A 57,671-nucleotide genomic window follows, 5' to 3' on the forward strand; every position below is an offset into this window, starting at 1 on the left:
CGCAAACCCTGAACCGATGATTATTTGCGATGAAGACCAGGACCTAGTCTCTACGGTCAATCTAGAAAGTGTTCTTGCCGATCTGACAGACAATGTAGATGACGTGAGCTTTACTTTCTATACATCATTTGATGATGCCATAAATCAATTTCATGACTTTTTTTCCATATCCAATCCAAGTAATTATGTCACTGGAAGCAGAGAGATATTCATCAGAGCGGAGCTTGAGTCCGAGAACTGCTTTACCATATTCAGTTTCGACATCGAAATCTATGCAGACCCACAGCTCGGCAACATACCGGACCTTATCAACTGCCAGGCAGATGACGGCCAGCCCTCCGATTTCTTCCTAGGGGAAAGGGACGCCCAGATCATCGGAATCCAACAGGGCATGCAGGTCCTCTATTTTGAGTCCGAGAACGATGCCATGGACAGGAACGGCCCGATAGACGCCACTATAGCGTACCAGAACACATCCAACCCCCAGACCATATACGTGCGCCTGGAAAACCAGTCCCACAACGGGTGCTTCAAGGTGGCCCCGATGCAGATCGAGGTCAGGCAGTCACCGGACTACAACATCCCCACCGATGTCTTCGAATGCGACGTAAACCTCAACGGATTGGCAACGACAGACCTCAACGACAAGGTTGCGGAAATCCAGCTCGGCAGCACTACGGACCTCAATATCAGCTTCCACCTCTCACCACTGAACGCAGAGATAGGCGCCAACCCAATTCCGATGGACTACACGGCAACGGGCAACCCACAGCTCATATACGCCAGGATAGAGAATGCCAATTCGGGGTGCTTCAACGTGGAAACCTTCAACATCAATACCTTCTCCCTCCCCGAGATCAACCTCGGACAGTCCCTGGTCGCATGTGGGAACAATTTCCAGACCACACTGCAATGGGACCTTACCGAAGTGGAACTGGAGGTACTCGACGGTAGGCAGTACAACATAGACTTTACCTATTTCACCTCACAGGCCGGGGCCGAGGCCGATATCGACCCGATCACCGACCCTGGGACATATATAAATACAGAGGGCCAAGAGACCGTGTTCGTAAGGGTCACGAACCTAACAACGGGGTGCTTTTCCATAGCCCCCTTCGAGCTGGTCATCAACCCGGCACCACCGATCAACGAGTTCGAGGTCTATCGCGCCTGCCATAACGAGGACGGCACCGTCGACCTGTCGGACATCAACAGCGTACTGCTCGAAAACACCTTTAACGTACTGGTGAGCTACCACAACAGCATTGCCGATGCGGAGGCCAACAACAGCCCCTTGGACACAGACCACACCTATACGGGCGACACGGAAGACCTGGTCGCAAGGGTGGAGTTCAGCACTACCGGCTGCTATGCCGTGTACCCCTTCCGGTTGCAGATCGACCCCCTGCCCATCGCGCACCAGCCCGATGACCTAGTCGCCTGCGATGACGACCTTGACGGGCTCCTCGAGCTTGACCTCTCCGTACAGGATACCGCAGTGCTCAACGGCCAGGAACCAGGGGAGCATACCATCGGTTATTTCAGTTCACAGGACGATGCACGGGAAAACACCAATGCCCTCGGCCCCGACCATGTTGCCGCAAACAACGAGACCATCTTCGTGAGACTGGAGAACAACGAGACCGGGTGCTTCGATATTGCCCAGTTCTCCGTAACGATCAATCCACTGCCGGTCGTCGACATCGGAGACCAGGTCATATGCCTGGACGACCTCCCACTGACCGTATCGGCCCAAACGGGGGATGCACTCGACACCTACCTATGGTCCACAGGGGAAACGGCCGCCGAGATCGAGATCACGGAAACCGGAAGCTATAGCGTGACCGTGACCAGTACATTTGGATGCCAGGCCACGGGCACCTTCAACGTCGCAGAGTCCGAGGCGGCGACCATAGACGTGGTCGAGACCGTAGACTTCTCAGACCCCAACAACATCACCATCACCATTAGCGGCATCGGGGACTACCTCTACCAGCTCAACGACCTGCCGCCGCAGACCTCGAACGTCTTCAACGACGTGCCCATAGGGTACAATACCGTGACCGTCATAGACCTCAACGGGTGTGCTCGGATCACTAGGGAGGTACTTGTTGTAGACATACCAAAGCACATGACACCGAACGGTGACGGCGACTTCGACACATGGCACATCGTCGGCGTGGAGACGCTTCCGGGGACCGTTGTCCATATCTTTGACCGCTACGGAAAACTGCTCAAGGAGCTGAGGCACGATTCCCTCGGATGGGACGGCACCTTCAACGGAAACAAAATGCCAACGGGTGACTACTGGTACGTCGCTGACGTAGTGCACAACGGTGAACGATTCCAAATAAAAGGGCATTTTGCATTGAGGCGATAATTGATTTCAATTTTTCTTTATTGTAACTTTGCAAGATGCGATTTAATATAGAATCAGAATTTCAACCTACTGGTGATCAACCAGAAGCTATACAGCAACTAGCTAATGGTATTACACAAGGCGAACGCTACCAAACCTTACTTGGAGTTACAGGTTCTGGTAAAACGTTTACGGTAGCGAATGTTATACAAGAGGTGCAACGACCAACCTTAGTTTTAGCACATAATAAAACATTGGCTGCACAGTTGTACTCAGAATTTAAGCAGTTTTTTCCTAATAATGCTGTTGAGTATTTTGTATCCTATTACGATTATTATCAACCAGAAGCCTACATTCCTGTATCGGGTGTTTATATAGAAAAGGATTTATCGATTAATGAAGAAATAGAGAAGATGCGATTGAGCACTACTTCTTCTCTACTCTCTGGTCGTCGTGATGTTTTGGTTGTCGCTTCAGTATCTTGTTTATATGGGATTGGGAATCCTGTTGAGTTTCAAAAAAACGTGATTACCATTGAACGTGATCAGGTTATTTCTAGAACAAAGCTACTACATCAATTAGTACAAGGCTTATATTCCAGAACGGAAGCTGATTTTAAAAACGGGAATTTTAGGATAAAAGGTGATACGGTCGATATCTTTCCTGGCTACGCCAACAATGCTTTTAGAATTCATTTCTTTGGTGATGAAATTGAAGAAATTGAAGCTTTTGATGCCTATACTAATGAAATATTAGAACGCTACGATCGCTTGAATATCTACCCTGCCAATATGTTTGTGACCTCTCCAGATGTGCTTCAAAATGCAATAAGGGATATACAGGATGATTTGGTAAAACAGCACGAATACTTTAAAGATATAGGTAAGCATCTTGAAGCTAAACGCCTTAAGGAACGTACCGAATTCGACCTTGAAATGATTCGCGAATTGGGTTACTGCTCTGGGATAGAAAACTATTCAAGATATTTAGACGGTAGAGCACCAGGTACTAGGCCATTCTGTTTATTAGATTATTTCCCAGATGATTATCTCATGGTTGTAGATGAAAGCCATGTAACCATTTCACAGGTTCATGCGATGTATGGAGGTGATAGGAGTCGAAAAGAAAACTTGGTTGAATATGGATTTAGGCTTCCTGCTGCTATGGATAATAGACCTTTGAAATTTGAAGAGTTTGAAGCGCTTCAAAATCAGGTGATTTATGTTTCTGCAACTCCAGCTGACTACGAAATGCAGAAAACTGGTGGTGTTTATGTAGAGCAAGTCATTCGTCCTACAGGTTTATTGGATCCAGATATTGAAGTCCGTCCAAGTTTGAATCAAATAGATGACTTGATCGAAGAAATACAAGAACGTGTAGAAAAAGACGAACGCACATTGGTGACTACACTTACCAAACGTATGGCTGAAGAGTTAGTAAAATATTTGACTAGAATTTCTATTCGTTGCCGTTACATTCACAGTGATGTCGATACGCTAGAACGCGTAGAAATTATGCAAGATTTGCGCAAAGGGATTTTTGATGTTTTGGTTGGTGTCAACTTACTTCGCGAGGGTTTAGATCTACCTGAAGTATCCTTAGTAGCCATTTTGGATGCAGATAAAGAAGGTTTCTTGCGTTCTAACCGCTCACTAACCCAAACAGTTGGTAGAGCTGCTCGTAACCTTAACGGCAAAGCCATTATGTATGCAGATACCATTACACAGAGCATGCAGAAAACCATAGATGAAACCAATTATCGTCGTGAAAAACAGATTGCCTATAACACTGCTAATAATATTACACCAAAAGCTATAAATAAGAGTTTAGACAGTGCTTTGGCTAAAAATTCAGTAAGCACTTACCGTACAGAACTAGAAACCAAATTAGCTGCCGAACCAGAAAGCGAGTATCTCACTAAAAGTCAGCTTGAAAAAAAGATACGCGAAAAACGAAAGCAAATGGAGCAAGCTGCTAAGGCTCTAGACTTTATGGAAGCAGCACGTTTTAGGGATGAGATATCGGCCTACCAGGAAAAATTAGAGAAGCTAAAGGTCAAGTAATTAGTAGTTAGTAAATAGTGGCGAGCAATTAACAACTAATGGTTGTTGCATATACTGATCTACACTAGCACATAAATCTATAGGCGTTTTTGACAGACACAGTAATAACTTCCAGCTTCTAACTCCTAACAAAACTAGTTATACTGTACCTTAAAGATATCAATCAAAAAATCTGGTGGTACAATTTTATCTGGAAAACTATCCATTAAATCCAACACACGATTTATGGACTCATGACTTAATCCCATTCGCAATCCAAAATTATGGATTTTCACCAATTGTTTTGGCGACACTTTATGATCCAAGTTCATTAAAAGCACTAACCTATGAAATTGAACGATACGCTCGCTGTGGGATTTTAGATGAACATACGTTACAGGATGGTCAAAAAGATATTCGAAATCTTCCTTAGAAATATCCAATTGTTTGGCAATACTAAGCAAGAAATTATACTCAATAGATTTTATATTTTCATCTGTTTGAGCAAATGCGATCATTTCAGAAAGCAAACTCAATTTTTCAGCACGATTGATCATAGATAGAGGGATATTAATTAACAAGGTAAAGTTAAATAGGTACATTATTTTATTGTCGTTGATATAATGTATCTTGTCGAAAAATTGAACGTATTTAGTCGGGGTTTTTAAACGTTTATCAACTGAAAAAGCCAATAATAGCATGAGATTGACACCTATTTGTTTATTATTTTTTGTATTCGGACTTAGCTCAGTATATGCGCAAAGCACTGCTTCTGAACAGGTTACAAAATTCACAATAGCTGCACCTCAGTTAGATACTCTTAAACAAATTTGGGTGTATCTCCCTAAAGATTATCAAAATTCTAAAAAACACTATCCCGTAGTATATATGCACGATGCCCAAAACCTATTCGACAATGAAACTTCTTATGTTGGCGAATGGAAAGTTGACGAATTTTTAGATAGTCTAGACGGCAAAGAAAGTATTGTTATTGGCATTGAGCATGGCAATGAAAAACGCATAGATGAATTAACACCTTACAAGCATGAAGAATACGGAGGTGGAAAGGGTGATGCTTACATAGCATTTATAAAGGACACTTTAAAACCTTACGTGGACATTTCCTACCGCACTAAACCCGAGGCATCAAATACAACTATATTTGGCGCTTCTCTAGGTGGTCTAATTTCTTTTTATGCGACGATAAAATATTCAAACGTATTTGGGAAAGCGGGTGTGTTTTCAGCTTCATTTTGGTTTAGCGAAAAGATTTATGATTTAGTTGAATCTAGCATGATCCCAAAATCCTCAAAATTTTTCTTTTTAATTGGTGATAAAGAAGGAGGTACTATGGTTACTGATCAAGAACGTATGGTTGAATTATTAAAATCTAAAGGTGTAAAAGCAAAACAAATGGAGAGTTATATCATAAAAGATGGTGAGCATAATGAAAAGCTTTGGTCTACCTATTTTGGAAAAGCGTACCGGTGGTTACATGATTAAAATATAATAATAATGACTAATAACGATATATTTAAGAAACTTAGGGTTGCCCACAAGTTGAGGGATGAAGACATAGTAAAAATATTAGCACTCGTAGATTTTAGAATTTCAAAAAGTGAGCTTAATGCATTTTTTAGAAGAGAAGACCATCCAAACTATAGGGAGTGTGGTGACCAAATTCTCAGAAATTTCCTTAATGGATTAATCATTCATTTAAGGGGTCCAATGCCAAAAAAGCAAAAAAAGCCCTCATAAAATGTCAACTTCGCAAAAATGAATCAATTGTTTCTTCGTTAAACAATTAGCTAATACCTTGCACTATCTAAATGGATTAATAGATGTTTGAAACCTCTAATAATGTTCATCAGGTTCATAATTTTACTGTTGAACAAATTGATGCCTTAAATAAAAAATATAGGGCTTTATCAGTCACAGAACGTATCAAAGAAGTTTATAATGATTTTGATATTGCTGATATAATGCTGACTAGTTCTTTTGCAGCGACTTCAGCATTTTTGCTAAAATTAGTCTCGGATGCTAATGCTAAGCAAGAAGTGTTTTTTATAGATACTGGTTATCATTTTGAGGATACCATTGCTTATAAATCCTTACTAGAGAAAAAGTATAAGCTCAATGTCACTTCCATTTCCGCCATTAAAGAGGAACACGAGTTTACAACAAAGGACGAAACCTGGAAAAAAAACCCGGACTTTTGCTGTTCTATAAATAAAGTACAGCCTTTAGAAACCATCAAAAAAAATTATAAGGTATGGATGTCTGGACTAATGAAATGGCAATCTGACCACAGAGCAACTTTAGATATTTTTGAAGATCGTGGTACTATCCTAAAGTTTTATCCGCTTGTGGATGTTTCAAAGGAAGAGAGGGATGCCTTTATTGAAGAACATCAACTGCCTTTTCATCCTTTGGTAGCTAAAGGGTATCATTCTATTGGTTGCAAGCATTGTACAGTCCCTGGTGAGGATCGAAGTGGCCGTTGGAATAATAATCCTAAAACTGAATGCGGGTTGCACCTATAAAAAAAGGGCAACATTTAATAATGTTACCCTTCTCTATATAATCAAAAATCAATTCATTTTGATTTTAACATCTTCACTGGTATCTTAAAGGATTTATTGAAACCTACAGCATCTTCGGACACTTTCTTGTAGTTCAATCTACTTTTAATATAGCTTTCTACAGCTTTATTCTCGGTATCTACTGATAAAACAACCATTTCATTATCTTGATTAATGGCTATTTGCACTAAAGCATCAGTGTCTTTTTTTAACTGAAATTCTGGATTCTTTAATAGTTTACCCACAGTTTCAGTAATAGAATTTGGTTCTGCTTCTTTAATCGGATTTGTGTTTGCCGAAATAGCACCAGTGAACATAATTGCTGCGACTAGCACTAACATTTTTAGTTTTTTCATGATTTTTTCGTTTTAAAGATTGATACCATATAGACGACAAACCATTATCGGAGTTACACGCTTTAACAGTGTTTAACGACGATTTGCAGAATATTAACATAACGATCAATAAAAATGCGCCTCTAAAGGCGCATTTACAAGAATTGTATATTTCTAATTTACTAAGAAAGTACTTCTTGAACTTTATCTGCTGCTTCTTGGAATTCCGTTGCACTTAACACATCCAAGCCAGAGTTATCAATAAGTTCTTTGGCAATATCTGCATTAGTACCTTGTAAACGAACTATAATCGGTACACTAATATTACCAATATTTTTATAGGCATCAATGACACCTTGCGCTACACGATCGCAGCGTACAATACCACCGAAAATATTTATCAAAATGGCTTTAACATTGGGGTCTTTCAAAATAATATTGAAAGCCGCTTCTACTCTAGCTGCATCTGCAGTACCGCCAACATCCAAAAAGTTTGCTGGATCACCGCCTGCTTGTTTAATCAAATCCATTGTTGCCATGGCCAATCCTGCACCATTAACCATACAACCTACGTTGCCATCTAAGTCTACATAATTTAAGCCTAATTCACCTGCCTCAACTTCGATAGGGTTTTCTTCACGCGTATCTCTAAGTTCTGCCAAGTCCTTATGTCTAAATAATGCATTGCCGTCTAAGGTTACTTTAGAATCCACGGCCATGATCTTGTCATCACTGGTCTTCAAAACTGGATTAATTTCAAATAAGGATGCATCAGACTTAACATAAGCCGTGTATAATGCTGTTACAAATTTCGTCATTTCCTTAAAAGCAGTGCCAGATAAACCTAAATTAAAGGCTACACGACGTGCCTGAAAAGGTAAAAGTCCTAAAGCTGGATCAATCTCTTCAGTAAAAATTAAATGTGGTGTTTCCTCTGCAACCTGCTCAATATCCATTCCACCTTCTGTAGAATACATAATCATGTTCTTACCAGCACCTCTGTTTAAAAGTACGGACATGTAATACTCCTCTGGTTCGTTGTCGCCTGGATAATAAACATCTTCTGCAACTAAAACTTGATGTACTTTTTTCCCCTCGGCTGAAGTCTGTGGAGTAATAAGGTTCATACCTATGATCTGGCCAGCCAATTCCTTAACTTCATCTAAATTTTTAGCTAGCTTAACTCCTCCGCCTTTTCCACGTCCACCAGCATGAACTTGAGCCTTAATGACGTGCCAACCTGTACCTGTTTCTTCAGTTAATTTCTTAGCTGCTTCAACAGCCTCATCAGCACTTTGAGCCACAATTCCACGTTGAATGCGTACTCCAAAGCTGCTTAGTAATTCTTTTCCTTGATATTCGTGTAGATTCATTTATAAACAGAGATTTATTTCGTTGTGCAAAAATACATATCCGCAAAGTTTAAACCAATATTTTTTAAACTGTTTTTTCTGCCAAAGAATCAGAAACCAGTTCTCAATTCTTATTCAGATTTTTAATGATAGAGAAGGCACTATCAACAAAGGCATCTTCAACTACAATGGTAAACTCATTGGTTGTAGAAATGACCTCGTAGAGTGATACATTTTGCCATGCCAAACGTTTCAGTATTTGATAGTACAGGCCTGCAACTTTAGTGTTGTTTTTGGGTAAGACAAGGCTAATAGCCGATAAATTTTCTTTTATTGCTATACAGTCTTCATTTTTGAAACTTTCAAGAATAGCTTCTTTCTCTGAACTAGAAATTATGATATTACTCTCTATAATACCTCTGGTAAATGTGTAAAAGATGTGACTCTTGTTTTTAATTTCATTTAAGATATCGGCTTGACTATTAATTAAGCTGTTAGAATTTCTAAATGTAAAATCACTTAAGTTTGAACGTAACGTTATATCGCCCAATTGTTCAAGTAAAGTACTTAGCCCATAGTAAGGTTTACTAACCGTTAAACTGTCCTTAAAGCGCCTAAGCGCCATCATTATGGCGCCTGTTTTCACTGGCCTACCTAAAGTTTTTGAAACCTCATTTTGCAATACATCAGCAAGAGCTGAATAATTAATGATGCCTTGAGACAGGCCTTCTTCTAAAAAGGGTTGTTCTAAAACAATGGACTCAACACAGGATGAAATAGTTTTCATTTGTTAATTATTTAACAATTTGTGTAAAATTAGTGAATTAATTGCAATTAGTTTCTAGTCATATTCTGAAAGACTAAGTTTGCTACTCAATTTTGAAGACGATCTATGGACAATACAACTTTATTACAAATTACAAAGGATTATGGTAGCCCTGTTTACGTATATGATGCTGAAAAAATCGTTTCACAATATAAACGTTTAACCAAAGCTTTTAAAAATGTGAAGCTCCTTAAACTTAATTATGCCGTCAAGGCATTGTCTAACATTTCTGTTTTAAAGCTATTTAATTCCTTAGGAGCTGGTTTAGATACGGTCTCTATTCAAGAAGTACAGTTAGGACTCAAAGCAGGGTTTAAACCCGACAATATTATCTTCACTCCAAATGGTGTTTCGCTCGAAGAAATTGAAAATGTGGCCAAATTAGGTGTTCAAATAAACATTGACAATCTATCAATCTTAGAACAATTTGGAACTAAGCATCCTAACATTCCTGTTTGTATTAGAATAAATCCGCATGTTATGGCTGGTGGTAATACCAATATTTCTGTTGGGCATATTGATAGCAAGTTCGGGATTTCCATCCACCAAATACCTCTTTTACTTCGTATTGTTGAAAATACGCAAATGAATATCAACGGCATCCATATGCACACAGGCAGTGATATTTTAGATATAGATGTGTTTCTCTATGCCAGTGAGATTTTATTCGAAACAGCGAAAAACTTCCCAAATCTAGATTTTATAGATTTCGGTTCTGGATTTAAGGTTCCTTATAAAGTTGGTGATATAGAAACTAATGTTGAAGAATTAGGTAAAAAACTATCAAAACGTTTCAATGAATTCTGTAAGGACTACGGAAAGGAACTAACCTTAGCTTTTGAGCCTGGTAAGTTCTTGGTAAGTGAAGCTGGTGTTTTCTTAGCGAAGGTTAACGTAGTAAAACAAACGACCTCAACTGTATTTGCTCAGGTCGATTCGGGTTTTAATCATTTAATCAGACCTATGCTTTATGGCTCACAACATGAAATTGTTAACATATCAAATCCTAAAGGGAGGGAGCGCTTCTATTCTGTTGTGGGCTACATCTGCGAAACGGATACTTTTGCCAATAACAGGCGCATTAATGAAATCAATGAAGGTGATATCTTATGTTTCAAAAATGCTGGTGCTTATTGTTTTACGATGGCAAGTAACTACAATTCGCGTTATAGACCTTCTGAAGTATTACTATATAAAGGAAAGTCGCATCTTATAAGAAAGCGTGAAACCTTTGATGATATCGTACAAAACCAGATAGAAATTGCTATATAAAAGTTAAGGCGTTGTACATTGCAACGCTTTTTTTATACCTTTAACAACCCTCAAGTCTTTTAATCTTAAAAAGACCAATGTCATCAATCAAATCAGCTAAAACTACACATCTGCTCTAAACATATGAGCCACAAAATCAACAACATAGACAAATAGTGATAAAGTTATTTGTAACTTTAAAGCCCAAAAGATAACAATCAATTATAATAAGGTATGAACAAATTAATAGCCGTTTTTATTCTAGTCTTTTTGACCAGCAGTTTTTCCGTAAATGCTCAAAATACTGAGGATCCGTCGCGTTGGACACCCGAAGACATCATTAATACCGAATATGTAAGGTCAGTATCTATATCTCCAGATAATACTATGGTTGTTTGGACAAAACGAAAAGGTGTTAAGGACAAGGATCTCTTTGTTTCGGATATTTATTTAACGAGGCTAGATCTTAAAGAAGAAGATATCTACAAAACCGTACAACTCACCAATGGAAAAGATAACGATTACAGTCCTATTTTCTCAAAGGATGGTGAACATATTTACTTTTTATCATCAAGAGATAAAGGCAAAAAGTTATGGAAATTAAGTATTTATGGCGGAGAAGCAAAAGAAGTAAAAGAGTTTAAAAACGGTATCTCAAATCTTCAATGGAAAGATAACGAAACGCTTTTGTTTCAATCTAATGATGGTAAAACACTGCACGAAACCTTAAAGGAAGAAAAAAAAGATAATGTTATAGTGGTTGAAGATACCTTGCATTGGAAACCCAACCATGTATATGCGTATAACACTGAAGATAAATCCATAAAACGATTAACCACTAACAAAAAACCTCTAGCAGGTTATAGCATATCTAAAGATGGAAAGTGGTTGATTTATGGTGTACAACGCAACATTAGTTATGCTTCCGATGCACAGCTAGATCCCTATCAGTATTTGAAAAATTTAGAAACAGGTACTACTACAAGAATACTTTCAGATTTTGGTTATCCTCCCTATGGTTTCAGGTTTACTGATGATCATAATGGCTTCTATTTTTCATCTGAATTTGGTTCCAACCCAAAATATAACGGCTCTGGAATTAATGAATTATACTATTTTAACCTTAAATCCATGAGCTATTCAAAAGTAAACCTAGACTGGGATATGGGTCATGCTGGTGGTTATCATGTTGTCGGAAACGATATTATTGTCTCATTAGCCAATAGAGCCACAAGAAAATTAGCTTATTATAAAAAAAATGGCAACTCTTGGGCTAGAAAGAAAATTGACTTAGATGAAAAGAATGATCATGTTTCCATAAGTTCAGTATCTAAAGACGGTACTAAAATTATTTATACCTATTCTACTGCATCTCGTCTCCCAAGTTTTCATATTTCTGATTTAAAGGAGCATAAATTCTCTAACGAGACCGAATTGGTTAAACTCAACAAAAAGCTTTCAAAAAAGACAATTACTAAAAGTGAAGTGATGGTCTGGAGAGGCTATAAAAATGAAGAGGTTACAGGCATTCTCTACTATCCTGAAAATTATGTTGAAGGTCAACGTTATCCATTGATGTTGTCTATACATGGTGGCCCAGCAAGTCAGGATTTAGATTCGTGGTCGGAGCGTTGGAGTACTTACCCCAATCTTTTAGCACAACGTGGCATGTTTGTCCTAAAGCCAAATTATCATGGTTCTGCTAATCACGGTCTATCCTATGTTGAAAGTATTAAAGAGAATTACTATGAACCAGAAATGGAAGATATTGTTAAGGGCATTGAAGTATTACATAATGAAGGTAAAATAGATAAAAATAAGCTTGGAACTATGGGTTGGTCTAACGGCGCCATCATTACCACGATGTTAACTGTTCGCTATCCAGATATGTTTAAAGTTGCGGCACCAGGTGCTGGTGATGTTAATTGGACTTCCGATTATGGAACATGTAGATTCGGCGTAAGTTTTGATCAGCATTATTTTGGTGGAGCGCCTTGGGATGATGTAAATGGTAAAACTTATAATGAGAACTATATACTTAAATCCCCTCTATTCGAAATTGAAAAAATAAAAACTCCGACCATTATATTCCATGGTAGTGCGGATAGAGCAGTTCCTAGAGATCAAGGATGGGAGTACTACAGAGGCTTGCAACAGGTCGGTAAAGCTCCTGTACGCTTTCTTTGGTTTCCTGACCAACCACATGGCTTAAGAAAGATTACGCATCAGTTGCGTAAGATGAAAGAAGAAATCACTTGGATAGAGACCTATTTATTGAATAAACAAAAAACTGAAAATGAAGCCTTAAAAAAGGATAGTCCTTTAGACCAGATTATAAAATTACAATCCGTAAAGAAAACCGATGGCTTGTTCGGTGAATTATATAATAATCTTCTTATCCCTGAAACTATTTCAATCAAAAAAGATTCTATAGCTATAAGTCGATTTGAAGTCACCAATGCGCAGTTTAAAGTTTATAAGAACAATCATAATTATAGTGTAGGCAAAGACAATCACCCAGCCATAGTTTCAAAAGCCGAAGCCAATAATTATGTGAATTGGCTATCAGAACAAACAGGATCGACCTACAGATTACCTTCTTCTAAAGAGGGCGAAGCTTTTCAAAAATCAGCGCAAAAAGCCGCGGCTAAAGAGAACACACTCAATTATTGGGCAGGCTACAATCTCGTACCTAGTGATTACCAAAAATTAAAAGAGAAGCTCAATGACAAAAAACCTTATTTATTAAAGGAAGTAGGACAGTTTAAGCCATCAAAAATTGGTGATGCCTCTGTATATGACATTGGTGGTAATGTAGCCGAGTATCACGAAAATGGTATTTATGGCTATAGTGCCTATGATTATTTTGATAAAAGTTCAACCGACACCATTGAAAGCAATCATGTTGGGATTAGAGTAATAAAGGAATAATGGATGGATTTGATATTGTTATGGTCATTGCTGTTATCCTTTTCGCAAGATTAGGAATACGGTTAGTTAGCAAATACACAAAAATGAAACAGAAACAAAAGGACGAAAAATAATAACATGGTCAGTATTTTCAGAAAAATTAGAAAAGTAAAAATAGTAGTACACACAACAACCTGTATTTATTTTCTTCCAAATGTCTTTTCTCTGGAACCCATTAATAATATTAAAGCGCCAATCATAGTAAGGGAAAAAGTAGCCAATCCATGAATTAAAAATATGGAGATATGTAAAAAAACACCAAGTACAAAGACATACCTTCTTACGGAATAAGAAAGAAACAAACAACAGGCAATTATTAATTCTAAAATTAGGGTACCCCAAGTAAGTATTAAAAGGAACAAGGGTTCATTTATCAGAGGGCTTACTAAAGTTTTTATAGCTCCTGAATATCCATAATATGCGTCATTAAACCAATAATAAAGAGCTGTTCCATCTTTCCACTGTTCAACCTTATACGGTTTTGAAACTGAAGATATAAAGTAAACTATCGCTATCTGCAATCTAATAGATAAAAATATAAAAGAATTGAAAACATTTACAAAGCTATTATGAAATCCTGTTTTTGTGCTTGAGTCATCTATGTTATTCCAATGCCAAATACGGTTATCAAATAATAAAATTGGTATTAACAAAAAAGTAATGATAACTGTAATTTGATCACCACCTTCTGTATAAAGTATTTTCTGATAAAAACTTAATGACACCCAAAAATGCAGTATAGCTGTCATCCTAGGAACAATGCCGATAATAACGAGAATTAAAATTAAAACCGCTGTAGTTTTAGTTATCAAATGATTATCGCTAAAATCAAAAAGATTTAATAAGAACTTTTTCTCTATAAAAATTAAATCAAAGTCATTAAATATTATTGATATTAATGTACTTGCAGCAAGAAAAGATCTTCCATAACCAATAGTCTTAGTCCTAAAGTTATTGTTCGAATAACGCCATATTATATCATCCATAAGTTATTCAAACTTTACTGAAATAAATTTTGAGCTAATCCCAGTATTATTATTGTGTTTCCAGACCCAAGGTATTTTCTTGCGCCTTTCTAATATAATTGTACTACTCAGATTTTTTTTTAAAAATTCATTCTCAACTATAATTGTATCCCAATCTTTATTAATATTTTCTATTTCATCGTAAAATTTAATACTCCATAAACTATCACTGATACTTCCTGACAGTTCCATTAATTTGTAACGAATAACTCTAGAATCCCTACTGAATCCAAAACTGTTTTTCTTTGCAGAGAGCCTTAAATCTATATAGCTAAATCCTGAATCGTATACATGTACTCTTTCTTGAGGTACCTCAATAGTAAAAAACGACCATCCCTGAAAAAGCAATTTCCTTGGAACATCAGCTTCTAAAAACTGGTTATTTATTTTTAATGGAATAGGCTTAATAGTAATAACAGCCACTAAAAAATAAACTAGGCTAAAAAATAAAATATTAAATATGAAAAAAAGCTTTAGATATCTTGAGCCTTTCACGGATTCATGCTATAGGATTATTTGTGATTAGCGAAACTATCAATGATAACATTGACTTTTTCTTCTATACTTAGCATATTTATAGATTCTTTCTCAAAAACACCAAAATCAACAACTGCAACTGGATTATACTCGTTTACATAATCTGACCCACTTTCACCATTTTCAGGCTTCTTTGGACGCTCAGGATTTTGTGGTTGAGGTGTAACACTAACCCCATTGTTACCCATATTATTAAACTTATCACCTAAGTAAACGAATTCGTCAAAATTTAAGTATAAGTATTTTTCTAATTCAAACATCTTATCCTCTAATTCATTCATAATTAGATAGGCATTTCCCGTCTCCATTTTTTTTCTAAAATCATAATAATAATTCTCCTTCATGTCAAAATATTCCAGAGCTTTTTGCTTTTGATCAGGGTCATTAAAACTAAGTCCATCTAAAACTAATGTTCTGTACAATTCTCTTTCATTCAAATCAAAAAGACTTATTTTAGAGTTATGAGATTCATAGACTCTAAACGAAGATAACAACATAACAAATACTAGACTTATAGCTCCAGTTAATATAATAGAATAATACCTCATTTTATACTTTTTATTGTTTTAAGTGAATAAAGATAAATCATAATTTTAAACAAATTATATTAATTTTATATATAAAAACCATAACTAAAACTTATGTGTTTATTGCTAGACTTGCGTCATAGATTTAAAATATTATAGTCCTAAACTATTAACATGTGATACTACCACAAAGATTATAAGAAACGTGGCTTCCCATGCCTTGTTAGCTGCAACCAATAATCTTGCTATTACACAGCAATATAAAGATGAGGCAACTGAATTGATTGAAAGGATCTATAAAAGGTTAATAGGTCATAGAACCAACTCTTCGGCTAACTATGGAATGGTGTTAAAGGCTGTCTTCTTAAGGAATATCTCTCTTAATTTCTATTCTTAAAACAACTGGGACGTAGGGCCCGCATAAATTTTAAGAATACTATTGTGTTGGCTTAGTATCCTTTAATGGTGAATTTACCCAATATTTACTTAAATCATCTATGATGTCGTTAACCTTAGAGGCTGACAAAGGTTTAGATTTGTCAACAAATACCAATTTAGAGGATAGTTTTTTGTCTTCAAATACCTCTTGGGTGAAAAACTCCCTAAATTGAAAACCAGAGAATTGCGTTCGTTTATTAATCACTCTACCGAAAGTATCCTTGATTCTTTTCAGTTTAAATGAAAAGTCAGCATCAGTAATTTCATCAATCTTTACTTTTTCACCCGCAGACCAACTTATGACGTCTATGGTTACTTTGTTCTTTTCTTTGAGCTTTATATCTGATACGATAAGTTTTTTACCTTTAAAATAAAGCCTAAAATTACTTCTCTTTTTAATCGAACCTTTATCAACTGGGTTATTAAAAACTATGGTAAAATTCTTTTTTCCCGTATTGAAAATCAATTCTTTAGCTTCAAAAGGCTTGGGTTCTTTTATGACAAACCTATTATTGAAAGTCATATAATTTAAAAACATCTTAGAGCCAATGGCTTTATACTCTATGGCAACCTCAAAAAACCTTTTATTTTCACCATTTAAGTATTTATTACTAAAGGGACGGCGGCGTTCCGCACCGATGCCTTTGTCATTAATTCCATATTCTAATTTATGTATTGCATAATTAGACTTGGCAATAAATATTTTCCCTGATCCTACGTACCTTAAATTAACATCTTCCACTGTAACAAAATCTATCTCATATAGTGGTTCATCTTCGATATACTTTATACTGGATATCTGAAAATTATGGTTTCTTACAAAATCGTGCTTAAGAACATAAATGAATGAAAAGCTTGCTATTTTAAAGTTCCTTATGGGGTTGTGTGTGTTTAAAATTTCGAGCTCGTTCTGTATTTCCCTACCTAGCTTGGCACTATTATCTGTAGCAATACTCTTGGATTTCCCATAAATACTATTAAGCAGTAGCGTATCTAAATTAAAATTGGTATTTAAATTATATGAGTACAGTGCGGTATTATTATCCTTATAAGCATATTTGTTCGTATTAAATCCGGCATCAAAACTCTCCAAAATACCTTCATTTAAATTATAATAGTCGTTATTTACGACTTGATAGTCTCTATAATAACCAATATAGGAATGGGGTTGATTGGGATAGTTTTCAGGAATATTTGCAATAGCATTTCTAACTATCTCTTTAGCCGTAGTAGGATCGTTTAACTCATTTCCTTTGGTTGTGTTCTTTCTTTCACTTAAAATCAGTACTGCTTCCAGTTCCTCTACCTTTGGTTTTAAGTAAACTTCATTTACTTTATGAGAGAAAAAATTACCCACAGAAATAGCTAATGTTTCAAAACCAATTGAAGATATAATAATCGTTTTATTATCTAGCTTGAAGTCTAATGGCAATTTAAAATCGCCGCCTTCATTCGCAACTACGCCTTTTTGTGTATCACCAAATCTAATGGTGGCATATGAAATCGGCTGCTTTGTATCTGAAGCAATGACCCTGATCAATAACTGATCCTTCTCTTGAGCTTTGGAAGAAAATAATGACAACAGAGCAATTAAGACTGAAAGACAGAATAGACGCATTTTTTAGTTTTAAAATGGGCATTATTACAAAAATAGGTAAGATTTGCTATTTAATTAATTAATAAAGTGTTAACTCAAAGGTTACGTAAAATCAATCCTTAATTTCCTGTTGATCTGTAATCGTCTCAGCACCATATTTATCTACCAAATACACTAAAGCCGCCATTGTTGCTGCTCCTAACTCAAGTTCACGTTTATTAACATGTTCAAAGGTATCGTTAGCTGCATGGTGGTGATCAAAATAACGTTGAGAATCTGGTCGCAAACCTGCTAACACAATGTTATCATTTTTTAACGGCCCAATATCAGCACCACTACCTCCTTTCTCAAAATAATGTATCAAGTAAGGTTTAAATAATGGTTTCCAAGTTTCAATTTTTGAAAACATCAAATCACTGCAATCGAAACTAAAGCCTCTAGGCGTAAATCCACCTGCATCACTCTCTAAAGCAAAGATGTGCTTCTCGCCTTTTTCTTTAGCGACTTCTGCATATTTGCGTCCACCACGTAGTCCATTCTCTTCGTTCATAAACAATACCACTCTAATACTTCGCTTTGGTCTTACACCGCTTTCTTTTAATAAGCGTAAAACATCCATGGATTGAACCACCCCAGCACCATCATCGTGTGCGCCATCACCCAAGTCCCACGAATCCAAATGTCCCCCTACAATGATATATTCGTTGGGAAATTCATTTCCTGTAATTTCGCCAATAACATTATACGATAATACGTCATCAAACTTCTCACAACTCATCTCAAAGAAGAATTTTAAGCTTGGATCCTTTTTTAAAGCCTCACTTAGTTTTACAGCATCATTGGTGCTAATTGCCGCAGAAGGGATACGTTGTTCTACAGGTAAATCACCATAACTCATACTGCCTGTATGCGGATAATCGTCTTGTCTAGAACTTAAAGAGCGAACGATGGTACCAACCGCTCCAAATTTTGCTGCTTCGGCAGCGCCTCTGTAGCGTTCTGATGCACAACCACCATAAGCCTGAAATGTATTAATAAGCTCTTGTTCCCAAGACTTATTAATAAACACAATTTTGCCTTTGATGCTTTCTTCTCCCAATTTTTCTAAATCTTTGTAGGTTGCAACTTCTAAAACTTCCGCTTTTAGACCACCATTTGGCGTCGCTACTGACCCGCCTAAGGCACATATATTTACCTTATTGAGTTGGCCATTAGTTTCAAAATAACCCATCTCCTTTTGTCCTCTTACCCATTTAGGCACCATTACCGGCTGCAACCATACCTTATCCAAACCTAACTTTTCGAGTTCCTGTTTTGTGTATTGCACAGCAAGCTCCGCATTAGTAGATCCTGACAAACGACCGCCAATTGTATTGGATAGATAATCTAACCATTGATAACTCATACCGTTAGTTAAGGAGGTTTTGTAAACGGCTTTGAGGACAGCTTCATCAGACTGAGCTTTTAGATTTAAAGAAAGTATTAAACAAACAATAAATACCGTCCATGAAACTAACGTAAAGGCTTTATTCATTTTCTAATTGTTCTTTATATAAATCTATGTTAGCTTTTTCCTTTGCTGGAAGTTCTGGCTCTTTAATGTCTGTGTAAGTTTTTAACGTATCGTATAAAATTTTGGCGACAATATACCTTGCGGTTGGTTTGTCGTCTGCAGGAATACTAAACCAAGGCGCATGTGGCTTTGAACTTCTATTTAAAACGTCTTCGTAACATGCTTGATATTTATCCCAAAGCTTGCGCTCCTTTAAGTCATCGGAAGAGAATTTCCACTGTTTGTCTGGTCTATTGAGACGTCTTAACAATCTGTTTTTTTGCTCGTCTTTAGAAAGATTTAAAAAGAATTTAAAAATGATGGTCCCGTTTTCCGCGATGTGCTTTTCAAAGGCATTAATTTCTTCAAATCTCTTATCCCAAAAGGCATCGTCAACATCATCAACAGAGTTAATACCTGGCATATTTTCGTACATTAGATATTTTGGATGCACTCGAGTTACCAAAACATTTTCATAATGTGTTCTGTTGAAAACACCAAATTTCCCTCTAGCCGGCAGAGCTATATAATGCCGCCATAAATAATCGTGTTTTAATTCTAGATCGGTCGGCTTTTTAAAACTATGGGCCACAATACCTCTAATGTTAAATTCTTTGAATACCTCTCGAATTAAGCTATCCTTGCCTGCAGTGTCCATACCTTGAATACAGAACAAAACAGAATATTTGCCATGTGCATACATTGCATTTTGTATCTCTGCCAAATCTTCGCTAACTTCCCTTAAGGCTTCTTTTAATTCACTTTTATCGGCTTTTAAGTCTAAATAGGTTGGTAAGTCCTTAATGTTGATTTTAGATGTAATTTTAAAATCTTCTATGGTAATATGCTTCATAATTCAATTATAGAAGCTAAATATAATGAACATTTTGTAGATTTATAAGGTAAAATCAACCAACCCTAACTTGATATTTAGAAAGCTTCTTATTGCTTTTTTAGCAATACTATCTATAAGTTCGTTTTCACAGAACTTAAGTTCCATAGATGGAATCAACAAATCACCCCTTAATAAACCTAGTATAGTCTCTACGCATCCGTATGGTATTCTTTTCTCAAGGTGGCAAGGTAATTTTCAGATGCAGCCTTTAGGTGAGTACAATCTAAATATTACTCTTGAAAGCGGTAATGTATGGTCCCCACCAGTGACGGCTTATATCCCAAACAATCAAGAAGATAGAGCATATATTAGTCAATTTGAATGGCACAGAAGAGAGTTCTTAATTGATGTAAATACTTTAGACGCTAAAACTATAGAAGCACAAAATGATGGTGTTATAAAAGGTCTAAGGATAAATTTTAATCTTCCTATTAACTCTAAAAGTGAATTGAAAATCGGATTACGATCTTTCTTATTAACCAGAGGAAGGTTTCCATTTTCACTTATTACTAGTGATGACACGATAGAGTTTTTTCATGAAAATATTGCTGGTGGCGAAGATCCTTTTGATAGGCAACTTTATCCACTAAATGAAGCCCTTATTCGCTATAAAGACAGAAATGACAGAGTCATGACCATAGAAAACGGTGATTTTATCCTGAGTGGTTTTGAGTTTAGTTATTACAGATACCCAGCCAACGTCATTAAGGGTTTAAACGTCAACTATGGTGTACATCTAGGCATTAACACTTCTCAGTTTAATCAATCGTTAGATATTGGTGCATCTGCAAACATTATTAAAACCTTTTCTTTTAAAAATGACAACGCCTTAGGCATAGGGCTAAGTTTAGGAGGCACAAAAAATAATCTAGTTGATTTTAGTGATACTAATATGGATTTGAGCACCAATACGTTTATTGGTTACCTTGAAAATCTTGTTGAATACAGTTTTTTGTCCAAAAACAAAGGCACACGACACAGTTTTGGAGTTGATTTTTATTTTCAAACCAGTTTAAATAAAAAGAGTGAGTTTGATTATTTAATTCCTACCAAAAACGGCACCTCATTTAAATCCTGGAATTCAGGAACCTCAAACCTGTATAGAAACAACAATTACTGGACACTCATGTATACGTTAACACGAAAAATATCTACTACCTTTTATATTCAGCAAGACTTAACGGTGAATAATAATCCTGATATTCAAGCAGGTATCTGCTTATCTTTTAACTTGTGATTATTTAGAAGCAAAAGCCTTTACATCTGACTCGCTTACTTCTTTGCCTCCTAAAATAATTAATCGTTCAACCACATTTCTAAGTTCACGTATGTTACCTGTCCAATCATAATTTTGAAGCAGTTTAATGGCTTTATCCGAAAACTTTTTTTTGGCATTACCTTGTTCTTCCGAAATCTTGCTCGTAAAATAATCTACCAATAACGGTATATCTTCCCGCCTGTCATTTAGCGCAGGCACTTCAATTAAAATTACGGCTAATCTGTGATATAAGTCTTCTCTAAAATTGCCTTCTTCAATTTCCTTTTTTAAGTCTTTATTGGTAGCTGCAATAACCCTTACATTCACTTTAATGTCCTTATCACTACCAACACGTTGAATACGACTTTCTTGTAAAGCTCTCAGTACTTTAGCTTGTGCAGACAAACTCATATCGCCAATTTCATCCAAGAAAATAGTTCCACCACTCGCAGCTTCAAACTTACCTGCCCTGTCTTTATTGGCAGAAGTGAATGCACCCTTAACATGACCAAACAATTCACTTTCTATGAGCTCACTTGGAATCGCGGCACAATTTACTTCAATCATGGGGCCTTTTGAGCGTTCGCTTTTTTGGTGTAACCAATGGGCTACCAATTCCTTACCTGTACCATTTGGTCCTGTAATTAGAACACGGGCATCAGTTGGCGCTACTTTATCTATCATATCTTTAATACGAGCTATAGCATTGCTTTCCCCTATCATTTCGTAGTTTTTGCTTACTTTCTTTTTAAGCATTTTATTTTCTACGACCAATTCTTTTCTATCTAAAGCGATTCGCACAGTATTTAATAATCGATTTAAATCTGGCGGCTTAGATATATAATCAAAAGCTCCTAAACGCATTGTATTTACTGCTGTATCTAGATCACCATGCCCAGAAATCATTACCATGGGTGTTTCGGGTTTCATTTTCTTCACCGCTTCAAGCACCTCAACACCGTCCATTTTTGGCATTTTAATGTCACATAGCACCAAATCAAAATCGTCCTTCTTGATTTTTTCTATTCCAGCTAAACCGTCCTCAGCTTCTTCAACTTGATAAGCATCATTTTCTTCGGACAATATTTTTACTAATACTCTGCGGATCGCAGCTTCATCTTCAATTATTAATATTTTAGACATGTCTATATTTTAAATTTTAATCCTGTTCTTAAATAAAATGCATTTAGTTCATCTAACCTAAAGACTTCATCTGTATTTTCATTCCTTAACACATTATTCAACCTAAAGGTATATCCTACATAAGTATATGCTATTAAATGTTTTGTAAAGCAATATTCATACCCAAGTCCGCCAACAGCGACAGAAAGTGATATATGATCAGCTACTCTATCATTAACTACTATTGGCCTTTGGATATTAGCAAAATAACCATCTAGTGCCGCAAATGCCTGTAGGACACTATGCGCATTAAACGTATATTTTAAGTTAGACTTTGGCACACCTACATTAAAAGACCAATGTTCATTGATGCGTCTAAAATAACTTACAAAAGGCAAAGGATAAGGTATCCCTGCCGTAGTATTGTAGGTTAATCCCAAAACCAGACGATATGGCCGTTTTATATCCTTAGCATCCGTTCTATCCTTAATAGCAAAAATACCACCATTTAAGAATAAATCTTCTGAGGTTATCGAGTTCGTAAGTGTTGAGGCAATCCTCGGATTGATATTAAGTCCTAGCCTCCAATCATTCTTACATTTAAATGTATAACCTAAACTCAAATCTATAATATGCAATCGATTTAATTGATCTGTATTGAATGGGTAATCTTCTTCTAGATTAAGGATAATTCGGTTGTATTCACCTCCAACAACCAGATAGTCTTTATCTTTAATTTTTATCGGGTAATTTAAAACAGCCCTTAACCTGGTATATTGATCATCTGATCTACTACTTGGAATAAAAGAATATTCAATACGTGCTAAATCGGTAAGTTGTGCCTTTACAGAATGAATACAGCATATGGCTAAAGTTGCCAAAATTGTATAACATTTAGAAAAGCGTAAAATCATCCTTATTTATTTTCAATAATATGAATATCGCGTTGTGGGAACGGAATTGTAATATTGTTTTCCCTAAAAAGTTTATCGACTTCAAATCTGATATCGCTCTTTGGAAACGCAGCCATAAAACTATCATTAAGCGTAAACACTAACTTAAAATTTAAAGCACTATCGCCAAAGTCTGTAAACAGTACTACTGGTTCTGGAGTTGAAATGACATCAGGATGTGTATTTGCTGCTTGTAACAAAAGCTTCTTCACCAATTGTATATCACTACCATAAGCTACTCCAACGGATACGCTCTCACGTGTTAACGTTCCATTTTGCGTCCAATTGTATAACGAATTTGTTAAATATAAATGGTTTGGAATGACCAAGACCTTATTATCTATAGTAACAGCTCTAGTTGTTCTTAATTTAATTTCCTCTACTCGTCCTATTTTTCCGTCCAACTCAATGATATCACCAACATGAACGGTTTGATCTATAAGAATGAATACGCCAGAAATGATATCCTGAAATAAGGTCTGTAATGCCAGACCAACACCAATGAGTAATGCTGCAGACGCTGCAAAAATAGCCGTGACGTTAACCCCAACTGAATGTAATGTAATAAGCAGAATTATAAGATAAATGAGCCATCTAAAATAACCGTAAACCACATTGAATTTTCCCTTATCAGATTCGGGTAGATTTCTGGTGAGTATTCTGAATAAGATTTTTAGTATCACTGTTGTAACTACTATGGCAGTAATTACAATAAATATATCCAAGATGGAGATACTAATATTTTCACCAAAGTCGATGTGCTGGTTCAGAAAATCTGAAATTTTTTCCCAAGTACTACTTTCAGTTACTTTATCTTCAATTTTTTTTAACTCTTGAACCATATATTAATACTTCAACCACTTGAAAAGCTCCTTGTAGGTTGGTTTCTTACCATACATTAAAATACCCACACGGTAAATCTTCGCTGCAAACCAAACGGCAAACATAAACGATCCTATTAGAAGTAAAAGCGATAATACTTGTTGCCATGGAGGAACACCAAAAGGAATACGCATTAGCATCACAACGGGCGATGTCAATGGTATAAATGAAAATACCGTCGAAACTGTACCATGCGGATCTTCGATTACTGTAAATACTCCAACATATACGGCTAAAATCAGCGGCATTAATATGGGCAACATAAATTGTTGCGTGTCGGTTTCATTATCTACAGCGGCACCAATGGCAGCATAAAGTGAGCTATACAATAGATAACCTCCAATAAAGAAGAAAATAAAAGCAATGACAAGATTCAATATTGGTAAGTTATTAATGCCGTTTAATATACTCTCTGCAATGGCCTGTGTACCTTCTGCTTGCATGGCTTGATTCATTATTTCTTGTTGCTGGCTTGATGCCTGAGACATATCAATACCAAAAATTGCGGATACAACAACCATTAATACACCACCCAATACCACCCAAATAGCAAATTGTGTAACACCTGCCAGAGATGTTCCTATGATTTTACCCATCATCAATTGAACAGGCTTAACGGAAGAAATTATGACTTCGATAATTCTACTAGTCTTTTCCTCAATAACACTTCTCATAATCATGTTACCATATATTATGATAAACATAAATAGCAGGTAACCTGCTATACCACCAAATGCTAGTTTGATAATATTATCTATTTTAGAAGTTTTTTCGCCATCAAAACTCTCCTGGGTAATATCTACATTTGTTTTAGAGGCTTCAATTTGGGCCAATGTTACACCATCTTTTTGAAGCTTCATTTCGCGAAGACGTTTTTCTATCTTTCGTTCAATACCAGAGATTACGGTTAATGATGGGGATTCTTCAGAATAAAACTTAATATTTTTAGAAACCTCATCTAAACTATCAACTTTGTCAATATGCAGCAAACCATATTCTTCTGTTTCTTTAACCAAAGTCATGGCTTCCTCTAAACTAAAATCGCTAAGGTTATTATACGTTGTATTTTCTGTGTTCTGAAAAACATCTTTCAAGTAACCTGTTTCATCCAAAACAGAGATTGTGCGTTTTTTATCATTGTTTAATTGCGACAGGTAGGCGACAACGGCAATAAGCGCAATCATAATCAAGGGGCTTAAAAACGTCATTACGATGAATGATTTGTTCTTCACCTTTGTAAGATATTCTCGTTTTACAATAAGAGGTAGATGATTCATTCTTAATTGTTTTTTACGGTTTCAATAAAAATATCATTTGCCGTCGGAATTACTTCGACAAAGTGATGAACCTCGGCCTTTGAAGCTAAAAATGACAGCAAATCATTTGATGAAATAGAGTCATCTATTTTTACATTCATCTTTATATCGTCATTCAAGTTTTTAAACGTTGCTGGAAGCACTTCGAATTTATCTTTTATTTCTGTCAAAACAGCATTACTGTTATTAGATTGCAAACCAACTTCAAAGGTATTGGTCTTAAACTGACGTTTGATATCATTTAGTTTCCCGTCTAAAATTTTCTTTGATTTATCAAGAAGTGCTATATGGTCGCAGAGTTCCTCGACCGATTCCATACGATGGGTCGAAAATATTACTGTAGCACCATCGTCTCTTAGTTGAAGAATCTCATCCTTAATAAGATTTGCATTAATAGGATCGAAGCCAGAAAATGGTTCATCAAAAATTAGAAGCTTTGGTTTGTGGAGCACGGTAACTACAAACTGAATTTTCTGCGCTTGTCCTTTACTAAGTTCTTGGATTTTTTTGTTCCACCAATCCCCTATTTCCAACTTGTCAAACCAATATTTCAATCTGGTTTTCGCCTCAGATTTTGCCATACCTTTAAGTTGCGCCAAATACAAAGCCTGTTCGCCAACTTTCATGGATTTATACAAACCGCGTTCTTCAGGTAAATACCCAATATCCCTGATATGTTCGGGTTTTAAAGGCTGTCCGTCTAGTTGAACAGTACCCTCATCTGGCATGGTGATTTGGTTAATTATACGAATCAGTGTTGTTTTACCTGCGCCATTTGGACCTAATAATCCAAAAATACTGCCTTTGGGCACGGCAATAGATACTTGATTTAGTGCTTTAAAGTTTCCGAAGTTTTTGGACACGGAATCAGCAACCAACAAATCATTCATATACAAAGCGATTTTCTATAAGAGGTTAGTGCGTAAATATATTAAATGTAAAGCGTTTATGACGTATAAATTGTTCACTAATTCACTTATCTTTAAACCCATACGTCATACATTGTTTCATAAAAACAAAACCCACCCTTATGGTTAGATAAGGATGGGAAAAAATTGCTATGAAAAAGAAAAATTACCGCTAATAAGCATTAGCGATAATTCAAAGATAGTATTTTTTATTTAACAGACGCTTTTTTATGAAAACATATCTTTAACCTTTTCAAAAAAAGATTTATCCGAACTTTCTGGTTTTGGCTCAAAATGCTCGTCTTCTCTCATGTTTTCAAAAAACTCCTTTTGCTTTTTATTCAAAGTCTTTGGTGTCCAAACATTTACATGAACCAGTAAATCGCCCTTACCGTAGCCATTAATGCTCGGAATTCCCTTTCCTCTCAACCTTAGAATTTTTCCGGATTGCACACCTGCTTCAATTTTAATTCTTACCTTGCCCGTAACGGTATCTATTTCCTTAGAAGTTCCCAAAACAGCATCAGGCAAACTCACATACATATCATAATGTAAATTATCGCCTTCTCGCTTTAAGGTTGGGTGTTCTTCTTCAGTAATAACAACTAATAAATCTCCTGCAATACCATTACCTGGCGCATCATTACCTTTTCCTGTAACCTTAAGTTGCATACCGTCAACAACACCTGCTGGTATTTTAACGGAAACTGTTTCTTCGGTAGCAATAAGGCCTTGAGCATCGGCATTTGTTGGTTTTTTATCTATGATTTGCCCAGTACCTCCACACGTTTGGCAAGTGCTGGCAGTCTGCATTCTTCCTAAAATGGTATTAGTAATACGCGTAACTTGACCTGTTCCATTACAAGTTGTACAAGTTTTGTATGTAGTGCCTTTTGCCTGAACTTTACGCTTTACTTTTATCTTCTTCTCAATGCCGTTGGCGACTTCATCTAGAGATAACTTTACGCGTATTCTCAGGTTACTTCCTTTAACCATACGTCGTCCGCCACTACTAAAGCCGCTAAAACCACCGCCTCCAAAAGCACCACCAAAGATATCACCAAATTGGCTAAAGATGTCTTCCATGTTCATACCTCCACCACCAAAGCCACCTGCGCCTTCAAAGGCCTGATGCCCAAACTGGTCGTAACGTGCTTTCTTATCCGGATTACTTAATACTTCGTAAGCCTCGGCTGCCTTTTTAAACTTTTCCTCTGCCTCTTTATCATCCGGATTTTTATCAGGATGATACTTTAGAGCCATCTTGCGATAAGCCTTTTTAATCTCTGAATCAGAAGCATCCTTGCTTACTCCTAATATGTCGTAATAATCTTCTTTCATATCTTATGTCACGTCTTACGTGATATCTTTATAATTGTTCTCGATACATCCTGACGGTCCCGATAGCTCGGGATCAGGACACTCGAACTGACGAGTTAAATCAAAAGTTTTTATGCTTGTCCGATTACCACCTTTGGGAATCGGATAACTTTATCCCCAAGCTTGTAGCCACGTTCCACAACGTCAATGATCTTACCTTTCAAATCATCACTTGGCGCTGGAATTTGTGTTACGGCTTCATGGTCGTCGGCATTAAAGGCATCGCCTTTGTTTACTTCAATCCTAGATAGGCCTTTTTGTTCTAACGTATTTAGAAGTTTGTTGTAAATCAGTAATACGCCTTTACGCAATTCTTCTGCTTCTTTATCTTCTTCAATATGCATTAAAGCGCGCTCAAAATCATCTAATACAGGAAGCATCGCCAACATTACACCCTCACTTGCTGTTTTAAATAAATCTAGGCGCTCCTTGTTGGTTCGCTTTTTATAATTTTCGAACTCAGCGAATAAACGCATAAACTTATCTTTTTCCGCGGCTAACTGATCTTGCAACTGTTCCTCAGCAGACTTTTCTTCTTTTTGTTCTTCTGCCTCTGCTGTAGCTGTGGCTGTATCTTCCACCTGTGGTTCTTCAACCTCTTTGTTCTTATCTTTTTTACTCATTGTGAGTTTTATTTTGAAACTTAATTTAAATCTTCGATTTAGATGTGCAAAAGTACTGCCATTATTATAAAAATGTCAAAATGTCATTAACATTTTTTTATCATTCTTTGGGCTAGGATATGATTAACTTTGCGACTCAGAAACAAATTCAAAAAAAAACACTCACATGAAAACATCATTTTTAAAAATTTTTGCTTTAGTTGCATTCGTAGCGTTCTCTAGCTGTAAAGACAAAGCTAAAGAAGCTGAAACTACAGAAGCAGAAAAAGCGGCTGTAGCAGAGGTCACTGCTGTAAAGTTTAAGGCCGATACAGAAAAATCTACTATTGAATGGAAAGGCTTTAAGCCAACAGGATCACACACAGGTACTATATCTATAGGAAAAGGTATCGTTAAAGTTAATAATGGTACTGTTGAAAGTGGCAGCTTTGTCATTGACATGGGTACTATTAAGGTTACGGACATTCCTGCAGAAGAAGAAGGTAATGCTAAATTAACAGGCCACTTAACTAGTGCTGACTTTTTTGATGTGTCTACTTACCCACACGCTAAATTTGAAGTTACTGGTTTAGAAACTGTAGAAGGAAAAACCATGTTATCTGGTAATTTAACAATGAAAGATGCCACTAACAACATCAGTATCCCTGTAACAACAAGTATTGATGGCGACAACATGACGTTAACAAGTGAAGCATTTACCATAGACCGCTCTAAGTGGAATATTAAGTACGGTTCTAAATCATTCTTTGACAACTTAGGTGATAAGTTTATTAACGATGATATTGAGCTAAAAATAAACTTAGTAGCGACAAAGGCTTAAAAATCACTAAATTTTGATCTGCTGTTATAAAGTATCGAGAACTGTTTAATTAAAAAAGACTTCTCGATACACCCCAACGGTCCCGATAGCTATCGGGATCAGGACATTCGAAGTGACAACACTAATAAACTCAAAAAGCACTTACATTTCTGTAAGTGCTTTTCTTCTCCATAGCAATTCTTATAACTAAAAATTGCTTCACTATTAATCAATCAACATCAACCAAATTATCGATTAATAGCCTTGTAGTAATGCGTTATTAACTATTAACACTAAAACCATTATTTAGGCATTACTACGGTGTCAATTACATGAATCACACCATTACTTCCTGCTACATCTGTCGCTGTGATTTCACTGTAATTGCCTGCTTGGTCTTTCAACCAGATTTTTCCATTTTTTTGCTTTACGGTTAATTTTTGTCCGGCTAGTGTCTCTACCTCTACTTTGCCTTTTCCTTTCTTTAAGGCAGCAACAACATCGCTGGCCATCAACTTCCCAGATACGACGTGGTAAGTTAAAATTTTAGCTAGGGTCTTCTTGTTTTCTGGCTTCAATAAGTTGGCCAACGTTTCTTTGTCAATTTTGGCAAAGGCATCGTTAGTTGGTGCAAATACCGTAAAAGGACCTTCGCCTTGTAAGGCTTCAACTAGATCTGCAGCTTTTAATGCAGCTACTAAAGTTGAGAAATTTTCGTTACCTACAGCAACTTCAACAATGGTTTGTGCTTTTGTTGTCTGTGAGATTGCTAAGGCAACTACGGTTGTTAAAACAAATACTAACTTTTTCATGATTTTTTTAAATTTTTGGTTAAACTATCTCGCACTTATTTCATTTTTGAAGTGCTTTCGTTTATATTTACACAGGCTTGTTTATACTGGATGAGCAAAGCCTCATATTTGGGAAATCTTTAACATTAATGCAAAACGATAACCGTCTTATTCAACAACTACAACAAAAGGATGAGCGTGCGTTATCATTACTCTACGATAAATATGCTGGAGCCATTTATAGCGTCATCTTAAAAATGATCAGAGATGAAGGCAAAGCCCAAAACCTTTTACAGGATACTTTTATGACGGTTTGGGAAAAAGCCGAAAGTTATGATGCCAGTAAAGGTCGTTTTTATACTTGGGTGTATCGTATAGCGAAGAATAAAGTGTTAAATGTACTGCGGAAAACTGATCCCCTCATCCAAACCGATGATTTTAGTGTATATAATCAAAAAGAAGATGCTATTAGTATAGATACTGAATATTTAGAGCTTAATGGTGCCGTAACAAAGCTCGAAGCGCATCATAAGCAAGCTATTGAATTGGTATACTTTAAAGGTATGACACATCGCGAAGCTCATGAGGTTATGGATGTACCTTTAGGGACATTTAAGTCTTATGTGCGGCAGGCCTTAAAACAATTGCGAGACAGCTATGCCAAAATGCTGAGTTTACTATTACTAATACTAAATGCGCTGTGATGATGGATAAGAAAACGATATTAGAAAATGGACTACTAGAGCAATATCTGCTTGGAGAACTCAACGCTAAAGAACGCGAACAGATTGAGCAGGCCTTAGCATCTGATACTGAACTCAAAGTGCATTTTGACCAATTGGAACAAGACTTTGAAACCCTCGGCCTCGAAAATGCTATTACTCCTCCACCATTTATAAAATCACAACTTCTAAAGAACATAAAACCTTCTTCTGTAGCACCTAAAGTTGTTGAAATGCAACCTAACAAGACTAAATTCTACTTCGGAATTGCCGCTAGTATAGCTGCGTTTTTATTGGTCAGCAGTTTTTGGTTATATAATGAGTTGAATACCACTAAACAACAACTACAGACCGTCGAAACTAACAATACCGAGTTAAATTCCACCATTGAAAGCCTTAACCAAAAGCTGAACGCTAACCAATACTTATATGCGGCTATTGTTCATCCTGATACAGAGCAGTATATCTTAAAAGGCAATGCTTTAATGCCTGAAGGAAAAGTGGTGAGTTACGTGAATCACAGCACCAAATCCGTGGTGATTAATACGGAACGCTTACCGCAACTTGATGCTGAGCACGACTACCAAATGTGGGCTGATATAGAAGGCGAAATGATTAATATGGGGGTCATCTCTAAAGACACCAATCTTATGGCCATGAACTACATTGACCATGCCGAATCCCTAAACATTACCATAGAACCTGCTGGTGGTAACGACCATCCTACGGTGGAACGGTTGGTGACGAATGTTTATTTAAAATAGTCTATTTTTCTTTTGTTTATTTTGAATATTAGCAGTACACCTATTATTTTACTTTATTATTTTCTTAATTTTAAAAATTAATTCAAAAATGAATTTATTTCAAAAAATTCTTACTCTTTGTATTTAAGTTATAGTTATAATAAATGAGATTAGCGTATTGTAAAATACATGGCTTCAAAAGGTTTCAAAAAGCCTCGGTTAACCTAGATAGAAAGTTAATAGCTTTTGTTGGACCTAATGAGTCTGGAAAGAGTTCCTTTTTTGAAGTTTTAGCTAGTACAGAAAACCAAGATGAGTTTCAGCACAAACAATTATCCAGAGATGAGAATTATGATAATGATCACGACGTCATAGAACTCTGTTACTCGATCGAGGAAGATGATTTAAAGAAACTTAAAGAACTTAATGGTGTTGGAAATCCAAAATTTTATAGCAGATATAAAGCTGTAAATGGAAAAACTACTTATTCATTTTCGGCTGAGATTAAAAGAAATATTGAATTAAGAAAAACGTCAAGTGGAATAATTAAATCGTTAATAAAGTCCAGTTATTATAAATCAAAGCTAGAGAAACATATCATAGCAGAAGGGGATTATGCTGCTAAAGAACCTGAATACACTTTTTTAGACTATTCTGATGAAATAATACAAGAATTACATAATTCTGATGAAAACTTAACTACTGAAACTATTGACTATCTAAATCAATATAAAAATGATCTCGAAGATTTTATAGAAACTCTTCCCAAAAGCAGAAATAAAAGACCTCTTCAACTGCTTGAATCATTGAAGGACCTAATGATAAAAGAATCTCAAGAACATCCTGAACAAATGTTCATGGAGTATTTATCAAGTAAGAGACCAAAAATAGTATTCTTTGATAAGGAAAATAGAGATTTAAAAGAGACCTATTCTTTTAGTGAGATTGAAAATCCACCACCGTCATTAAGAAATCTTTTTTCAGTCGCGGAAATTGAAAACAAAAAGTTGATGGAAGCCATACAAAATGGAGATTCTGGTTTACAAGAGTCAATTATTGAAGATGGGAACTTAAATCTAAAATCAAAATATAATTCATACTGGAATCAAGCTGATGTTTTTCCAAGAATTAAGCTAGAAAATAATGAAATTAGAATTCTGCTAAGGTTTGTTAATTCATATAATAACATTAGTGACCGTAGTGATGGTCTTAAGCAGTTTATCGCTTTATTGGCATTTGCATTAAACAATGATAAACATAATGAGTTAATTCTTTTAATTGATGAAGCAGAGATACACTTGCATTATGCTGCTCAAGCTGATATTGTAGAGCTATTTGAAAAACAAAAAATAGTAAATTCAATATTTTATTCTACTCACTCCGCTGGATGTCTCCCAAGTGATTTGGGAACAGGGATTAGAGTTATTCAACCAATTAAAGAAAATCAGAAAGAAACCACTAAGAGTGAAATTAAAAATTCCATTTGGTCTAACACAGCCGGCTTTTCACCAATTTTGCTCGCAATGGGCGCGAATATTATTGCTTTTTCACTTACTAGAAAAGCATTAATTGCTGAAGGTCCTTCCGATACAATACTCCTACCAAGACTTCTAAGAGAAGCTACACTTACTAATGAGTTAGATTTTCAAATAGCACCTGGTTTAGCATCTATATCCATCGAGAAATGTAAAGAACTTGATTTAGAAGCTTCTAGAGTATCATTTATTGTGGATGGAGACAACGGAGGAGAAAAAATCAAGAAAAAACTAATTGAAGCTAAATTCAGGCCCAACAAGATTATTTCGTTGCCAAAAAATCATATCCTAGAGGATTTTATAGATAAGGAAGTACTGTTAAAAGCCACAAATTCTATCATAAGCAAATTTCAAGAGAACACTTTGAATTTAAAGCCTTCAAATATACCTAATAATGGGTCAATAAAGTTTTTAGAGGATCAATGCAAAGTTCAAGGTATAAAATTTCCAGGTAAAGTTTTAATTGCCGAAGAATTAGTGTCATTAGGCTATAATGAACTTATTTTAAAATCAAATAATAGGAATAAACTTCTAAAAGTTTTTGATAAAATAACTAAATCTTTGGATCTATCTTAATCACAACAACAAATCCTCCAACGCTGGTCTTAAATTAGCATAGCTAAAATGAAAGCCTTTATTCTCTATTTTTTGGGAACTGACACGTTGACTTTCAAACAACAACATGTGCATTTCGCCTAAAGCAAGTTTCATTGCAAATTTTGGGATATTGGGTAAGATCAAGGGCTTTTGCAACACATTGGCAGCTACTTTAGTTAACTCTTTATTGGTCACAGCATTTGGTGCAACGCCGTTGTAAATACCTTCGAGTTGGTGCTTTAAAACATACATAAAGATACTGGCTAAATCTTCAACATGGATCCAACTTTGCCATTGTTTACCATCACCAAAAGCAGCACCTGCGCCTAGTCTTATCGGTTTTACAATTTCGGGCAGAGCACCGCCATCTTTGGCTAAGACCAAACCTATTCTAATCTTAGCAACTTTAATACCTAAGTCCTTAAAGCCATCCACGGCTGCTTCCCACTGTTCTACAACTTCTCCTAAAAATGACTTGGAGACTTCATCATGGGTTTCTTCATAATAATGCGTGTGGCACGTTGGATAAATCCCAATCGCACTTGCCGATACTACATGGTCAATGGTATAATGATGGGCTTTTATCGTCTTTTGGAGCAATTGTGCGGTTTTGGTTCGACTTTCTAAAACCACTTTTTTGTAGGCGTTAGTCCAACGCTTGGAAATGGAAGCACCTACCAAATTGATAATAGCAGACACATCTTTAAAACAACTATGATCGATCTCACTGTTAGATGGATTCCAATAGAAGCCTTTGTAATTGGCTTCTGTATTTAACTTGGATTTAGACGTCGTTAAGTAATGGACGTTAATGCCTTCTGCATGACATTGCTTTACAATCTCTTGCCCTATGAGCCCTGTTGCTCCTGTGATTAAAACGGTTTTTGGGTGTTCCATGGTGTAAAGATACGATAAGGTGTAGGCCTAAGATGAGACTTTAGTTTGGATTTAACGTTTGCAAAACCCAAACGTCAATTCGAGTGGATTTTGAATGTACAAGTAGATAAAATTTATGTGGAGAACATATGCACATCCAGAGACTTCTCGATATATCCTCACGCTTACGGTCAGGACACTCGAAGTGACAACAACGAAGCCCTAACTACTATAGTATGTCAGTTTGAGTGGATTTTGCGATTGTAAAGAGTAAAATTTACACTTAGACTTGCTCAGATAGGACTATCAAGAACCATGTTAATCAAAAGACTTCTCGATAAAAAATCCCAAAAATGGGATTTCACTCGAAGTGACAACAAAGAAGCCCTAACTACTGTACTATGTCAGTTCGAGTGGATTTTGCGATTGTAAAGAGTAAAATTTGTATCGAGAACTCATGTGCTCCTAAATACTTCTTGATATATCCTCACGCTTACGGTCAGGACACTCGAAGTGACAACAAAGAAGCCCTAACTACTATACAATGTCAGTTTGAGTGGATTTTGCGATTGTAAAGAGCAAAATTTGTATCGAGAACTCATGTGCTCCTAAATACTTCTTGATATATCCTCACGCTTACGGTCAGGACACTCGAAGTGACGATAAGTAAAACTTAACTGCGATTACCACGTCATTCTGACAAAAAAGTCAGAATTCCTCGTAATGACACCATTGATGCATCAGAATATCATGACAAGAAGGTTAGATTTTGCGCGCTCGTAACATCTCTCTTTTTCCTGGTGGGCCTGGAAGACGTTCCACCGTAAAACCGATAGCTTCCATAGCACGTCTTACACTACCTTTGGCTGAGTAGGTGACCAAAACACCATTATCCTTTATAGCTTTATACATAATGCTGAATATGCCTTCAGTCCAGAGTTCAGGCTGCACACGTGCGCCAAAAGCATCAAAATAAATGATATCAAAAACACTTTCGTCTTTAATATCCCTAAAGAACTTTTGTTGTTTTTCGAGTTGAAAATAAGATGAGACTTTATGTCTTTCTTCCCATGTAACTTGATGCAATTGTTCAAATTGCGCTTGATGTGCTTGGGAAATCAATGCTACATAATTCAGTTGTTCAATTTCATCAGCTTCTACAGGGTAAGCTTCTACGCCAACATAATTGATGCTCTGCTTAAGTTGTTCTGCTTGTATTAAAGTGAGGAAAGCATTGAGTCCTGTGCCAAAGCCTATTTCGAGGATATTTATGGGATGAGATCCTGAAGCAAGTTCAGGATGACGAGAGCCTTCATGAGATACTGAATCGAGTTCAGTACAGAAGAAAAGCAAACCATGTTTTATAAACACATGATTTGCTTCTTGTATGGCACCGTGGATGGAATGGTATTGTTCGTTCCAATCTTCAATCTGAATGGTCTTTGAACCATCGGAAGTGGTGATGATCTTTCGCTTCAATTAGTTATTGAATCAGTAGTTTCTTAATCTTAGGGATTGGTCCCGTACACTCAGTTTTATGACAAGCTAAACAGTTGTTAATCGCAGCATTGTAACGTGCTTTCAACTCAGTATTAGACAATGTATCAACAACCGTTTGCTGTGATTCGATAAACACATTCACAAAATTGTTCCAAACAGCTGTTCTCTGATGACCCTTGCTCATTTCGGCAGAGTGAAGTTTCATCAAATCCAATGGCATTGTTGTTGGCACTTCCCCATTAACGATTTGATGCTTTAGCTGTAAATTATAAGCATACAAGGCGTTCATAAAATTTGCCATCTCCGAAGGCTTATACATTACCAATTCGGGTTTAGCATCAGCTTCGGGCTCTTTTTGTTCAGCTTTTTGTTGACAACTCAAACAGAGTAGCAAAAAGACACAAATTGTAAAATGCTTATTGCTCAAGAAGGACACCATCAGCAAGAAATTGGTATTCGAATTTAGGCTCGGTAATGGCTGCAATTTCTTCTTCAGATTTTCCTGCATCTTCTGCATAATGTCTTAGTTCATCTACTGAAGTTTCGGTCACAAAAGCTTTACCATTTACCACAACTTCGCCCTCAGCATTTAATGGCATAAAAAACCCATAATCCTTAAACTTCACCATGACTTCATTATTGTCTCCCATATCCAATTTCATCCAGCAACCTTTCTTAGAGCATACATCAATGATTTTTCCTTTCATTTTGGCATTAACGGTATCACCAGCTTTTAAACCTTTGTAATGCACCATCATCCGCTCGGAAGATAGGGCATCTGAATCATTGATTTCCATCCCGAACGATGCATACGCGATTTCTTGCTTTATCTCTTCTACCTTTTCTTCTGTTGTTTTATTCTCGTTTTTACATGAAAATACTAGAGTTACAACGGCTAATAGATAAATTATTTTTTTCATTTTTATATGTATTTCAATTGATTTTTCCGAATTACAAATTTACGAAATTTAAGCCAATATTACCTTTTATTAACCGCTTTGATTTTGTATTTTTGCAGAAAATTAAAACGCTCTTTTGATGGCAGAAATTCACCCTAACGAAATCGTTGTAGTAAAATCCGAAAACACTAAAATCAATTCTGTCGATTTTAGCAATTTAATATTTGGTCGCGTCTTCACTGACCATATGTTTATTTGCGATTTTGAAGATGGTAAATGGCAACCGCCTAAAATTATGCCTTATCAGGCCCTAACAATAGAGCCCTCTGCCAGAGTATTTCATTATGGTCAAGCAGTTTTTGAAGGTATGAAAGCCTACAAAGACGCTAATGGCAATATCTTTTTGTTTAGACCTGACGAAAATTTTAAGAGAATTAATAAGTCTGCAGCCCGATTAGCGATTCCCGAATTTCCTGAATCCTACTTTTTCGAAGGGATGAAAACCTTGCTAAAATTAGATAGTGATTGGATTAAACCTGGCATTGGTAACTCCCTTTACATTCGTCCATTTGTTATTGCGACAGAACCTGCAATTTCAGCTTCACCAGCAGCGACCTATAGATTTATGATTATTTGTTCGCCTGCAAAGGCCTATTATAATGAGCCTGTACGTGTACTTTTTGCTGAAAAGTATAGCCGTTCTGCTGATGGCGGTGTTGGTTTTGCTAAAGCGGCTGGCAATTATGCCGCGCAATTCTACCCGACAAGTTTGGCACAAGAAAAAGGCTTTCAGCAAATCATTTGGACCGATGCTTCCACCCACGAATATCTGGAAGAAGCTGGCACGATGAATATCTTTTTCAGGGTTGGTGATAAATTAATAACGGCTCCAAACAACGATCGTATATTGGATGGTGTAACACGTAAGAGTGTGATTCAACTTGCAGAAGACTTGGGTATAGATTACGAAGTAAGACGTGTAAGCGTTAAGGAAATTAAATCTGCTGCAAAAGATGGCAGCTTAAAAGAAATCTTTGGTGCTGGTACTGCCGCAGTTATTAGTCCAGTTTCAGCTTTTGAACATGGTGGTGATGTTTTTGAAATTCCAGAGATTGAAAATGCTTATGCATCCTTATTTAAAAAGACCTTAATGGACATTCAGCATAATCTATCCGAAGATAAGCATGGTTGGAGACATGAAGTTCGTTAGGTGTTAGGTGTTAGGTGTTAGGTGTTAGGTGTTAGGTGTTAGGTGTTAGGTGAAACTAGTATATACTTTTAGAGTTTCAAAGGTTTAATTATTTTTCCAAAATCTCTTTTATATGCGGTTTAAAGTAGTTTGGACCTTTTAGAACTTTGCCATCTTCTCTGTAAATTGGTTCACCGTCTTCACCCAACTTACTCATATTGCTGCGTTGAATTTCCTCAAAGACTTCTTCTATTTTATGTTGTAGACCATGTTCAATAATCGTTCCACAAAGAATATAGAGCATATCGCCAAGGGCATCTGCCACTTCAACCAGATCATTATCATTGGCAGCTTCAAGATATTCTTCATTTTCTTCACGCATTAGTTTGTAGCGCAGCATATTTTTTTCTAATCCCAAATTGGCTTTTGGAGTTTCTAGATATCCTAACTTAAAAGCGGTGTGGAATGCCTTTACAGCATTGATTTTGTCTTGCATAAGAGTTTCGTTTGTTAGTGCTTAAATTTGTATCTTCGTATAAAAATACGCTAATGTTTTCTACAGGTCAATGGATTTTTGCAATTTTATTTTTTGTCGCATTTGTGATTGCTATTGCTTACCAATATCGTAAGGACAAAAAGATACACAAAGCTTACTACAAGGGCACGGTTTGGATACTGATTGCTTTTATCGGTTTTATTGGTATGATCGCTGCCGTTAAGTTTCTTTTGACCTAAATCTCTCTAGTTGTTTCACACAACTTTTCTGCACTTAAAATAGTCTCTCAGTTTCTATGTCTTAGACATTTACAATCTCTTATTTGCTGAATTCAGTCAAAATTTACTAACTTCATTGAGACTATTAACCAAACAACCAAATGCTAACAACATATAAAGTCGTTAGCCTCACAGTGCTTTTCTCTCTCCTATTGTTTCCATGTTGGAGTCAGAATTACTTAGGCTATACTGTAGACAATTATGCGGGTGTTCATGCCGTAAGTTATAATCCGGCTATGATTATATCCACCTATCAAAAAACAGATATTAATATCGCGTCTGTAAGTGCCTTTGGCGGAAGCGACTATTTTGGCATCGATGTCGGAAGCCTTATAAGCACTGATGAAGTTTTTACATTTGATGACGATACCGATAGATTTCCTAATGACAATAATGACTTTTTTGCCAATGCTGATATTTTGGGGCCATCGGCCATGTTTAGATTGAATGACAAGAGTAGCATAGGTGTCATCACAAGAGTCCGTGGTCTTTTTAATCTCAGTGAAATCAACGGCAAACTCTATGAAAATTTAGTCGATCAATTTGAAAATGATGAGGATTTTAGTTTCGACTCCCAAAACCTTTCTGGAACGGTCCATGCCTGGACAGAGATTGGTGTGTCTTATGGTCGGGTATTATTAAAAAAAAGTCAGCACGAATTGACAGGTGGAATCACCCTAAAGTATTTACTAGGCGCAGGTGGGCTTTTTGCGAGTAGTCCGGGATTGGAGGGCGAATTTATTGGTAATACCGAAACCCTACAAACACGAGGGTTTTTAAATTATGGGAAAACACAGGATTTTGACAGAGACAATGTCTTGTTTGATAACTTAGAGTATGGCTTGGGCTTGGATTTAGGATTTATATATACATGGTCTGCAAGCACTGCCGAAGACGACGTTAAATTACAAAATCCTTATACCTTAAAAGTTGGCGTTTCAGTCACTGACATTGGTTCTATTAATTACAATCAAGCAGAAATCACCTCTTATAATTTAAACGCTTCGGTAAGCACAACGACTTTTCAAGAAGATATCGAGGAATTTTTGGATAATAATTACGATAGTACCGCAGATAATCAAAATGCCAGAATTCAATTACCGACTGCTTTGCATATCCTAGTCGACTACCATCTCACCAAAAAATGGTTTGTGAGTGTACAATCTGATGTATCCTTGGTCGAGCGACGTGTTGAACGCAGTAATACGATTACTAATGTATTGACGCTCTCCCCTCGATATGAAACCAAATGGTTTGGTTTTTATCTCCCTGTTAGCCTTAGACAATCTGAAGATGTCGTTGTTGGTGGCGGCTTTAGACTCGGACCACTAAGTGTTGGCTCTGGATCTGTGTTTAGCAACTTCTTATCTAATAGTTCTAAAACTGCAGACCTCTTTGTTGCCCTTAAAATACCCATCTACAATAAGTAGCAAAGTGTTAAAACTCATTTTATGTTTAGGGATTTACGGTTTTAAGTTGTTCTATAATAAAAGCAACTATGATCTTTCTCTATATTATTTTGGTTTTGGTGTGCATTAATGGCCTCTTGTTATTTTACAGTGTTAATAAAAATGACAACTCTTAAGCTAGGCACCTTACTATTCCTTACACATATCCTTTAAATTATCAGGGATTATTTTGATATAAGTTTGCTTAGAGCTATCTTTAAAATCCCTTCCCTTAGTTAATGACATTTAAAAAATACCCGTTACTGGGTATGTGTTGGTGTGTCGTATTAGCACACCTTTGTAATGTTGACTAATTAATCCAACCCTTATGAAAAATTTGACTCCTCCCTTGACCCGATTTCCATTAGGTCATATGACTTGTAAAGCTTTAGCTGTTTTTGTGTTTGTGTGTTTGTTTAATTCTTTAAAAAGATAGTTATGACAGAGCAACAAGCAGATAAAATTTTCCAAATAGTTGAGGACGATATTTATGATCTTGTAAAAACAGAGATTGGTTTTAAGCACTTAGCGTTAAAAAAAGAAAATGATAACTTTTATTATTTAGAGTTTTCTTATAACAAAGAAAAATTAAATGAAACAGAAGCTAAAAATCTAAAAGATAAGATCAATAGTTATTTCTTGACAGTGAACACGGTAGATACATTGCTAATAAAGAATATTGAGCTATTCACTACCGAACAACGAGAGCTAATTGAAATTGACGAGTCTTTTAAGTCAATTCCCAAACGAGAGCTAGAAAGTTTTTTAAAAATTGATGCCGAAAACATAGTAGCTAGTGAAGCTTATGAGTTTTATTCAAATCACAAGAAAGATAAACAGAAAAATGATGCAAAAGTTATACTAAAAGCAGGGGATACAATTAATAATGATGGTGAAAGTGGTACTTTAGGTGCAATTATTAAATTAGATAAAATCAGCGATTATTTTATAGTTAGTAACCATCATGTAATTGCCCATAGTGGAAAATGTACAGGAAGTGTTATTAAAGATAGTCTACAAAATGGTATTGCAACATTATATTGGGGAATATTCAATAAAACACATGATATAGCATTAGCCAAAGTATGTAACTCTAAAAATATTATTGTTGAATCTGGAACACCAATTCATAATTTTGGTAAAATAATAAAGCCATCACTAGACATGAAAGACTGTGCTTCATGGACAAATTCTCGTGAAAAAAGTGGCGGAATGGTATACTCATCAAGAGCTATAGTCCGAATTAAAAGTAATCTTTTTAAAGATCAAATTTTGCTAAAAGATTTGTACTTAAAAAATGGAAACTCGGGCTCTATAATAGTTTCAAAAAATGGCAGTGACACTCCAAACGTAATTGGAATATGCGTTGGAGGTAATCTCAGCTCAAAGATTGACATAGCTAACAAACTTAGCAATTTATTTCATCGAGAAATAACACCCTCTAATACCAATAATTGCCTTCAAATCCATTCAGTTAACTTTAAATCTTTTCATTAATTAACAAATAAATATTAAACTATGGATTTTATCAAAATTGACAGAACGACTAGTTCAGAACAGAAAATTCCACTCTTTGATGATGATCTTCTTGATCTAGATCTTTTCGGTTATTTTACCATTACATCTGAAAGTGGAAGCAGTAGAACAATAATAGAAAAACTTAAAATAAAAGTTGAAAATGATTCATTAAACAAAGATCATTTTTTAAAAAGTGCTTTTATTTGTGACAGGCCCCTAATAAACAACGATAGTTTCTATACTATTGTGATTAATTTAAAAAAAATAACACCACCACCAAAACCTACACCATCTCAACCAGAAATAGATGTAATAAAAAATAGAATATTGATGGATTCTAGCACCCTAATTTATTCATACATTAATATCTATAGTAATGATAATGAAGAAATTACTAACTGCTCCGATATCGATTTTTTCGAAACGGGTCCCTACCCTGAGCATAAAAAAGGTAACATTCTTGTTGGCAATCCATAAATGAACAAAATATATTCATTAACTAAAACCCTGATTTTATCAGCAAGTTTTTTACTTGCTGATTTTTGCTATTCACAGGATACAGATTTTGATAATGTTTACAGAGCTTTTGAAATTAATGAACATCAGAATATTGAAAATGCATTAAGCGAAATAGACACTTCAAAAATTAATGATTATGACAAAGCTACTTGGCTGTACTTTAATTCAAAGTTAGAGTTCTCAAGAGATAATCATCATTTAGCCCATAATTCAATATTAATATCAGAAAGATTATTCGAGGGACTTAATAAAACAAATGATGTCATTGATTGTATTATACTTCGCATAGCCATTATCAGTCATCAGGACGCTTTAAAAGACCACAGGCTTACAGCCATTAAAAAGCTTGAGTCATTAGCAATAAAGCAGAAAAACATTAATGCTCTAAGAGCCGCCTATCGAAACATAGCATCTAGCTTCATGGATTTAGAAGATGGGGAACAGTCAATTCGATTTTTTAGGAAAACAATTCCTTTGGCACTAGAATTAAAAGATACTGTCAGAGTTGGATATGCTTATGCCAATATTGCTATTGTACACAATATCATTGAAAATAATTTGGATTCAGCTTTATACTATAATCTAAAAGCCGAAAAGATATTAAAATATCACAACGACTTGCAAAGTCTAGCTTATAATTATAACAATAGAGCTGATATCTTCAAGAAGATAGGAGATTATGATAATGCAATTCTTTTTTATAAAAAAGCGGACTCTATTCCATTCACGAAAAACTCAGTTAAAAGTAAAGTACTGTTTTATCAACATCTAGCGGATACTTATAGAAAGAAAAGCGATTTTAAAAATCAGGCGTTCTATTTATCAAAATTTATAAAACTACAACACAGCATCAATGACAAGGAGCAGAATATCGCCATCAATGAGAGTATTGAAAAATACAATAATGAAAAATTAAGAGCCGATAACCTAGAAAGCGAAGCTAAACGCAAACAAAATAGAAACCTACTGTTTGGTGCAATTGGTCTATTACTTTTTGGCGGCATCACTTTTTATCTTATCCAAAAAAACACCAAACGCAAACAAAAACTCGCCGAGCAAGAAAAAGCTTTGGAGTCGCAAAAATTAGCAACCGTTTTAAAAGAGCAAGAGTTAGTCACCATTGATGCCATGATTGAGGGCCAGGAAAAAGAACGCCAACGGATTGCCAATGATCTCCATGATGATCTCGGTGGACTCATGGCCACCGTAAAACTGCACTTTAATGCACTAAAAGATAAAGAGTCGCCTGAGCTGTTTGATAAAACCAATGCGCTCATCGAAGAAGCCTACCAAAAAGTACGATCGGTCGCTCATGCCAAAAACTCTGGTGTCATTGCCAAGCAAGGGCTCTTAAAAGCCGTAAAAAATATGGCTGATAAAGTTTCAGCGTCAAATAAGCTTAACATTGAAGTGACTGATCATGGCCTGGACCAACGCTTGGAAAACAGTTTAGAACTCACGTTGTTTAGAATGATACAAGAACTGATTACCAACGTTGTCAAACATGCGGAAGCTACAGAAGCGACCATACATCTTACCAATCATGAGGATAGCATCAATATTATGGTTGAGGACAATGGTAAAGGTTTTAATCCAAGCCAGATTACCAAAACCAAAAAAGGTATGGGCATAAGTAGTATCGATAAACGTGTAGAACATTTAGACGGAAAACTCACTATTGAGTCAGAAAACAACAAAGGAACCACCATTATTATAGACATACCTATATGAAGTTGAAGTTGAAGTCGAAAAATAAAAAACCAACACCTAATACCTCATACCTAATTCCTAAAAACCATGATACGCCTAGCCATCGCTGAAGATCACCAATCGCTTATTGACGGTATTAAACTACTTTTGGAATACGAAGACGACATCGAAATTATTGGCACTGCTAATGATGGCGAAGCCTTACTAAAATTGGTACGGTTAAAACAACCCAACGTAGTCATTATGGATATCAGGATGCCAAAAATCGATGGGATTTCTGCAACAAGAACAATTAAAAAAGAATTTCCACATACCAAAGTTTTGGGGTTTACCATGTTCGATCAACAAGATGCTATCAGACAAATGCTAGATGCTGGTGCTTCAGGATATTTATTAAAAAATTCACCTTTAGAGGAAGTCCTAAAAGCGGTACGTGCCGTGCATCAGGGTAGCACCTATTTTGATGCCAATATCAAAGTCGAGGCCGAAAATGACAGCAATAAAAAAGCAAAAGGGAAATTAACAAAACGTCAGATAGAAATTTTGGGTTTAATTGCCCAAGGTAAAACTTCACGCGAAATCGCCGACGAACTCTTTATTGGTGTCCACACTGTGGATACTCACCGCAAAAATATGGTGCGTATTTTGGGGCTAAAAGGTAAAGGGGAACTCCTACGCTATGCCGTAGAGAAGAAATACAAGTTCTAAAATTACCTTTTACTGGGTATAGCCCTGCCCTTAACGGATAACTAGATTTGATGAACTAATCAATCCATTATTCGTTATGAAAAAAATATTAATTATTTTAGTTTGCATTCTATGCAACACGGTCACTTCTCAAGAAATAGGCTATACTTATCAATTTATTTCTCCCATATATGATTCTGAAAAGACTGTTCAGTTTAAGAAAGGGCATAAAGTTTATGTCACTATGGTTGGAAAAGATAGTATTAGTTTTTCCTACTATAAATTTACCGCAGGAGTAAACACTGAAGAATTAAACGATAAGTATTATTTTATAGATAAAAAGATGATAGAACCTTCTGTAGAGGATGGTGATGGTATCTTTAATAATGGAAACTTGGACCCAAGTGACATTAGGACATTTACACTGTCAGTAGGTGATTTTGACAAGTATTTAACAAGATTTTATCCAAGGTTCAAAGGTGTTTCCGCAGGAATTTTCACAGTACCTTTTAAGTTGAGAATTGATGATTTTGATTTTGAGCAGAATGTAAATATTGGAATGAATCTTAGTTTCCCTTTCAGAATGAATCGCTTAAAAAATAATGAGCATCTTTTAACGCCTACTTTGGGCATTGGTTTAGCTACAATAAGTTTGAATCCCAACAATAGCGACCTTGAAGCCTCTGACGATGAAAATGAAAACAGAACAGCAAGTGCATTTAGTATTTCAGGAGGAATAATGTATCAGTTCAGTAGTACGATAAATATTGGGTTCCAATATGGATTTGATTTCTTAGGGAATAAGGACAAAGATATTAGATGGAAATATGATAGGAAACCATGGATAGGAATTGGTATCAACATAGGAGTCTCGGTTTCGGACAATGAAGTTTCTAATCCTAAAAACAAGTCTTAGTATGATACTGATGTTTCTCATCTCTTTTTGTTAGAATTATCCTAATGATGACGTTTCCTAAAGTTCTCGATATAAGATAAATAACCTTTTAACTTTTGCACTATGAGAACTTTAAAGCACAATTTACTTTTAGCAATGGTGCTAATCGTATTTATATCATGTTCAAGTGATGACGATTCTGGAAATGAAAATGACAACCCAGCTGACATTGCCGAGCTCATATTAGGTTCGTGGACCTTTTCTAATAGTACAACCAATGGCGTAGCTGACCCCGTTGATGATCCTTGTGAGCAATTACTCTCTATAAATTTTTCGGCCAACCTTAACTTTACCAGGTTTGAACGCAGTGGTGACAATTGCCAAACCACAACACAATTTACAGGCACTTATAGCCTTAACGGAAATACCTTAACAGTTACTACTGGGCAAGGCACCAATATTGTTGAGATAACAAATATTAGTAGCTCTAACGTGAGCTTTCAACACATGGATGGCAGCGATGTTATCGTTGAAAACTTTACTAAATAATGGCCACGATTATAGTATTTATTTTGCTTACTATTAATACACTTTTGCGCAAACTTAGCTCAAACAAAAAAGCAGCTGTAATTAAAACAGCTGCTTTAGGTACTTTTATGTATTTACTTTAGTTAACCTCAGGTAAAAACCCATAGGTCTTACTGTAGTCTAGCATTTGCTCTGGAAAGCCTACTGGCTGCGTCACTTTTATGGCTGTAATCTCACCCGCATCATTCATTTCTGGTACCAAAACCGGATTGACAAAGCCACTGTAAGGCGCTGATGTAAATTGCTTATTGCGTTCTAACACTTCAGCATGTAATTCTTGGTCTACTTTAACACCATAACCTTCGACTAAAGCTTCACAAGCTGCAAAATCCCCTTCGGATTTAATGCGCTGCGTTTCTCTCAACAATTGACCAAACAACTCGTGTAACTTATCATAGTCGTTAATGTTATAGTAGGTTTTACCGTCTCGCGTTACTTTTTCAATCACATTATCTTTTTCGCCTTGCTCAAATACCCAAGCACTAACCCACTGTCGGTTACGCATATGAGCTTCTTCTACATCATCACCAAGATTCAAACGAATCAATTGTGTCATTAGACCATTTCTAATATAACCATCATAAGCTGCCATACCTACTTTTTTCCAATCGTCTACTAAACCTAGTTCTTGTAATTTTGAATCGTATAAGTAATATAATCCTACCAAATCCGCACGTCCTTCTTCTAAAGTCGATGCATAATTCTTTAAGGTTTCTTTAGTCTCTCCTACGCCAGGGTTTAACTGACCTGAGGCATGACCGATTACTTCATGCAAAGCAGTGTGCAACTTATCTGCTAATTGACCATATTTTTCTTCAAGCTGCTGTTCTTCCTCATCATGAGCAAATTCCTTTAACCGTCCTGTGCTTCCTGCATTGTTGTAAGCATCGATAATATTTCCTAGGGAAACCGATTTACTACCTACTTCCTTTCTAATCCAGTTGGCATTAGGAAGGTTGACACCAATTGGTGTGCTTGGTGAAGCATCACCTGCTTCGCCAGCTACTGTGACTACTTTGTACGTCACCCCTACAACATTGTCCTTTTTATGTTCCTCCATCAAGGGAGAATTATCTTCGAACCACTGCGCGTTATCCGAAACTACTTTCATCTTTTGGGACATATCAAAATCATTAATCTGGACTATCATTTCATAAGAGCCTCTATAACCTAATGGGTCATTATACACTTCTACAAAACCATTAATATAATCTACATTGCCTTCTGTAGCTGCCGTCCACGCTACATTATAGTCGTCCCAAATCTGTAAATCGCCCGTCTTGTAATATTCAATCAATAAGCCAATCGCATCGCCTTGCGCTTTATTTTCGGCAACACCTTGTGCTTTTTCCAACCATTTTACAATTTCATCTATTGCTGAACCATAAAGCCCACCGGACTTATAAACACGTTCCTTTAACATACCATCTTCTTTTACTAGTTGAGAATTTAATCCAAAAGATAAGGGTCTATCTGGGTTGGGAGATGTTTTTGCTGCATAGAACGTTTCAACATCTGTATTGGTCACATTAGGTCCATAAAAATTGACAGCCGAAAGACCAACATTATCAATATCTTTAGCCTGATTTACTTTCTTAGCATCCTTGTCGTTAAAAATGACATCAAACGCTTCACCATCTAACTTTGTATTAGTTGCTAAAAACAATTCATTTAAATAATCCTTAGAAAATTCTGGCTTTATTTTATCAGTGGAATAGTGATGATGAATACCGTTACTAAACCAAACACGCTTCAAATACACTTCAAAAGCTTTCCAGTTGTCGGTGGACTTATCGCCTTCAAAATTAGTGTAGACATTTTCTAAGGCTTTTCTAATTTTTAGATTGTGTCTGTAATTTTGATCCCACATAATATCACGCCCTGCAAGACCAGCTTGCGTTAGGTAATAAACAAGTTTTTGCTCCTTGAGCGTGAGGTTTTTCCAGCCTGGAATTTGGTAACGCAAAATTTTAATGTCTGCAAATTGCTCTACATTAAAGTCGAAATCAACCTCTGCTTTTTCTAGGGTCTCATCCTTTACGGTTTCTTTACTATCGTCTTTGCAAGACCATGTAAAAACTGCTATGAAGCAGATGATTAATATTGATTTTAGATTCATGAGTTAGTAAGTTTTAAGATTGAACACAAAAGTAATACATATTTAGACATATCATAAAATTGCTATCTTTGAATAGCCGCTAACTAATTAATCAGGTTAAAATGAAAGCATTAAGATACATCTTATTATTGTTGCTTGTTCTTATTATAGGTTTTTCAATTTATATTGCTGTACAACCTAATTCTTTTAAAGTAGAACGTAGCAGAACTATGAAAGCGCCTAATGCAGTAGTTTACAATAACATTATTGATTTTAAAAATTGGGCTGCATGGTCATCGTGGGTAGAAGCCGACCCAGAAATGAAAATCACATTACCGGAAAAAACCAAAGGCGTTGGAGGCTCATATTCTTGGGTAGATGAAAACGGTATCGGAACGATGAAAACTGTTGCAACAACACCAAGTACTTCCATTACTCAAGAAATGCAAATTGGAGATTTTCCTTCTTCGGATATTGCCTGGAGCTTAAAACCAAATGAAGATGGTACAACCGAAGTAACGTGGACCATAACTGGTAAAGATTTGCCTTTTGGTTTTAAGGCGTTTGCTACAATTATGGGAGGTATGGATAAACAAATTGGCCCACATTATGAGCGAAGTTTAGAAAAACTCGATAGCCTTTTAGTTGCTGATATGCAACGCTACAATGTTGAAATTAAAGGTATTACCGAATATGGCGGTGGCTTCTATCTCTATAAAACTACAAATGCCAATTCGAGTAACATTAGTGCTAAGATGGGTGAAAATTTTGGTGCCATTATGCAGTTTATGGGACAGCATGGTTTGAAACAATCAGGGATGCCGCTTACCGTTTATAATGAAATGGCCGAAACTGTTATAATGAGTAATGGAATACCTGTGAATGAACGTGTTGAAATTCCTACGGATTCTGATGTTTCTATTGGCTTTATGCCAAAGATGAAGGCTTTGAAAACCACATTAACAGGAAATTACACCAATCTTCCCAAAGCATGGGAGGCTACTATGAAACACTTAGCTGAACAAGGTTTGGAACAGTCCGACATCAAACCCTTTGAGATTTACACAACGGATCCTGGAAACTATCCAAATCCTGCCGATTGGAAAACTGAAATCTACATTCCTTTAAAAGAATAGATGAAGCAACTTCTTTTGGTTTTTGTTGGTGGTGGCTTTGGTAGTGTACTTCGATTTTTAATTGGCAAATGGCTCAATAGTTCTAACGATGGCATTCCTTATGGAACTTTTGCCGCTAATATCATTGGCAGTTTATTGATTGGTATCATCCTTGGCCTGGCCGCAAAAAACAATAATCTTTCAGAAAGTCAAATCCTTTTGTTAGCAACTGGATTTTGTGGTGGTTTTACCACATTCTCGACCTTTGCCTACGAAAACCATGTCTTCTTAAAATCAGGTGATTTTACAAGCTTTGCCATATATACTATTGCCAGCTTTATTATTGGGTTTTTAGCAGTCTTCTTAGGTATATATTTGGTAAAAGTTTAATTCTTTTTGTATGCCTTAACGCCTGCTTTAACCTCAGTTGGTAAATAATTCACTCTTGGTACTATCGGACAAGAATATTTTTCGTTATAATCGCAATAAGGGCTGTAGGCCATATTAAAATTAATCGTTATGTTATTACTATCAGGTATCTGCAAATTGATATACCGCCCTCCTGCATATGTAGTATTACCATTGGTATCATCTAGAAAAGGTAAGAATAGATATTTATTAAAACGCCCCATTTGCATAGACTCCTGACCTTCATAAACATTTAGCTGAAAGGGTTCTCCATTAAGATTAAAATGCAATACACCATAAATGCGTTCTACAGTTACATCACCAGTTGACGTTTTCATGTTAAACCATTCAGAATCTGGTGTTCTTACTAAATTAGCCCTAACCACGTAACTGGAATCAAATGGAAAAAAATCCAAAGATTTAAAATTCTTAAGATCTTTCTTCTTTAACGGTGATTTTGAAGCATCCTTAAAATCGGCATTCATCTTCTTTTGCCATGCTGTTTCTCCTAACAGTTTTTCTTTTTGAGAACAACTTAATAAGGTCAATACTAATAGGCCAATTATAAATCGATTCATTTTTAAAATCTTTTATGCTCCAAAAATACAACTTATGAAATTTTATTGTAAGTTTGAATCGTTAAACAAAACATCAAATGTTACAAGACAATAGATATACCAAGCAAGCTATAGTGATTTCTTCGGAAAACATTCGGATGCATTATCTATTGTAACTATTTTAATATACGATTAAACAATATTTAAAAGTCCGACGATACCGTCGGACTTTTTATTTTAGTGAAGTTCTTAATTCAAAAGTTTACGCATTGAATTACGATAACTGAACTCATCCCGATGGACATCAGGATGTTAACCTTAAAAACCAATGCGTAATGAAAAAGCTTTATCTAAACTACGTTGAATCCTTCAAGGGTTTATCTCTTGAAATCTGGTATCTCGCTTTAATTAGCTTGGTTAATAGAGCCGGTACTATGGTCATTCCCTTTTTGTCGCTATATCTCAAAAAGGATTTGGGATTTACCATGAATGATATCAGTTGGATATTCGCTTTCTTCGGTATTGGTTCGGTTATTGGGTCTTGGCTTGGTGGAAAACTCACCGATATTTTCGGTTTTTATAAGGTAATGGTTGTCAGTTTGTTTTTGACTGGAATCAATTTCATCGTGCTTCAATACATTTCAACATTTGTTGGTTTCTGTATTGGTATCTTAATCACCATGTCTATAGCAGATTGTTTTCGCCCTGCCATTTATGTCGCCATTAAGGCTTATAGTAAACCCGAAAATCAAACACGATCGTTAGGATTATTGCGATTGGCTATTAATGCTGGTATGGGCATTGGACCAACACTGGCAGGTTTAATTATTGTTTTGGAAGGCTATAATATTCTATTCTGGATCGACGGTTTAACATGTATCGCTGCAATACTTTTATTTAGCTATTTGGTTAAAGATCCAAAAGTAAAACCAGCAGAAGCACGCAAAAAACACCAGAATTTAGATAAAAATGTGGTTTATAAAGATGTTTCATTCTGGATTCACTCTGTGATATGTTTTTTATTCGGGATGGCCTTTTTTCAGTTGTTCACCACAATGCCATTGTACTATGATGACATATTTCATCTCGATGAATTCAAAATTGGTATCATTCTATTTTTGAATGTGGCTATAATAGTAGTTTTTGAAATGCCACTTTTGAATTTTTTAGAGAAGCGATTAATTCCAGTTACCAAACATATCACAATGTCTTGTGTATTGTTGGCTCTAAGTTTTTTGGCACTCTATCAAAATTTCTGGTTAGGCATTTTAATTGTAAACATCGTACTTATGACGCTGAGTGAAATGCTTGGCTTTCCTTACACTAACAAATTTGCATTGCAACGTGCCAAAGAAGGATTAGAAGGCAGTTATATGGCCATGTATGCTATGTCATTTTCATTAGCGCATATATTTAGTCCAAAAATCGCATTAAGCATTGTAGATCTTTATGGCTATCAAATTAACTGGCTAATTACTTTTGGTTATGGTGTAATAGCCATTGTATTAGCGGCATGGTTGCACAAACGAATAAAACAGCATTTATAATGAACTTAAATCAAATCACTATTCCGTCGTTGGATGTTGCAACAGCGACGGAGTTTTACAAAAAGCTAGGGTTGTTACTTATAGTGGAATCTTTACCGAGATATGTAAGGTTTGAATGTCCTGATGGCGACAGTACCTTTTCCATTCATGTTGTTGAAGAGTTGCCCATTGGAAAGGATCGTGTTACTATTTATTTTCAGAATGAAAATTTAGATGATGTCATGACCCAACTCCAACAAAAAGGCATTACTTTTACAAGTGAACCTGAAGATAAACCATGGCTTTGGAGAGAAGCCCATTTGTACGATCCCGATGGCAACCATATCATTTTGTACAGTGCAGGCAAGAATAGAAAAAATCCACCATGGCGAATAAAAGATTAAATCACTAATGGCAAAGCTCAAATTTCAAACCCTAATGGCTGTATTGCTTTTAATGGCTTTAGGTTGTAATGATTCAAAGGAAAAATCAGAGGTTTCTGATGAGATGCTGAATCCTACTTCGACTAAGCTCAGCACAGGAGTTCAGAATGACAAAGTATTTCCCAAATTAGAACCCAATCGTTATAACGTTGCTTTTTTAATCATGGATGGTGTGTATAATACCGAACTTACTGCGCCTTACGATATTTTTCAGCATACTATATTTAGGGAGGGCATTAAGGCCATGAATGTCTTTACGGTTGCCAATACAGATCATCCTATTACCACTTTTGAAGGTCTGCGTTTGTTACCAGATTTTAATTATTTAACGGATGCATTACCTAAAATCGATATTCTCGTAGTACCTAGTGCAGAGCATCATTTGGATACCGACCTAGAAGACGAAACCATGCTCAACTTTATAAGTAAAGTGGATGAAAAAGCCCATTTTATAACTTCGCATTGCGATGGCGCCTTTGTACTGGCCAAGGCAGGTTTGTTAGATGGTGTAGTTTCTACGACCTTTCCCAGTGACATTGATAAAATGCGCGAAATGTTTCCGGGTTTGGATATTAGAAAGGATGTGCTTTTTGTACACGATGGTAAATATATTACCTCAGCAGGAGGTGCAAAATCTTTTGAAGCTGCCCTTTATCTAAGCCAACTCTTGTACGGTAAAGACATTGCAGAATCCTTAGCTGGTGGATTGGTTATTGATTGGGACTTACAGGACGTCCCTCATTTGGTGATTGAATAATAAGCTTAGTCTAGAGGCTTTATTTCGCTATGCCTTATCACATGAGACAAAACTATTTGTGTTCTAGTTTCCCCATAGGTAATCAGTTGGTCTATAAAAGACTCCAAATGTTTTTGGTTTTTTAGTACCACTTCCATAACTATATTATCATTCCCAGTTATTCTGTAGCAATTAACCACTTCATCATATGTTTTTACTTTCTGTAAAAAAGGTTTTAACATGCCCATAAAAGCCCTTAGGGTAATTATGGCCTTTAATTGATACCCTGCTTCAAATGGAGATACAAACGTGGTATAACCTTGAATAATTTCGGCATCTTCCATCTTCTTAATACGCTCACTTACAGCAGGTGAGCTAACTCCGACACGTCTTCCAATCTCTGCATTAGACATACGTGCATTCTTTTGAAGACACTTTAAAATCTTCCAATTTAGATTATCAATACTCATTTAATGTTTTCTTTAAAAAAAATATCTATTTTAAAGTAAATATAGTTTTTTACTTTAATATTTAAAGCAAAATATGGAATGTACGCCGTAATTTCGTAATAATTGCTATTGAAAATGAATTATAACCTACCTACCCACTTGCCAGAATTGCCTGTATACAAAAAGGCAATGGATATTATTATGCTTTCTCGAAGCATATCCACGTATCTTAATCATGATTTATCGTATTTAAATGATGATGGTTCCGAAGATAACGACATTTATTTCTCAGGAGATATTGTACAACAATCCTCTAACCTGGCACCAGAAATAATCAATGCCGAACGCGAACGTTTTTCTGAAAAAAAGCATAAACATTTAGAAAGTTTAGAGCGATTGACCAATAAATTATACAGTAATTGTAGACGATTAGAACGTTCTAAAAGTAATGGCAGGGACTTTTTACCTATCTTAAAGGGTGAGATTAAGACTTTTAGAAAGTTACAACGTAGTTGGATGATGACACTCTAATGACGACACTTACCGTCATTGCTTACGGTACTTTTTCCATACAAAAAAGCATTGCTTAAAACGCTAAGTCACTGTAGTTACAGCCAGTTCTTTTTATGTTCTAAGACGATTCCTTCTACAGGTCTAATTTGTTTTCTTTTTAATATTATGCATAAAAATTCAACCAATTGACAATGATATTGTGAAAAGTTGTAATATTTTGGTGCTTTTATTGAATCTGCTTTCAATATTTTACTGAATATGATCACATTTTATTTTACTGTATTTCTATTACTTCTAATTGGGATTGGGATATATTCTCATAAACTAAGAAAAAATAATTCTGAAGACTATTTATTGGCCAGCAGCAATGTATCCCCGATGCTGTCAGGGATCTCAGCAGCAGCTTCTACGTTCAGTGGTTTTATGTTTACTGGTTTTGTAGGGTATATTTTTGTGCATGGTATTTCTGCTATTTGGTTCATTTTTTTTATGTTCTTAGGGGAATTTCTTTCCACCAATTTTAATCAATATATACAGAAGCAAACAGAAAAAACACGAGCTTTAACTTACATAGAATTAATTGTCAAACTCACAGGAGGTTATGAAAATTTACGAAAAATCCTTGCGCTTGTTGTTGTCTTGTTCTTGGGCATATATGCTTCCTCTCAAATCCTATCGAGTACCAAAGCATTAGAGGAAATCTTAAATTGGAACCAAGTAACCTCTATAATCATAGCAGCTGTAATTATATTAACGTATTCATTTTATGGAGGTATCAGAGCCTCTATTTGGACCGATGCAGCACAAGGTCTTTTAATGATGGTCGCCGTCGGACTTTTAAGCTATTACGCCCTGAACAAAATAGGAGGCATAACTAATCTATATGTAAAGTTAGAACATATTGATTATAAATTAGTGAGCTTCTATCCTAAAGATTTAAAGTTTGGACTCCTTGCTTTCGCCATAGGATGGCTATTTCATGGTATGGGATTATTGGGGCAACCTCATGTTATGAATCGATATATGGCATTAAAAAAGGGTAGAAAAACCTCTAGAAATGCGTCGCTTTATTTCATGTTTTTTACCGTTTTATTTGTAAGTATGCTATTTGTATTGTCCTTGACAATCAGAGTATATTATGCAAATTCAACTTTCGATCAAGAAATTGCACTGTTAAAATTCTCCAACGAGTTTTTCTCGGATTTTTTTCTGGGTCTAATCTTAGCAGGAATTTTTGCTTCGACCATATCCACTGCGGATTCTCAAATACTGGTTTGCTCTTCTGCGGTTGTAAGAGACCTGTTTTCAAAACATATTTCAGCAAAAAAAGCTGTTTTTTATAATAAAATTGCAACATTGGCCATTACTATTTTTATAGCTTTAATAGCTATTTACGGTAGTAAAAATATTTTTAAAACGGTGGTTATGTCCTGGGCAATCTTGGGTGTCGCTTTTACTCCTTTATTGGCGCTGGCGATTCTCAGACAAAAAGTTTCTGAAACAACGACCATAGCAATGCTCATTTTAGGAGTAGGCACCACTATCGCTTGGAATGAGATTGGTTATGGAAGTAATGGTATACCTGCTTTTCTACCTGGTTTCTTAGTAAGTCTATTCGTCTTTTTTATTTCTGAAAAGTTAATTCAAAGCAAAGTTTCCAAAAAGAGCTAAACCCTACATATTGCGTCTATACTGCCCACCAACTTCAAATAAAGCTGATGTAATCTGACCTAAGGAGCACACTTTACAAACCTCCATCAAGGCTTCAAAAATATTTTTGTTATTAATAGCCTTCATCTGTAAGTCTTTCAATAGCTCAGAAGTCTCGTTTGCCTTGTGCAAGTCCTGAAGTGTTTTGATCTGAAATTCCTTTTCTTGTTCTGTAGCTCTAATCACTTCAGCAGGTTGTACCGTAGGTGAACCTTTACTGCTCAAAAAGGTATTAACACCAATGATCGGGAATTCGCCATTGTGTTTCAAGGTTTCGTAATACAGGCTTTCTTCTTGAATTTTAGAACGTTGATACATCGTTTCCATAGCACCTAACACACCACCACGTTCCGTAATTCTATCAAACTCCACTAACACTGCTTCTTCTACTAAATCGGTTAACTCCTCTATAACAAATGAACCCTGAATTGGATTTTCGTTTTTAGCTAATCCTAATTCCTTATTTATGATCAATTGAATGGCCATGGCACGACGCACAGATTCTTCAGTTGGTGTCGTAATAGCTTCGTCGTAAGCATTGGTATGCAACGAATTACAGTTATCATAAATGGCATATAAGGCCTGAAGCGTGGTTCTTATATCATTAAAGTCTATTTCCTGGGCATGCAAACTTCTTCCAGAGGTCTGAATATGATACTTCAACATTTGAGCCCTTGGGTTTGCACCATATTTATGTTTGAGTGCTTTTGCCCAAATCTTACGTGCCACGCGTCCTATAACTGCATATTCTGGGTCGATACCATTAGAAAAAAAGAAGGATAAGTTTGGCCCAAACTTATTAATGTCCATATCTCGGCTGAGGTAATACTCTACATAGGTAAACCCATTAGCTAGCGTAAATGCTAATTGCGAAATTGGATTGGCACCAGCTTCTGCAATATGATATCCAGAAATAGATACCGAATAGAAATTACGCACATTATGATCTATAAAATATTCTTGTACATCACCCATTAAACGTAAGGCGAATTCAGTAGAAAAGATACATGTATTTTGTGCTTGGTCTTCCTTTAAAATATCGGCTTGAACCGTTCCTCTTACTTGGGCAATGGTTTTCGCCTTAATGTCTTCATAAATGGCTACTGGTAAAACCTGATCACCTGTAACACCCAAAAGCATTAAACCCAAACCATCATTACCTTCGGGAATATCGCCATTATAAATTGGTCTCTCTTTTCCTTTATAGATAGCTTCAATTTTCTTTTCGATCTCTTTCTCTAGTCCATTCTCTTTGATGTAAATCTCGCACTGTTGGTCTATAGCTGCATTCATAAAAAAGCCTAACAACATTGGAGCAGGACCATTAATGGTCATACTTACCGATGTCATTGGATCAGCTAAATTAAACCCAGAGTATAACTTTTTGGCATCATCCAAACAGCAGATACTTACACCAGCGTTTCCTATTTTACCATAGATATCTGGTCGATAATCCGGGTCGTTCCCGTATAGCGTAACACTGTCGAAAGCCGTAGATAAACGCTTTGCCGGCATCCCCAAACTTACGTAATGAAAACGTCTGTTGGTACGCTCTGGGCCACCTTCACCGGCAAACATACGTGTTGGATCTTCACC

General features: G+C 36.1%; 55 protein-coding genes (1 of these 55 running past the window's edge). 28 read left to right on the top strand and 27 right to left on the bottom strand.

What is annotated here, in order from left to right; translation table 11 throughout:
- Both Q0972_RS03235 and uvrB read left to right on the top strand, forming a co-directional pair.
- A partial coding sequence (locus Q0972_RS03235; RefSeq protein WP_299362516.1) for a T9SS type B sorting domain-containing protein occupies nt 1-2,380 on the top strand: 2,380 nt, incomplete at its 5' end.
- Between the two features lie 35 nt (nt 2,381-2,415).
- Nucleotides 2,416-4,422 carry an excinuclease ABC subunit UvrB gene (gene uvrB / locus Q0972_RS03240; RefSeq protein ID WP_299362519.1) on the top strand — a complete coding sequence of 669 codons (2,007 nt, stop codon included), beginning with the start codon at nt 2,416-2,418 and terminating at the stop codon, nt 4,420-4,422.
- Nucleotides 4,423-4,556: 134 nt separating this feature from the next.
- Here uvrB and Q0972_RS03245 read toward each other — a convergent pair whose 3' ends face one another.
- Nucleotides 4,557-4,958 carry a TerB family tellurite resistance protein gene (locus Q0972_RS03245; protein WP_299362522.1) on the bottom strand — a complete coding sequence of 134 codons (402 nt, stop codon included), beginning with the start codon at nt 4,956-4,958 and terminating at the stop codon, nt 4,557-4,559.
- Nucleotides 4,959-5,100: 142 nt separating this feature from the next.
- Between Q0972_RS03245 and Q0972_RS03250 the strand changes: the two genes are divergently transcribed.
- The 3 genes from Q0972_RS03250 (at nt 5,101) to Q0972_RS03260 (ending at nt 6,944) form a co-directional block, all read left to right on the top strand.
- A complete protein-coding gene (locus tag Q0972_RS03250) occupies nt 5,101-5,904 on the top strand; it encodes an alpha/beta hydrolase-fold protein (protein WP_299362525.1) in 804 nt (267 codons plus the stop codon).
- Nucleotides 5,905-5,916: 12 nt separating this feature from the next.
- Nucleotides 5,917-6,159, top strand: a complete 243-nt coding sequence (locus Q0972_RS03255; RefSeq protein ID WP_299362527.1) for a DUF1456 family protein — start codon at nt 5,917-5,919, stop codon at nt 6,157-6,159.
- An 83-nt stretch (nt 6,160-6,242) separates the two neighbouring features.
- A complete protein-coding gene (locus Q0972_RS03260; protein ID WP_299362529.1) occupies nt 6,243-6,944 on the top strand; it encodes a phosphoadenylyl-sulfate reductase in 702 nt (233 codons plus the stop codon).
- A 53-nt stretch (nt 6,945-6,997) separates the two neighbouring features.
- Here Q0972_RS03260 and Q0972_RS03265 read toward each other — a convergent pair whose 3' ends face one another.
- From Q0972_RS03265 to Q0972_RS03275, 3 genes are all read right to left on the bottom strand, one after another.
- Complete coding sequence (locus Q0972_RS03265; protein ID WP_299362531.1) at nt 6,998-7,339, bottom strand: hypothetical protein; 342 nt, start codon at nt 7,337-7,339, stop codon at nt 6,998-7,000.
- 161 nt (nt 7,340-7,500) lie between these two features.
- Complete coding sequence (gene sucC / locus Q0972_RS03270) at nt 7,501-8,691, bottom strand: ADP-forming succinate--CoA ligase subunit beta (RefSeq protein ID WP_299362534.1); 1,191 nt, start codon at nt 8,689-8,691, stop codon at nt 7,501-7,503.
- A gap of 103 nt (nt 8,692-8,794) precedes the next feature.
- Nucleotides 8,795-9,457, bottom strand: coding sequence for a hypothetical protein (locus Q0972_RS03275; protein WP_299362555.1), 663 nt, complete (start codon nt 9,455-9,457; stop codon nt 8,795-8,797).
- Nucleotides 9,458-9,562: 105 nt separating this feature from the next.
- Between Q0972_RS03275 and lysA the strand changes: the two genes are divergently transcribed.
- Entirely contained in the window at nt 9,563-10,768 is a 1,206-nt protein-coding gene (gene lysA / locus Q0972_RS03280; protein WP_299362558.1) for a diaminopimelate decarboxylase, read from the top strand.
- 213 nt (nt 10,769-10,981) lie between these two features.
- A complete protein-coding gene (locus Q0972_RS03285; protein WP_299362560.1) occupies nt 10,982-13,678 on the top strand; it encodes a prolyl oligopeptidase family serine peptidase in 2,697 nt (898 codons plus the stop codon).
- A gap of 179 nt (nt 13,679-13,857) precedes the next feature.
- On the opposite strand, the gene Q0972_RS03290 is transcribed toward Q0972_RS03285, so the two are convergent.
- From Q0972_RS03290 to Q0972_RS03315, 6 genes are all read right to left on the bottom strand, one after another.
- Nucleotides 13,858-14,703 carry a hypothetical protein gene (locus tag Q0972_RS03290; RefSeq protein WP_299362562.1) on the bottom strand — a complete coding sequence of 282 codons (846 nt, stop codon included), beginning with the start codon at nt 14,701-14,703 and terminating at the stop codon, nt 13,858-13,860.
- A 3-nt stretch (nt 14,704-14,706) separates the two neighbouring features.
- Nucleotides 14,707-15,165 (bottom strand): hypothetical protein, encoded by a 459-nt coding sequence (locus Q0972_RS03295; protein ID WP_299362565.1) that lies wholly within the window; start codon nt 15,163-15,165, stop codon nt 14,707-14,709.
- Between the two features lie 89 nt (nt 15,166-15,254).
- A complete protein-coding gene (locus tag Q0972_RS03300) occupies nt 15,255-15,827 on the bottom strand; it encodes a hypothetical protein (protein ID WP_299362567.1) in 573 nt (190 codons plus the stop codon).
- Nucleotides 15,828-16,242: 415 nt separating this feature from the next.
- The gene (locus Q0972_RS03305) at nt 16,243-17,862 is read right to left on the bottom strand and encodes a carboxypeptidase-like regulatory domain-containing protein (RefSeq protein ID WP_299362569.1); all 1,620 of its coding nucleotides are present in this window, start codon (nt 17,860-17,862) and stop codon (nt 16,243-16,245) included.
- A 91-nt stretch (nt 17,863-17,953) separates the two neighbouring features.
- Nucleotides 17,954-19,375, bottom strand: coding sequence for a M20/M25/M40 family metallo-hydrolase (locus Q0972_RS03310; protein WP_299362572.1), 1,422 nt, complete (start codon nt 19,373-19,375; stop codon nt 17,954-17,956).
- Nucleotides 19,368-20,246, bottom strand: coding sequence for a PPK2 family polyphosphate kinase (locus tag Q0972_RS03315; RefSeq protein ID WP_299362575.1), 879 nt, complete (start codon nt 20,244-20,246; stop codon nt 19,368-19,370). Before Q0972_RS03315 ends, Q0972_RS03310 begins: the two co-directional genes overlap by 8 nt.
- 70 nt (nt 20,247-20,316) lie before the next feature.
- Between Q0972_RS03315 and Q0972_RS03320 the strand changes: the two genes are divergently transcribed.
- Complete coding sequence (locus tag Q0972_RS03320; RefSeq protein ID WP_299362576.1) at nt 20,317-21,525, top strand: hypothetical protein; 1,209 nt, start codon at nt 20,317-20,319, stop codon at nt 21,523-21,525.
- On the opposite strand, the gene Q0972_RS03325 is transcribed toward Q0972_RS03320, so the two are convergent.
- The 7 genes from Q0972_RS03325 to Q0972_RS03355 form a co-directional block, all read right to left on the bottom strand.
- Nucleotides 21,526-22,689, bottom strand: coding sequence for a sigma-54 dependent transcriptional regulator (locus tag Q0972_RS03325; protein ID WP_299362578.1), 1,164 nt, complete (start codon nt 22,687-22,689; stop codon nt 21,526-21,528).
- A gap of 2 nt (nt 22,690-22,691) precedes the next feature.
- Nucleotides 22,692-23,582 carry a DUF6268 family outer membrane beta-barrel protein gene (locus Q0972_RS03330; protein ID WP_299362580.1) on the bottom strand — a complete coding sequence of 297 codons (891 nt, stop codon included), beginning with the start codon at nt 23,580-23,582 and terminating at the stop codon, nt 22,692-22,694.
- A 2-nt stretch (nt 23,583-23,584) separates the two neighbouring features.
- Nucleotides 23,585-24,463, bottom strand: coding sequence for a mechanosensitive ion channel domain-containing protein (locus Q0972_RS03335; protein ID WP_299362582.1), 879 nt, complete (start codon nt 24,461-24,463; stop codon nt 23,585-23,587).
- 3 nt (nt 24,464-24,466) lie between these two features.
- Nucleotides 24,467-25,780, bottom strand: a complete 1,314-nt coding sequence (locus Q0972_RS03340) for an ABC transporter permease (RefSeq protein ID WP_299362585.1) — start codon at nt 25,778-25,780, stop codon at nt 24,467-24,469.
- A 2-nt stretch (nt 25,781-25,782) separates the two neighbouring features.
- Nucleotides 25,783-26,709, bottom strand: coding sequence for an ABC transporter ATP-binding protein (locus Q0972_RS03345; protein WP_299362587.1), 927 nt, complete (start codon nt 26,707-26,709; stop codon nt 25,783-25,785).
- Between the two features lie 246 nt (nt 26,710-26,955).
- Nucleotides 26,956-28,068: a molecular chaperone DnaJ gene (gene dnaJ, locus Q0972_RS03350; RefSeq protein ID WP_299362589.1), complete on the bottom strand. Its 1,113-nt coding sequence runs from the start codon at nt 28,066-28,068 to the stop codon at nt 26,956-26,958.
- Between the two features lie 110 nt (nt 28,069-28,178).
- Nucleotides 28,179-28,730, bottom strand: coding sequence for a nucleotide exchange factor GrpE (locus Q0972_RS03355; RefSeq protein ID WP_299362591.1), 552 nt, complete (start codon nt 28,728-28,730; stop codon nt 28,179-28,181).
- Between the two features lie 166 nt (nt 28,731-28,896).
- On the opposite strand from Q0972_RS03355, the gene Q0972_RS03360 reads away from it, so the two are divergent.
- Nucleotides 28,897-29,550, top strand: coding sequence for a YceI family protein (locus tag Q0972_RS03360; RefSeq protein ID WP_299362594.1), 654 nt, complete (start codon nt 28,897-28,899; stop codon nt 29,548-29,550).
- A 281-nt stretch (nt 29,551-29,831) separates the two neighbouring features.
- Here Q0972_RS03360 and Q0972_RS03365 read toward each other — a convergent pair whose 3' ends face one another.
- Complete coding sequence (locus tag Q0972_RS03365) at nt 29,832-30,341, bottom strand: fasciclin domain-containing protein (RefSeq protein ID WP_299362596.1); 510 nt, start codon at nt 30,339-30,341, stop codon at nt 29,832-29,834.
- Nucleotides 30,342-30,469: 128 nt separating this feature from the next.
- On the opposite strand from Q0972_RS03365, the gene Q0972_RS03370 reads away from it, so the two are divergent.
- The 3 genes from Q0972_RS03370 to Q0972_RS03380 all read left to right on the top strand — a co-directional run bounded on the left by Q0972_RS03370 (nt 30,470) and on the right by Q0972_RS03380 (nt 33,896).
- Complete coding sequence (locus Q0972_RS03370; RefSeq protein WP_299362599.1) at nt 30,470-31,024, top strand: sigma-70 family RNA polymerase sigma factor; 555 nt, start codon at nt 30,470-30,472, stop codon at nt 31,022-31,024.
- Nucleotides 31,024-31,806: an anti-sigma factor gene (locus Q0972_RS03375; protein ID WP_299362602.1), complete on the top strand. Its 783-nt coding sequence runs from the start codon at nt 31,024-31,026 to the stop codon at nt 31,804-31,806. Before Q0972_RS03370 ends, Q0972_RS03375 begins: the two co-directional genes overlap by 1 nt.
- Nucleotides 31,807-31,949: 143 nt before the next feature.
- Nucleotides 31,950-33,896, top strand: coding sequence for an AAA family ATPase (locus Q0972_RS03380; RefSeq protein WP_299362604.1), 1,947 nt, complete (start codon nt 31,950-31,952; stop codon nt 33,894-33,896).
- On the opposite strand, the gene Q0972_RS03385 is transcribed toward Q0972_RS03380, so the two are convergent.
- From Q0972_RS03385 to Q0972_RS03400, 4 genes are all read right to left on the bottom strand, one after another.
- Entirely contained in the window at nt 33,897-34,814 is a 918-nt protein-coding gene (locus tag Q0972_RS03385; RefSeq protein WP_299362607.1) for a TIGR01777 family oxidoreductase, read from the bottom strand.
- A gap of 741 nt (nt 34,815-35,555) precedes the next feature.
- Complete coding sequence (gene mnmD / locus Q0972_RS03390) at nt 35,556-36,272, bottom strand: tRNA (5-methylaminomethyl-2-thiouridine)(34)-methyltransferase MnmD (RefSeq protein ID WP_299362608.1); 717 nt, start codon at nt 36,270-36,272, stop codon at nt 35,556-35,558.
- Nucleotides 36,273-36,276: 4 nt separating this feature from the next.
- Nucleotides 36,277-36,675 (bottom strand): hypothetical protein, encoded by a 399-nt coding sequence (locus Q0972_RS03395; protein ID WP_299362610.1) that lies wholly within the window; start codon nt 36,673-36,675, stop codon nt 36,277-36,279.
- Between the two features lie 34 nt (nt 36,676-36,709).
- Nucleotides 36,710-37,213 (bottom strand): DUF4920 domain-containing protein, encoded by a 504-nt coding sequence (locus Q0972_RS03400; protein ID WP_299362613.1) that lies wholly within the window; start codon nt 37,211-37,213, stop codon nt 36,710-36,712.
- Nucleotides 37,214-37,331: 118 nt separating this feature from the next.
- Here Q0972_RS03400 and Q0972_RS03405 point away from each other — a divergent pair, with 118 nt between their 5' ends.
- Nucleotides 37,332-38,402 carry a branched-chain amino acid aminotransferase gene (locus tag Q0972_RS03405; protein WP_299362615.1) on the top strand — a complete coding sequence of 357 codons (1,071 nt, stop codon included), beginning with the start codon at nt 37,332-37,334 and terminating at the stop codon, nt 38,400-38,402.
- Nucleotides 38,403-38,490: 88 nt separating this feature from the next.
- On the opposite strand, the gene Q0972_RS03410 is transcribed toward Q0972_RS03405, so the two are convergent.
- A complete protein-coding gene (locus Q0972_RS03410; protein ID WP_299362617.1) occupies nt 38,491-38,877 on the bottom strand; it encodes a nucleoside triphosphate pyrophosphohydrolase family protein in 387 nt (128 codons plus the stop codon).
- Between the two features lie 53 nt (nt 38,878-38,930).
- Between Q0972_RS03410 and Q0972_RS03415 the strand changes: the two genes are divergently transcribed.
- From Q0972_RS03415 to Q0972_RS03450, 8 genes are all read left to right on the top strand, one after another.
- Nucleotides 38,931-39,116: a hypothetical protein gene (locus tag Q0972_RS03415; protein WP_299362619.1), complete on the top strand. Its 186-nt coding sequence runs from the start codon at nt 38,931-38,933 to the stop codon at nt 39,114-39,116.
- 140 nt (nt 39,117-39,256) lie between these two features.
- A complete protein-coding gene (locus Q0972_RS03420; RefSeq protein ID WP_299362621.1) occupies nt 39,257-40,585 on the top strand; it encodes a DUF5723 family protein in 1,329 nt (442 codons plus the stop codon).
- Between the two features lie 456 nt (nt 40,586-41,041).
- On the top strand, nt 41,042-42,100 hold the full coding sequence (locus Q0972_RS03425; protein ID WP_299362623.1) for a hypothetical protein: 1,059 nt from the start codon (nt 41,042-41,044) through the stop codon (nt 42,098-42,100).
- Between the two features lie 21 nt (nt 42,101-42,121).
- Nucleotides 42,122-42,598 carry a hypothetical protein gene (locus tag Q0972_RS03430; protein ID WP_299362626.1) on the top strand — a complete coding sequence of 159 codons (477 nt, stop codon included), beginning with the start codon at nt 42,122-42,124 and terminating at the stop codon, nt 42,596-42,598.
- Nucleotides 42,599-44,371, top strand: a complete 1,773-nt coding sequence (locus tag Q0972_RS03435; protein WP_299362629.1) for a sensor histidine kinase — start codon at nt 42,599-42,601, stop codon at nt 44,369-44,371. It begins immediately after the preceding gene.
- Between the two features lie 66 nt (nt 44,372-44,437).
- Nucleotides 44,438-45,058: a response regulator transcription factor gene (locus Q0972_RS03440; RefSeq protein WP_299362631.1), complete on the top strand. Its 621-nt coding sequence runs from the start codon at nt 44,438-44,440 to the stop codon at nt 45,056-45,058.
- A 76-nt stretch (nt 45,059-45,134) separates the two neighbouring features.
- Complete coding sequence (locus tag Q0972_RS03445) at nt 45,135-45,953, top strand: hypothetical protein (RefSeq protein WP_299362634.1); 819 nt, start codon at nt 45,135-45,137, stop codon at nt 45,951-45,953.
- A gap of 102 nt (nt 45,954-46,055) precedes the next feature.
- Complete coding sequence (locus tag Q0972_RS03450) at nt 46,056-46,481, top strand: lipocalin family protein (protein ID WP_299362636.1); 426 nt, start codon at nt 46,056-46,058, stop codon at nt 46,479-46,481.
- 118 nt (nt 46,482-46,599) lie between these two features.
- Here Q0972_RS03450 and Q0972_RS03455 read toward each other — a convergent pair whose 3' ends face one another.
- Nucleotides 46,600-48,639 carry a dihydrofolate reductase gene (locus Q0972_RS03455; protein WP_299362638.1) on the bottom strand — a complete coding sequence of 680 codons (2,040 nt, stop codon included), beginning with the start codon at nt 48,637-48,639 and terminating at the stop codon, nt 46,600-46,602.
- A 101-nt stretch (nt 48,640-48,740) separates the two neighbouring features.
- Here Q0972_RS03455 and Q0972_RS03460 point away from each other — a divergent pair, with 101 nt between their 5' ends.
- Nucleotides 48,741-49,754 (top strand): GyrI-like domain-containing protein, encoded by a 1,014-nt coding sequence (locus tag Q0972_RS03460; protein ID WP_299362640.1) that lies wholly within the window; start codon nt 48,741-48,743, stop codon nt 49,752-49,754.
- Nucleotides 49,755-50,123: a fluoride efflux transporter CrcB gene (gene crcB / locus Q0972_RS03465; protein ID WP_299362643.1), complete on the top strand. Its 369-nt coding sequence runs from the start codon at nt 49,755-49,757 to the stop codon at nt 50,121-50,123. It abuts the gene before it with no gap.
- On the opposite strand, the gene Q0972_RS03470 is transcribed toward crcB, so the two are convergent.
- Nucleotides 50,120-50,719, bottom strand: coding sequence for a DUF1684 domain-containing protein (locus Q0972_RS03470; RefSeq protein WP_299362645.1), 600 nt, complete (start codon nt 50,717-50,719; stop codon nt 50,120-50,122). The genes crcB and Q0972_RS03470 overlap by 4 nt on opposite strands.
- A 314-nt stretch (nt 50,720-51,033) precedes the next feature.
- Between Q0972_RS03470 and Q0972_RS03475 the strand changes: the two genes are divergently transcribed.
- From Q0972_RS03475 to Q0972_RS03485, 3 genes are all read left to right on the top strand, one after another.
- Entirely contained in the window at nt 51,034-52,245 is a 1,212-nt protein-coding gene (locus Q0972_RS03475; protein WP_299362647.1) for an MFS transporter, read from the top strand.
- Nucleotides 52,245-52,628 carry a VOC family protein gene (locus tag Q0972_RS03480; RefSeq protein WP_299362649.1) on the top strand — a complete coding sequence of 128 codons (384 nt, stop codon included), beginning with the start codon at nt 52,245-52,247 and terminating at the stop codon, nt 52,626-52,628. Before Q0972_RS03475 ends, Q0972_RS03480 begins: the two co-directional genes overlap by 1 nt.
- Before the next feature lie 103 nt (nt 52,629-52,731).
- The gene (locus Q0972_RS03485; protein ID WP_299362849.1) at nt 52,732-53,424 is read left to right on the top strand and encodes a DJ-1/PfpI family protein; all 693 of its coding nucleotides are present in this window, start codon (nt 52,732-52,734) and stop codon (nt 53,422-53,424) included.
- 5 nt (nt 53,425-53,429) lie between these two features.
- Here the strand turns inward: Q0972_RS03485 and Q0972_RS03490 are convergent, their stop codons facing one another.
- Nucleotides 53,430-53,873 carry an Lrp/AsnC family transcriptional regulator gene (locus Q0972_RS03490; RefSeq protein WP_299362651.1) on the bottom strand — a complete coding sequence of 148 codons (444 nt, stop codon included), beginning with the start codon at nt 53,871-53,873 and terminating at the stop codon, nt 53,430-53,432.
- 114 nt (nt 53,874-53,987) lie between these two features.
- On the opposite strand from Q0972_RS03490, the gene Q0972_RS03495 reads away from it, so the two are divergent.
- Nucleotides 53,988-54,383 carry a hypothetical protein gene (locus Q0972_RS03495; protein ID WP_299362654.1) on the top strand — a complete coding sequence of 132 codons (396 nt, stop codon included), beginning with the start codon at nt 53,988-53,990 and terminating at the stop codon, nt 54,381-54,383.
- A 240-nt stretch (nt 54,384-54,623) separates the two neighbouring features.
- On the top strand, nt 54,624-56,036 hold the full coding sequence (locus Q0972_RS03500) for a sodium/proline symporter (RefSeq protein ID WP_299362656.1): 1,413 nt from the start codon (nt 54,624-54,626) through the stop codon (nt 56,034-56,036).
- A gap of 3 nt (nt 56,037-56,039) precedes the next feature.
- Here Q0972_RS03500 and Q0972_RS03505 read toward each other — a convergent pair whose 3' ends face one another.
- A protein-coding gene (locus tag Q0972_RS03505) for a methylmalonyl-CoA mutase family protein (RefSeq protein ID WP_299362658.1) crosses the window boundary here: on the bottom strand, nt 56,040-57,671 show its final stretch. The gene runs 1,806 nt beyond the window's last position; only the last 1,632 of its 3,438 coding nucleotides appear in the window; the start codon falls outside the window, past its right edge — the gene reads right to left on this strand; the stop codon is at nt 56,040-56,042.

Source organism: Winogradskyella sp. (genome assembly GCF_028282165.1).
Classification (GTDB): Bacteria; Bacteroidota; Bacteroidia; order Flavobacteriales; family Flavobacteriaceae; genus Winogradskyella.

Bases quoted from the DNA above. Each gene is read 5' to 3' on its own strand.
- uvrB (WP_299362519.1), top strand. From the start codon at position 2,416: ATGCGATTTAATATAGAATCAGAATTTCAACCTACTGGTGATCAACCA.
- Q0972_RS03245 (WP_299362522.1), bottom strand. From the start codon at position 4,958: ATGATCAATCGTGCTGAAAAATTGAGTTTGCTTTCTGAAATGATCGCA.
- Q0972_RS03250 (WP_299362525.1), top strand. From the start codon at position 5,101: ATGAGATTGACACCTATTTGTTTATTATTTTTTGTATTCGGACTTAGC.
- Q0972_RS03255 (WP_299362527.1), top strand. From the start codon at position 5,917: ATGACTAATAACGATATATTTAAGAAACTTAGGGTTGCCCACAAGTTG.
- Q0972_RS03260 (WP_299362529.1), top strand. From the start codon at position 6,243: ATGTTTGAAACCTCTAATAATGTTCATCAGGTTCATAATTTTACTGTT.
- Q0972_RS03265 (WP_299362531.1), bottom strand. From the start codon at position 7,339: ATGAAAAAACTAAAAATGTTAGTGCTAGTCGCAGCAATTATGTTCACT.
- sucC (WP_299362534.1), bottom strand. From the start codon at position 8,691: ATGAATCTACACGAATATCAAGGAAAAGAATTACTAAGCAGCTTTGGA.
- Q0972_RS03275 (WP_299362555.1), bottom strand. From the start codon at position 9,457: ATGAAAACTATTTCATCCTGTGTTGAGTCCATTGTTTTAGAACAACCC.
- lysA (WP_299362558.1), top strand. From the start codon at position 9,563: ATGGACAATACAACTTTATTACAAATTACAAAGGATTATGGTAGCCCT.
- Q0972_RS03285 (WP_299362560.1), top strand. From the start codon at position 10,982: ATGAACAAATTAATAGCCGTTTTTATTCTAGTCTTTTTGACCAGCAGT.
- Q0972_RS03290 (WP_299362562.1), bottom strand. From the start codon at position 14,703: ATGGATGATATAATATGGCGTTATTCGAACAATAACTTTAGGACTAAG.
- Q0972_RS03300 (WP_299362567.1), bottom strand. From the start codon at position 15,827: ATGAGGTATTATTCTATTATATTAACTGGAGCTATAAGTCTAGTATTT.
- Q0972_RS03305 (WP_299362569.1), bottom strand. From the start codon at position 17,862: ATGCGTCTATTCTGTCTTTCAGTCTTAATTGCTCTGTTGTCATTATTT.
- Q0972_RS03310 (WP_299362572.1), bottom strand. From the start codon at position 19,375: ATGAATAAAGCCTTTACGTTAGTTTCATGGACGGTATTTATTGTTTGT.
- Q0972_RS03315 (WP_299362575.1), bottom strand. From the start codon at position 20,246: ATGAAGCATATTACCATAGAAGATTTTAAAATTACATCTAAAATCAAC.
- Q0972_RS03325 (WP_299362578.1), bottom strand. From the start codon at position 22,689: ATGTCTAAAATATTAATAATTGAAGATGAAGCTGCGATCCGCAGAGTA.
- Q0972_RS03330 (WP_299362580.1), bottom strand. From the start codon at position 23,582: ATGATTTTACGCTTTTCTAAATGTTATACAATTTTGGCAACTTTAGCC.
- Q0972_RS03335 (WP_299362582.1), bottom strand. From the start codon at position 24,463: ATGGTTCAAGAGTTAAAAAAAATTGAAGATAAAGTAACTGAAAGTAGT.
- Q0972_RS03340 (WP_299362585.1), bottom strand. From the start codon at position 25,780: ATGAATCATCTACCTCTTATTGTAAAACGAGAATATCTTACAAAGGTG.
- Q0972_RS03345 (WP_299362587.1), bottom strand. From the start codon at position 26,709: ATGAATGATTTGTTGGTTGCTGATTCCGTGTCCAAAAACTTCGGAAAC.
- dnaJ (WP_299362589.1), bottom strand. From the start codon at position 28,068: ATGAAAGAAGATTATTACGACATATTAGGAGTAAGCAAGGATGCTTCT.
- Q0972_RS03355 (WP_299362591.1), bottom strand. From the start codon at position 28,730: ATGAGTAAAAAAGATAAGAACAAAGAGGTTGAAGAACCACAGGTGGAA.
- Q0972_RS03360 (WP_299362594.1), top strand. From the start codon at position 28,897: ATGAAAACATCATTTTTAAAAATTTTTGCTTTAGTTGCATTCGTAGCG.
- Q0972_RS03365 (WP_299362596.1), bottom strand. From the start codon at position 30,341: ATGAAAAAGTTAGTATTTGTTTTAACAACCGTAGTTGCCTTAGCAATC.
- Q0972_RS03370 (WP_299362599.1), top strand. From the start codon at position 30,470: ATGCAAAACGATAACCGTCTTATTCAACAACTACAACAAAAGGATGAG.
- Q0972_RS03375 (WP_299362602.1), top strand. From the start codon at position 31,024: ATGATGGATAAGAAAACGATATTAGAAAATGGACTACTAGAGCAATAT.
- Q0972_RS03380 (WP_299362604.1), top strand. From the start codon at position 31,950: ATGAGATTAGCGTATTGTAAAATACATGGCTTCAAAAGGTTTCAAAAA.
- Q0972_RS03385 (WP_299362607.1), bottom strand. From the start codon at position 34,814: ATGGAACACCCAAAAACCGTTTTAATCACAGGAGCAACAGGGCTCATA.
- Q0972_RS03400 (WP_299362613.1), bottom strand. From the start codon at position 37,213: ATGAAAAAAATAATTTATCTATTAGCCGTTGTAACTCTAGTATTTTCA.
- Q0972_RS03405 (WP_299362615.1), top strand. From the start codon at position 37,332: ATGGCAGAAATTCACCCTAACGAAATCGTTGTAGTAAAATCCGAAAAC.
- Q0972_RS03410 (WP_299362617.1), bottom strand. From the start codon at position 38,877: ATGCAAGACAAAATCAATGCTGTAAAGGCATTCCACACCGCTTTTAAG.
- Q0972_RS03415 (WP_299362619.1), top strand. From the start codon at position 38,931: ATGTTTTCTACAGGTCAATGGATTTTTGCAATTTTATTTTTTGTCGCA.
- Q0972_RS03420 (WP_299362621.1), top strand. From the start codon at position 39,257: ATGCTAACAACATATAAAGTCGTTAGCCTCACAGTGCTTTTCTCTCTC.
- Q0972_RS03425 (WP_299362623.1), top strand. From the start codon at position 41,042: ATGACAGAGCAACAAGCAGATAAAATTTTCCAAATAGTTGAGGACGAT.
- Q0972_RS03430 (WP_299362626.1), top strand. From the start codon at position 42,122: ATGGATTTTATCAAAATTGACAGAACGACTAGTTCAGAACAGAAAATT.
- Q0972_RS03435 (WP_299362629.1), top strand. From the start codon at position 42,599: ATGAACAAAATATATTCATTAACTAAAACCCTGATTTTATCAGCAAGT.
- Q0972_RS03440 (WP_299362631.1), top strand. From the start codon at position 44,438: ATGATACGCCTAGCCATCGCTGAAGATCACCAATCGCTTATTGACGGT.
- Q0972_RS03445 (WP_299362634.1), top strand. From the start codon at position 45,135: ATGAAAAAAATATTAATTATTTTAGTTTGCATTCTATGCAACACGGTC.
- Q0972_RS03450 (WP_299362636.1), top strand. From the start codon at position 46,056: ATGAGAACTTTAAAGCACAATTTACTTTTAGCAATGGTGCTAATCGTA.
- Q0972_RS03455 (WP_299362638.1), bottom strand. From the start codon at position 48,639: ATGAATCTAAAATCAATATTAATCATCTGCTTCATAGCAGTTTTTACA.
- Q0972_RS03460 (WP_299362640.1), top strand. From the start codon at position 48,741: ATGAAAGCATTAAGATACATCTTATTATTGTTGCTTGTTCTTATTATA.
- crcB (WP_299362643.1), top strand. From the start codon at position 49,755: ATGAAGCAACTTCTTTTGGTTTTTGTTGGTGGTGGCTTTGGTAGTGTA.
- Q0972_RS03470 (WP_299362645.1), bottom strand. From the start codon at position 50,719: ATGAATCGATTTATAATTGGCCTATTAGTATTGACCTTATTAAGTTGT.
- Q0972_RS03475 (WP_299362647.1), top strand. From the start codon at position 51,034: ATGAAAAAGCTTTATCTAAACTACGTTGAATCCTTCAAGGGTTTATCT.
- Q0972_RS03480 (WP_299362649.1), top strand. From the start codon at position 52,245: ATGAACTTAAATCAAATCACTATTCCGTCGTTGGATGTTGCAACAGCG.
- Q0972_RS03485 (WP_299362849.1), top strand. From the start codon at position 52,732: ATGCTGAATCCTACTTCGACTAAGCTCAGCACAGGAGTTCAGAATGAC.
- Q0972_RS03490 (WP_299362651.1), bottom strand. From the start codon at position 53,873: ATGAGTATTGATAATCTAAATTGGAAGATTTTAAAGTGTCTTCAAAAG.
- Q0972_RS03495 (WP_299362654.1), top strand. From the start codon at position 53,988: ATGAATTATAACCTACCTACCCACTTGCCAGAATTGCCTGTATACAAA.
- Q0972_RS03500 (WP_299362656.1), top strand. From the start codon at position 54,624: ATGATCACATTTTATTTTACTGTATTTCTATTACTTCTAATTGGGATT.